57 protein-coding genes and 2 pseudogenes (2 of these 59 cut by a window edge) are annotated in these 54,745 nt (G+C 71.7%); 27 read left to right on the forward strand and 32 right to left on the reverse strand.

From position 1 onward, the window contains the following. Positions 1–244: the 3' portion of a DUF3224 domain-containing protein gene (locus ACWEQG_RS27225; protein WP_452288920.1), read on the forward strand. 152 nt of this gene lie to the left of the window's left edge; the window shows 244 of its 396 coding nt (coding positions 153–396); its start codon lies off the left edge, out of view; it ends in the stop codon at positions 242–244. Positions 245–273: 29 nt separating this feature from the next. After that, positions 274–1,221 (forward strand): diacylglycerol/lipid kinase family protein, encoded by a 948-nt coding sequence (locus tag ACWEQG_RS27230; protein ID WP_452288922.1) that lies wholly within the window; start codon positions 274–276, stop codon positions 1,219–1,221. Between the two features lie 25 nt (positions 1,222–1,246). Here the strand turns inward: ACWEQG_RS27230 and ACWEQG_RS27235 are convergent, their stop codons facing one another. Continuing rightward, a complete protein-coding gene (locus ACWEQG_RS27235; protein WP_452288924.1) occupies positions 1,247–1,372 on the reverse strand; it encodes an SDR family oxidoreductase in 126 nt (41 codons plus the stop codon). 66 nt (positions 1,373–1,438) lie between these two features. Here ACWEQG_RS27235 and ACWEQG_RS27240 point away from each other — a divergent pair, with 66 nt between their 5' ends. Then, a complete protein-coding gene (locus ACWEQG_RS27240) occupies positions 1,439–2,323 on the forward strand; it encodes a DUF2268 domain-containing protein (protein WP_452288926.1) in 885 nt (294 codons plus the stop codon). 23 nt (positions 2,324–2,346) lie between these two features. Continuing rightward, positions 2,347–3,105, forward strand: coding sequence for a MerR family transcriptional regulator (locus ACWEQG_RS27245; RefSeq protein WP_452288927.1), 759 nt, complete (start codon positions 2,347–2,349; stop codon positions 3,103–3,105). A gap of 307 nt (positions 3,106–3,412) precedes the next feature. Here ACWEQG_RS27245 and ACWEQG_RS27250 read toward each other — a convergent pair whose 3' ends face one another. Together ACWEQG_RS27250 and ACWEQG_RS27255 are read right to left on the reverse strand one after the other, a co-directional pair. Continuing rightward, positions 3,413–3,691 carry a hypothetical protein gene (locus ACWEQG_RS27250; protein ID WP_452288929.1) on the reverse strand — a complete coding sequence of 93 codons (279 nt, stop codon included), beginning with the start codon at positions 3,689–3,691 and terminating at the stop codon, positions 3,413–3,415. A 135-nt stretch (positions 3,692–3,826) separates the two neighbouring features. After that, positions 3,827–3,958, reverse strand: a complete 132-nt coding sequence (locus tag ACWEQG_RS27255) for a hypothetical protein (protein ID WP_452288930.1) — start codon at positions 3,956–3,958, stop codon at positions 3,827–3,829. Positions 3,959–4,075: 117 nt separating this feature from the next. Between ACWEQG_RS27255 and ACWEQG_RS27260 the strand changes: the two genes are divergently transcribed. Both ACWEQG_RS27260 and ACWEQG_RS27265 read left to right on the forward strand, forming a co-directional pair. Beyond that, positions 4,076–4,882: an ArsR/SmtB family transcription factor gene (locus ACWEQG_RS27260; RefSeq protein WP_452288932.1), complete on the forward strand. Its 807-nt coding sequence runs from the start codon at positions 4,076–4,078 to the stop codon at positions 4,880–4,882. Positions 4,883–4,930: 48 nt separating this feature from the next. Next, positions 4,931–5,488 carry a hypothetical protein gene (locus ACWEQG_RS27265; RefSeq protein WP_452288934.1) on the forward strand — a complete coding sequence of 186 codons (558 nt, stop codon included), beginning with the start codon at positions 4,931–4,933 and terminating at the stop codon, positions 5,486–5,488. 854 nt (positions 5,489–6,342) lie between these two features. On the opposite strand, the gene ACWEQG_RS27270 is transcribed toward ACWEQG_RS27265, so the two are convergent. Continuing rightward, positions 6,343–7,179: a sugar nucleotide-binding protein gene (locus ACWEQG_RS27270; protein ID WP_452288936.1), complete on the reverse strand. Its 837-nt coding sequence runs from the start codon at positions 7,177–7,179 to the stop codon at positions 6,343–6,345. A 135-nt stretch (positions 7,180–7,314) separates the two neighbouring features. Here ACWEQG_RS27270 and ACWEQG_RS27275 point away from each other — a divergent pair, with 135 nt between their 5' ends. Next, positions 7,315–8,082: a globin domain-containing protein gene (locus tag ACWEQG_RS27275; RefSeq protein WP_452288938.1), complete on the forward strand. Its 768-nt coding sequence runs from the start codon at positions 7,315–7,317 to the stop codon at positions 8,080–8,082. A gap of 27 nt (positions 8,083–8,109) precedes the next feature. On the opposite strand, the gene ACWEQG_RS27280 is transcribed toward ACWEQG_RS27275, so the two are convergent. Beyond that, entirely contained in the window at positions 8,110–8,610 is a 501-nt protein-coding gene (locus tag ACWEQG_RS27280; RefSeq protein WP_452288939.1) for an AAA family ATPase, read from the reverse strand. Between the two features lie 77 nt (positions 8,611–8,687). On the opposite strand from ACWEQG_RS27280, the gene ACWEQG_RS27285 reads away from it, so the two are divergent. The 4 genes from ACWEQG_RS27285 to ACWEQG_RS27300 all read left to right on the forward strand — a co-directional run bounded on the left by ACWEQG_RS27285 (position 8,688) and on the right by ACWEQG_RS27300 (position 12,459). Next, complete coding sequence (locus ACWEQG_RS27285; protein ID WP_452288941.1) at positions 8,688–9,617, forward strand: phosphotransferase enzyme family protein; 930 nt, start codon at positions 8,688–8,690, stop codon at positions 9,615–9,617. 180 nt (positions 9,618–9,797) lie between these two features. Then, positions 9,798–10,748: a DUF2218 domain-containing protein gene (locus ACWEQG_RS27290; RefSeq protein ID WP_452288943.1), complete on the forward strand. Its 951-nt coding sequence runs from the start codon at positions 9,798–9,800 to the stop codon at positions 10,746–10,748. Between the two features lie 46 nt (positions 10,749–10,794). Then, positions 10,795–11,262 carry a ribosomal protein L7/L12 gene (locus ACWEQG_RS27295; protein ID WP_452288945.1) on the forward strand — a complete coding sequence of 156 codons (468 nt, stop codon included), beginning with the start codon at positions 10,795–10,797 and terminating at the stop codon, positions 11,260–11,262. A 54-nt stretch (positions 11,263–11,316) separates the two neighbouring features. Beyond that, on the forward strand, positions 11,317–12,459 hold the full coding sequence (locus ACWEQG_RS27300; protein ID WP_452288947.1) for a tyrosine-type recombinase/integrase: 1,143 nt from the start codon (positions 11,317–11,319) through the stop codon (positions 12,457–12,459). Here the strand turns inward: ACWEQG_RS27300 and ACWEQG_RS27305 are convergent. The 4 genes from ACWEQG_RS27305 to ACWEQG_RS27320 all read right to left on the reverse strand — a co-directional run bounded on the left by ACWEQG_RS27305 (position 12,438) and on the right by ACWEQG_RS27320 (position 15,243). Continuing rightward, positions 12,438–12,560, reverse strand: coding sequence for a hypothetical protein (locus ACWEQG_RS27305; protein WP_452288949.1), 123 nt, complete (start codon positions 12,558–12,560; stop codon positions 12,438–12,440). The genes ACWEQG_RS27300 and ACWEQG_RS27305 overlap by 22 nt on opposite strands. Then, positions 12,557–13,402: a MerR family transcriptional regulator gene (locus ACWEQG_RS27310; protein WP_452288951.1), complete on the reverse strand. Its 846-nt coding sequence runs from the start codon at positions 13,400–13,402 to the stop codon at positions 12,557–12,559. The genes ACWEQG_RS27305 and ACWEQG_RS27310 overlap by 4 nt, the downstream gene beginning before the upstream one ends. A gap of 145 nt (positions 13,403–13,547) precedes the next feature. Continuing rightward, a complete protein-coding gene (locus tag ACWEQG_RS27315) occupies positions 13,548–13,736 on the reverse strand; it encodes a hypothetical protein (protein ID WP_452288953.1) in 189 nt (62 codons plus the stop codon). Between the two features lie 55 nt (positions 13,737–13,791). After that, positions 13,792–15,243: a pectinesterase family protein gene (locus ACWEQG_RS27320; protein ID WP_452288955.1), complete on the reverse strand. Its 1,452-nt coding sequence runs from the start codon at positions 15,241–15,243 to the stop codon at positions 13,792–13,794. Between the two features lie 242 nt (positions 15,244–15,485). Here ACWEQG_RS27320 and ACWEQG_RS27325 point away from each other — a divergent pair, with 242 nt between their 5' ends. Next, complete coding sequence (locus ACWEQG_RS27325; RefSeq protein WP_452288957.1) at positions 15,486–16,244, forward strand: MerR family transcriptional regulator; 759 nt, start codon at positions 15,486–15,488, stop codon at positions 16,242–16,244. Between the two features lie 31 nt (positions 16,245–16,275). On the opposite strand, the pseudogene ACWEQG_RS27330 reads toward ACWEQG_RS27325, so the two are convergent. Together ACWEQG_RS27330 and ACWEQG_RS27335 are read right to left on the reverse strand one after the other, a co-directional pair. Beyond that, positions 16,276–16,894, reverse strand: a pseudogene (locus ACWEQG_RS27330) (MBL fold metallo-hydrolase). 185 nt (positions 16,895–17,079) lie between these two features. Then, positions 17,080–17,469 carry a PPOX class F420-dependent oxidoreductase gene (locus ACWEQG_RS27335; protein WP_452288959.1) on the reverse strand — a complete coding sequence of 130 codons (390 nt, stop codon included), beginning with the start codon at positions 17,467–17,469 and terminating at the stop codon, positions 17,080–17,082. 214 nt (positions 17,470–17,683) lie between these two features. Here ACWEQG_RS27335 and abc-f point away from each other — a divergent pair. Further along, a pseudogene (gene abc-f / locus ACWEQG_RS27340) lies at positions 17,684–19,303 on the forward strand (ribosomal protection-like ABC-F family protein); the annotation flags it as partial. Positions 19,304–19,451: 148 nt separating this feature from the next. Here the strand turns inward: abc-f and ACWEQG_RS27345 are convergent. After that, entirely contained in the window at positions 19,452–19,898 is a 447-nt protein-coding gene (locus tag ACWEQG_RS27345; RefSeq protein WP_363466221.1) for an SRPBCC family protein, read from the reverse strand. Continuing rightward, positions 19,895–20,296, reverse strand: a complete 402-nt coding sequence (locus ACWEQG_RS27350; protein ID WP_452288961.1) for an ArsR/SmtB family transcription factor — start codon at positions 20,294–20,296, stop codon at positions 19,895–19,897. The genes ACWEQG_RS27345 and ACWEQG_RS27350 overlap by 4 nt, the downstream gene beginning before the upstream one ends. A 98-nt stretch (positions 20,297–20,394) precedes the next feature. Between ACWEQG_RS27350 and ACWEQG_RS27355 the strand changes: the two genes are divergently transcribed. Beyond that, positions 20,395–21,159, forward strand: a complete 765-nt coding sequence (locus ACWEQG_RS27355) for an HAD family hydrolase (protein WP_452288963.1) — start codon at positions 20,395–20,397, stop codon at positions 21,157–21,159. 328 nt (positions 21,160–21,487) lie between these two features. On the opposite strand, the gene ACWEQG_RS27360 is transcribed toward ACWEQG_RS27355, so the two are convergent. The 5 genes from ACWEQG_RS27360 to ACWEQG_RS27380 form a co-directional block, all read right to left on the reverse strand. Further along, a complete protein-coding gene (locus ACWEQG_RS27360; RefSeq protein ID WP_452288965.1) occupies positions 21,488–22,246 on the reverse strand; it encodes a GNAT family N-acetyltransferase in 759 nt (252 codons plus the stop codon). 9 nt (positions 22,247–22,255) lie between these two features. After that, positions 22,256–23,683, reverse strand: a complete 1,428-nt coding sequence (purB, locus tag ACWEQG_RS27365; RefSeq protein WP_452288967.1) for an adenylosuccinate lyase — start codon at positions 23,681–23,683, stop codon at positions 22,256–22,258. Between the two features lie 68 nt (positions 23,684–23,751). After that, positions 23,752–25,077: an MFS transporter gene (locus ACWEQG_RS27370; protein ID WP_452288969.1), complete on the reverse strand. Its 1,326-nt coding sequence runs from the start codon at positions 25,075–25,077 to the stop codon at positions 23,752–23,754. Further along, positions 25,074–25,703, reverse strand: a complete 630-nt coding sequence (locus ACWEQG_RS27375; protein WP_363473365.1) for an ArsR/SmtB family transcription factor — start codon at positions 25,701–25,703, stop codon at positions 25,074–25,076. Before ACWEQG_RS27375 ends, ACWEQG_RS27370 begins: the two co-directional genes overlap by 4 nt. Positions 25,704–26,787: 1,084 nt before the next feature. Continuing rightward, positions 26,788–30,081, reverse strand: a complete 3,294-nt coding sequence (locus tag ACWEQG_RS27380; RefSeq protein WP_452288971.1) for an efflux RND transporter permease subunit — start codon at positions 30,079–30,081, stop codon at positions 26,788–26,790. A gap of 112 nt (positions 30,082–30,193) precedes the next feature. Between ACWEQG_RS27380 and ACWEQG_RS27385 the strand changes: the two genes are divergently transcribed. Genes ACWEQG_RS27385 through ACWEQG_RS27395 form a run of 3 tightly spaced genes read left to right on the forward strand, consistent with a single transcriptional unit; the run spans position 30,194 to position 32,225 of the window. Beyond that, positions 30,194–30,805, forward strand: coding sequence for a MarR family winged helix-turn-helix transcriptional regulator (locus tag ACWEQG_RS27385; protein WP_452288973.1), 612 nt, complete (start codon positions 30,194–30,196; stop codon positions 30,803–30,805). Positions 30,806–30,851: 46 nt separating this feature from the next. After that, positions 30,852–31,625, forward strand: a complete 774-nt coding sequence (locus ACWEQG_RS27390; protein WP_452288975.1) for an SDR family NAD(P)-dependent oxidoreductase — start codon at positions 30,852–30,854, stop codon at positions 31,623–31,625. A gap of 48 nt (positions 31,626–31,673) precedes the next feature. Continuing rightward, on the forward strand, positions 31,674–32,225 hold the full coding sequence (locus tag ACWEQG_RS27395) for a hypothetical protein (RefSeq protein WP_452288977.1): 552 nt from the start codon (positions 31,674–31,676) through the stop codon (positions 32,223–32,225). Between the two features lie 43 nt (positions 32,226–32,268). Here the strand turns inward: ACWEQG_RS27395 and ACWEQG_RS27400 are convergent, their stop codons facing one another. Continuing rightward, complete coding sequence (locus ACWEQG_RS27400) at positions 32,269–32,748, reverse strand: pyridoxamine 5'-phosphate oxidase family protein (protein WP_452288979.1); 480 nt, start codon at positions 32,746–32,748, stop codon at positions 32,269–32,271. Between the two features lie 177 nt (positions 32,749–32,925). Between ACWEQG_RS27400 and ACWEQG_RS27405 the strand changes: the two genes are divergently transcribed. Together ACWEQG_RS27405 and ACWEQG_RS27410 are read left to right on the forward strand one after the other, a co-directional pair. Next, positions 32,926–34,998 carry a cellulose binding domain-containing protein gene (locus tag ACWEQG_RS27405; protein WP_452288981.1) on the forward strand — a complete coding sequence of 691 codons (2,073 nt, stop codon included), beginning with the start codon at positions 32,926–32,928 and terminating at the stop codon, positions 34,996–34,998. A 183-nt stretch (positions 34,999–35,181) separates the two neighbouring features. Next, positions 35,182–36,162, forward strand: a complete 981-nt coding sequence (locus ACWEQG_RS27410) for an aldo/keto reductase (protein WP_452288983.1) — start codon at positions 35,182–35,184, stop codon at positions 36,160–36,162. Between the two features lie 86 nt (positions 36,163–36,248). Here ACWEQG_RS27410 and ACWEQG_RS27415 read toward each other — a convergent pair whose 3' ends face one another. The 5 genes from ACWEQG_RS27415 to ACWEQG_RS27435 form a co-directional block, all read right to left on the reverse strand. After that, positions 36,249–36,992 (reverse strand): alpha/beta fold hydrolase, encoded by a 744-nt coding sequence (locus tag ACWEQG_RS27415; RefSeq protein ID WP_452288985.1) that lies wholly within the window; start codon positions 36,990–36,992, stop codon positions 36,249–36,251. After that, the gene (locus tag ACWEQG_RS27420) at positions 36,989–37,627 is read right to left on the reverse strand and encodes a LysE family translocator (protein ID WP_452288987.1); all 639 of its coding nucleotides are present in this window, start codon (positions 37,625–37,627) and stop codon (positions 36,989–36,991) included. Before ACWEQG_RS27420 ends, ACWEQG_RS27415 begins: the two co-directional genes overlap by 4 nt. A gap of 66 nt (positions 37,628–37,693) precedes the next feature. Beyond that, positions 37,694–39,841: an RNA polymerase recycling motor ATPase HelR gene (gene helR, locus ACWEQG_RS27425; RefSeq protein WP_452288989.1), complete on the reverse strand. Its 2,148-nt coding sequence runs from the start codon at positions 39,839–39,841 to the stop codon at positions 37,694–37,696. A 179-nt stretch (positions 39,842–40,020) separates the two neighbouring features. Then, positions 40,021–40,245, reverse strand: a complete 225-nt coding sequence (locus ACWEQG_RS27430; protein WP_452288991.1) for a hypothetical protein — start codon at positions 40,243–40,245, stop codon at positions 40,021–40,023. A 186-nt stretch (positions 40,246–40,431) separates the two neighbouring features. Beyond that, positions 40,432–40,989, reverse strand: a complete 558-nt coding sequence (locus tag ACWEQG_RS27435) for a TetR/AcrR family transcriptional regulator (RefSeq protein ID WP_452288993.1) — start codon at positions 40,987–40,989, stop codon at positions 40,432–40,434. 284 nt (positions 40,990–41,273) lie between these two features. Between ACWEQG_RS27435 and ACWEQG_RS27440 the strand changes: the two genes are divergently transcribed. From ACWEQG_RS27440 to ACWEQG_RS27450, 3 genes are all read left to right on the forward strand, one after another. After that, complete coding sequence (locus ACWEQG_RS27440) at positions 41,274–41,879, forward strand: CatB-related O-acetyltransferase (protein WP_452289170.1); 606 nt, start codon at positions 41,274–41,276, stop codon at positions 41,877–41,879. A 130-nt stretch (positions 41,880–42,009) separates the two neighbouring features. Next, positions 42,010–43,296 (forward strand): erythromycin esterase family protein, encoded by a 1,287-nt coding sequence (locus tag ACWEQG_RS27445; RefSeq protein WP_452288995.1) that lies wholly within the window; start codon positions 42,010–42,012, stop codon positions 43,294–43,296. Positions 43,297–43,321: 25 nt separating this feature from the next. Then, positions 43,322–43,618 carry a sulfurtransferase TusA family protein gene (locus ACWEQG_RS27450; protein WP_452288997.1) on the forward strand — a complete coding sequence of 99 codons (297 nt, stop codon included), beginning with the start codon at positions 43,322–43,324 and terminating at the stop codon, positions 43,616–43,618. Between the two features lie 81 nt (positions 43,619–43,699). Here ACWEQG_RS27450 and ACWEQG_RS27455 read toward each other — a convergent pair whose 3' ends face one another. The 3 genes from ACWEQG_RS27455 to ACWEQG_RS27465 all read right to left on the reverse strand — a co-directional run bounded on the left by ACWEQG_RS27455 (position 43,700) and on the right by ACWEQG_RS27465 (position 46,475). Then, positions 43,700–44,938: an RNA polymerase sigma factor gene (locus ACWEQG_RS27455; RefSeq protein ID WP_452288999.1), complete on the reverse strand. Its 1,239-nt coding sequence runs from the start codon at positions 44,936–44,938 to the stop codon at positions 43,700–43,702. Then, positions 44,935–45,273, reverse strand: a complete 339-nt coding sequence (locus ACWEQG_RS27460; RefSeq protein WP_452289001.1) for a YciI family protein — start codon at positions 45,271–45,273, stop codon at positions 44,935–44,937. The genes ACWEQG_RS27455 and ACWEQG_RS27460 overlap by 4 nt, the downstream gene beginning before the upstream one ends. 221 nt (positions 45,274–45,494) lie before the next feature. Further along, the gene (locus ACWEQG_RS27465; protein WP_452289003.1) at positions 45,495–46,475 is read right to left on the reverse strand and encodes a helix-turn-helix transcriptional regulator; all 981 of its coding nucleotides are present in this window, start codon (positions 46,473–46,475) and stop codon (positions 45,495–45,497) included. Positions 46,476–46,546: 71 nt separating this feature from the next. Here ACWEQG_RS27465 and ACWEQG_RS27470 point away from each other — a divergent pair, with 71 nt between their 5' ends. Next, positions 46,547–47,362: a DeoR/GlpR family DNA-binding transcription regulator gene (locus ACWEQG_RS27470; protein ID WP_452289005.1), complete on the forward strand. Its 816-nt coding sequence runs from the start codon at positions 46,547–46,549 to the stop codon at positions 47,360–47,362. A gap of 298 nt (positions 47,363–47,660) precedes the next feature. After that, entirely contained in the window at positions 47,661–48,887 is a 1,227-nt protein-coding gene (locus tag ACWEQG_RS27475) for an MFS transporter (protein WP_452289007.1), read from the forward strand. Positions 48,888–48,909: 22 nt separating this feature from the next. On the opposite strand, the gene ACWEQG_RS27480 is transcribed toward ACWEQG_RS27475, so the two are convergent. Then, complete coding sequence (locus tag ACWEQG_RS27480) at positions 48,910–49,929, reverse strand: zinc-dependent alcohol dehydrogenase family protein (RefSeq protein ID WP_452289009.1); 1,020 nt, start codon at positions 49,927–49,929, stop codon at positions 48,910–48,912. Between the two features lie 189 nt (positions 49,930–50,118). Here ACWEQG_RS27480 and ACWEQG_RS27485 point away from each other — a divergent pair, with 189 nt between their 5' ends. Then, positions 50,119–50,379, forward strand: coding sequence for a GntR family transcriptional regulator (locus ACWEQG_RS27485; RefSeq protein ID WP_452289011.1), 261 nt, complete (start codon positions 50,119–50,121; stop codon positions 50,377–50,379). A gap of 28 nt (positions 50,380–50,407) precedes the next feature. Here ACWEQG_RS27485 and ACWEQG_RS27490 read toward each other — a convergent pair whose 3' ends face one another. Genes ACWEQG_RS27490 through ACWEQG_RS27500 form a run of 3 tightly spaced genes read right to left on the reverse strand, consistent with a single transcriptional unit; the run spans position 50,408 to position 53,147 of the window. After that, positions 50,408–51,007 (reverse strand): GNAT family N-acetyltransferase, encoded by a 600-nt coding sequence (locus ACWEQG_RS27490; protein WP_452289013.1) that lies wholly within the window; start codon positions 51,005–51,007, stop codon positions 50,408–50,410. Further along, positions 51,004–52,476: an APC family permease gene (locus tag ACWEQG_RS27495; RefSeq protein ID WP_452289015.1), complete on the reverse strand. Its 1,473-nt coding sequence runs from the start codon at positions 52,474–52,476 to the stop codon at positions 51,004–51,006. The genes ACWEQG_RS27490 and ACWEQG_RS27495 overlap by 4 nt, the downstream gene beginning before the upstream one ends. A gap of 29 nt (positions 52,477–52,505) precedes the next feature. Next, a complete protein-coding gene (locus ACWEQG_RS27500; RefSeq protein ID WP_363471096.1) occupies positions 52,506–53,147 on the reverse strand; it encodes a GOLPH3/VPS74 family protein in 642 nt (213 codons plus the stop codon). 380 nt (positions 53,148–53,527) lie between these two features. Here ACWEQG_RS27500 and ACWEQG_RS27505 point away from each other — a divergent pair, with 380 nt between their 5' ends. Together ACWEQG_RS27505 and ACWEQG_RS27510 are read left to right on the forward strand one after the other, a co-directional pair. Next, positions 53,528–54,064, forward strand: coding sequence for a hypothetical protein (locus ACWEQG_RS27505; RefSeq protein ID WP_452289017.1), 537 nt, complete (start codon positions 53,528–53,530; stop codon positions 54,062–54,064). Positions 54,065–54,123: 59 nt separating this feature from the next. After that, the gene (locus ACWEQG_RS27510; RefSeq protein ID WP_452289019.1) at positions 54,124–54,324 is read left to right on the forward strand and encodes a DUF3072 domain-containing protein; all 201 of its coding nucleotides are present in this window, start codon (positions 54,124–54,126) and stop codon (positions 54,322–54,324) included. Positions 54,325–54,385: 61 nt separating this feature from the next. On the opposite strand, the gene ACWEQG_RS27515 is transcribed toward ACWEQG_RS27510, so the two are convergent. Next, a protein-coding gene (locus tag ACWEQG_RS27515) for an SDR family oxidoreductase (protein ID WP_452289021.1) crosses the window boundary here: on the reverse strand, positions 54,386–54,745 show its final stretch. It continues 504 nt past the right edge of the window; only the last 360 of its 864 coding nucleotides appear in the window; its start codon lies off the right edge, out of view; it ends in the stop codon at positions 54,386–54,388.

A 54,745-nucleotide genomic window follows, 5' to 3' on the forward strand; every position in this document is an offset into this window, starting at 1 on the left:
CGTCACCCCCGGCGGCCCCGCCGCCTACGTCGGCGTCGAACACTTCGAAGGCACCCTTCACGGGCGCAAGGGCACCTTCGTACTCCAGCACAGCGCGGCCAGCCACAACGGCGAACCCTGGATGAAATGGCAGATCGTCCCCACCAGCGGCACCGGCGAACTGGCCGGCCTCACCGGCGAGGGCACGATCCGCGTGGCCGACGGCCACCACTACCTCCTCGACTACACCCTGCCCGACGCCTAACCCGCCCACATCCGGGTAGCCGGCAGTCCATGGTGAAATCCGCTGACCGGCGGTCCACGGACGAGCCCGCCGCCGCCACCCCCCGCACCACGGCGCCCCGCGTCGCCGTCATCGCACACCGCAAGAAGACCATCGGCGGCGGACTCGACGAGCTCCGCAAACTCATCACTGGATACGACGTCGCCGACCTGCTCTGGTACGAGGTCCCCAAGAGCAAGAAGGCTCCCAAGAAGGTCCGCCAGGCCCTCAAGGACGGCGCGGATCTGTTCTTCCTCTGGGGCGGCGACGGCACCGTCCAACGCTGCGTCGACGCCCTCGCCGGAAGCGACGCGACCGTCGCCGTCATCCCCGCCGGGACCGCCAACCTGCTCGCCCGCAACCTCGGCATCCCCGAGGACCTGCCCGAGGCCGTACGGATCGGCTTCGAGGGCCGCCGCGCCAAGATGGACCTCGGGAAGATCAACGGCGAGCACTTCGCGGTCATGGCCGGCGTCGGATTCGACGCCGAGATGATCGCCGACGCCGACCGCGGCCTCAAGGACCGCCTCGGCCGCTTCGCCTACATCTGGACCGGCCTGCGCCACGTCGGCGGCGCCGTGACCCCCATGAAAATCAAGATCGACGGCAACGACTGGTTCGAAGGCGACGCGAGCTGCGTCCTGGTCGGCAACGTCGGCACCGTCACCGGCGGCATCGACGTCTTCGAAGACGCCCGATTCGACGACGGCTGGCTCGAAGTCGGCGTCTCCACCGCCGAAGGCCCCATCCAATGGGCCCGCGCCCTCGGCCGGATGAGCGCCGGAAACGCCGAGAAGTCCCCCTACGTACGCATCACCCGCGCCAGGAAGGTGTCGGTCAAACTCCGCACCCCCATGGCGTACGAACTCGACGGGGGAGCCCGCGACCGGGTCGAGCGCATCACGGTCAAAGTCGTGCCCCAGGCCATCACGGTCTGCCTGCCCGACCACCCCGCCTGACCCCCATCGGCCCCAGCGGTGGAACTCAGATCCGCTTCAGGCCGCCGTCGACGTACCGGCTCGAACCGGTGATGAAGCCGCTCGGCCCGGAGGCGAGGAAGGCCACGGCGGCGGCCATCTTCTCCGGGCGCCCGAGCCGGCCCGGCGGCACCTGCGCGGGCGCCGGCCGTGCCGCAGGTTTGACCTTGACGCTGCGTCAACTTCTAGCATCCGGGCCATGCCGATCACCGTTCTCGACACCTACTCCGCCATGAGGCGGATCCTGCTGGCCCCGGTCGCCGACCGCGTCGACCTGCTGCGCTCCATGCTGGAGCCCATCCGAGGCATGTACCGCTACCAACCCGGCGAGGTCGACCTCGCGTCCGTACACCGCGAAACGTCCGGGTTCCCCATCGACCGCGACGAGGAACGCTGCCTCGACGCGCTCGACACCCTGGCGGCGGCCCAAGCCTGGGAGCGGATGCAACGCGCCCTCGACGACGCCCTCACCGTACTGCTGGAGGCGACACCGGGGCTGAAGGCCCCGGACATCACCGTGCTGTTCGTGCTCGGCGATCCGGCCGACGAGCACTTCATGGGTCCCTGCCAGGGAGTGACCGGGTTCGGCGGCATCTCGGGCCACATCACCATCACGTTCTGGCCCTTCCCCGAGAACGTGGAACGGCTGGAGGCCACCGCCGTACACGAACTCCACCACAACCTGCGATTCGGCCCCGGCGGGATCGTGTGGGACCCGATGACCGTCACGGTCGGCGAGCACATCGTCTCCGAAGGCCTGGCCGACGCCTTCGCCCGCCAGCTCTACGGCGACCGACTCGGCGCCACCCGCATCGGCGTGCCCCACCTGCGCGACGACGAGATCTTCGGCAAGGTGCTCACCGGGCTCGACGTGACAGGCATGCAGAACTTCACCGCCTGGGTGCACGGCGACCCCAGCGCCGAACGCTTCGGCCTCACCCCCGTGGGACTGCCGATGGGCGCCGGGTACGCCGCGGGCAACCGGCTGGTCGACACCTACCTGGCGGCGACCGGGCAGACCGCCGCCCAGGCCCTGCACGCCGACAGCTCGCAGATCATCGCCGCCACACTCCACCGACGGTGACAGCCGAGGGTGACACTGGAACGATGGAGTGGACCATCCAGGAGCTCGCGGCGAGGGCCGGCATCACCAGCCGCACCCTCCGTCACTACGACCGCGTCGGGCTCCTGGCCCCGTCCCGGGTCGGCGCGAACGGGTACCGCTACTACGGCCCCGCCGCGGTCGCCCGGCTACAGCGCATCCTGCTCATGCGACGGCTCGGCATGGGCTTGCAGGCCATCGCCGAGGTCCTGGCCGAGGAAGTGGACACATACGACGGGCTCCGCGCCCACATCGCCGCACTGGAGAAGGAACGGGACCGCATCGAACGGCAGATCCGGTCCGTGCGTCACACCATGGAGGCGCTCCAGGCGGGGGCGGAGCCGCGGATGGACGTCATGCTGGCGGGTTTCAACGACGGCTACCAGGACGAGGTCGTCTCACGCTGGGGCGAGCGCGCGTTCCAGGTGAGCAACGACTGGTGGCACGGCAAGACCCTCGACCAGCAGCGGGCCTGGAAACAGGCCACCGAGGACCTCGTCGCCGCATGGGCCGACGCGGCGAAGGCCGGAGTCCGCCCGGCATCCGAACACGCTCAGGCACTGGCCGCCCGGCACGTCCGGTGGCTGAGCCGGATCCCGGGCACCCCCACGGCCGAGGGCGACCGGGATCGCTCGATCGAGATGGTGCGGTGCCTGGGGGACATGTACGTCGACGACCCCCGCTTCGCCGGCATGTACGGCGACGCCGCGGGGGCGACGTTGGTCCGCGACGCGCTGCACACCTACGCGCGAACCCGGATGTAGCGCACACCCCGGCGCGGCCCCCGGACAAGCAGCCGCCCCGGACGAAGAACTTCAGCCACGACGCCGGTCCCGGAACGGCCTCCATCCTCGTCGTGCAGGAGCGGTCCGTGTGACAGACCGGCGAAGTGCCGATGCCAACCGGCGACTCGGCACTTCGAACGGCTGCCTACGGCGTGACACGGCTGTGAACGAGGTCGCCGTCAGCCGCTGACGCGTGTGTCGGCGAGTGACGCCGGAGCCACCCGTCGTTCCGGGCTCGAAGCCTGGGCCCTGCGCAGCGTGAGGGCCACCGCCGCGCCGACGAGGATCAGCGCGGCCGCCAGCAGGCCGCCGGTGCGAAGTCCGCCGATGGTGGCGGCGCCAGCAGGGCCGGCGTTGATGACGGCCACCAGGACGGCCAGCCGTACTCCTGCCCGGCATCGTCATGATCAGCCTCGGACAGGGCATCGCGTGGACGGCCATCGGGTGGCGGCTGGGAGTCGGTGTTCTTCTGCGTGGAGAACCCGACCTGACGGCCGATCTCCGGCAGCGCCACATAGACGATGTTGTAGTCGATAGCGCTGATGAACTGGGCGAAGGCCAGCAACGCCAGTGTCAGACCGCCTCGCGATCTTCCGGACCCAGGCATGAAATCTCTCCCTCGCGACAGGGCAGTGAGTGGTTGACCACTCACTCGTTGGGCCAAAAAAATCGGGTCGCTCACACGCGACCCGATGACGACTCAGCCGAGCAAGGTGTGCGCCCACCGCGCGTCCAGGGCGGACGCGTCGACGCCGACGAGAACGTTCGCCAGCAAACCGTCACCGAAGAACCGGCGGATCTGCTCGTCGGACGCGCCCGAGGCCGCGTGCACATACTCGTTTGCATCGTCAAATTCACCCTCGGGCGCCCTTGCCCGCTTCGGCGGCGGGCGGACCCGGGCGACAGCGGCGTTGACAATAGGCAGGCGAATGCCTGCATAATCTCGGGTGTGAAGTCCGAGGCGACACAGATGGACGTGGTCTTCAAGGCCCTGGCCGACTCCACCCGGCGACTCCTGCTCGACCGCCTGCGCGAGCACAACGGTCAGACCTTGCGCGAGCTGTGCGAGCACCTGGACATGGCGCGCCAGTCGGCGACCCAGCACCTCGACATCCTCGAGCGGGCCAACCTCGTCACCGTCGTACGGCGCGGACGCGAACGACTTCACTACCTCAACCCCGTGCCGATCCACGAGATCGAGCAGCGCTGGATCGCGGGCTTCGACATGCCCCGCCTGAACGCGATCAGCGCCATCAAGAGACAAGCGGAGGAGTACGCCATGAGCGACGAACCCACGTCCGTGCCGACCTACGTCTACGTCACCTACATCCGGGCGAGCGCGGAGCAGGTCTGGCACGCCCTGACGGACGCGGACCTGACAGCGCGCTACTGGGGGCACGCCAACGTCTCGGACTGGCAGCCGGGCTCGACCTGGGAGCACCGGCGCGTCGACGGATCAGGCGTCGTCGACGTCGGCGGCCGAGTGATCGAGGCCGACCCCCCGACACGGCTGGTCATCACCTTCGAGGACGCTCTCGACGCCGAGCCGAGACAACCGTCGGTCGTCACCTTCCTCGTCGAACCGCACCAGGACATCGTCCGTCTCAGCGTGACCCACGAGAACCTCGCCAACGAGGACATGCGCAACGGGGTCTCGCACGGATGGCCGGCCGTGCTGGCGAACCTCAAGTCGCTGATCGAGACGGGCGACGTCCTCCCGCAGGCGCCATGGGAGATGTCGCCCGCGCACACCTGAGACCGCGCTCGCCACGCACGACCTCGAACAGCGAAGAAAGAAGGCGACATGCTGGACACCGCTCCGCTCCGCGAGGCCCACCGCGCACTGCTCGACGCCGCCGCCACGGTGGCCGACCGCGGGGGAGCGAGCCTCGTCCCGCCCGCCGGCGAGTGGAACGCCGACCAGATTCTGGCGCACGTCTCCATCGTCGACGCCGTCACCATCGCCGCCGCGTCGTCGGTCGCCGCGGGAGCGAGCACGACGTACGACAACCGCATGGCGCTCGACGCCTGGACCATCGACCGCGTCATCGGGCGCGCCGGCGGCAACACCGGGCTTCGAGGCCGCATCCGCAACCAGGGGGAGGCCCTGTGCGCGCTCGGGCCGATGCTGAGCGAAGCCGAGCTCGACACGCCCGTGCCCACCCTGCTGCTGTCCAAGGGCATGGCCCTGGTCGATCAGCCCGTGGCGTTGCGCGACCTCATCACCGGCCTCGCCGAAGTGGAACTACCCGGCCATACGCGGCAACTCCTGGCCCTGCTGCCGGACCATGACAGCGAGGTCACGCTCGTAGGCACGAACGGCGGACACCGCGGGGGAGAGGGGAGTGGTCACTCAGCGTGACCGGCACTCGCAGGGCACCGAGGGCCGAACGCGGACCGGGCGGAAACGGCTTCCCGGGCGATCCAGGCCGGGGGGCGGGTACGTCCGGCGCGTCGAATCCTGCGATGACGGACAGGACAACGACGGCCCTCACCGTGGTCCGCAGGCGGATCACGAGGAGGGCCTGGGCCGCGCAACGCCGGTCCGTCCACGGAGGAACAGCGGCCGCTCGGCGTGCCGAGATCCGATGACGTCGGCGTCGCGCCAGTCCGATCTCCGTCGCACTCGCTTCCGTGGCATGAGCGCTCCAGGCGGGGCGACGGAGGAGGGCCTTCAAAGCTAACTTGACATAATGTTCATTATCGAGCAACGGCGGAAGGGGGTGCCAGCACCGGAAACGCGCATTCCGGCCGGCTGAGACTTCCTGGAGAAGATTCCAGCGACCTCCCTGCGATCGCCGGCCGGGTTCTCGGACTTACCGACGGACTCTCACGCCGGCGCCGGCCGGCCGCGGATCGCACAGAGACAGCTTTTCGCTACGGCTGCGCCGTTATACGCGGCCACGACCGGATGATTTTCGCGGCACCGGCTCATGCGGGCTCCGAAGGTCTGGCCGGCCATTTCGGAGCCGCCGGAGCCGGTCCGTCCCTCGCCCGGGTCGAATCCGCCACACCGGCCGCGCCGACGAGGCTCTGGACCACGATTGCCGCCATGGCCGCGGTGCCGAGCGCCTGCCTGCCTGTGGAGAAACGATGCCGACCCGCTGCGATGGCCTCGCCTATCGGACAGAATGCCCCATCTAGCGCCATACCGGACAGAAGGTGAATTCTGTTTGGTATAGACAAAGGTGTCCGTCTTCACTTATTGCTGGACATTCATCCCTCATCTCCCCTTCGCGCCAGGAACCGGCGCGCGCCACGTAGCCTCGTCCGGAGCCGCCGCTGCGTCATGCCGCATTCCAGTCGCACGTCAAGCGGTCCGGGTATGCCGGTGTCCGCTCGCCGGCCTGACGGCAGACCGCTCTCGTCGAGGCCGTCACGCCGCGCGATGAGCACTCCCAGTTCGTATCGGCTCACCGCGTCGGCCCCCGCCACGTGGTGGATTCCGTGATGCTCGGACGCGGCGAGCTCGAGGAGCGCGGCGGCGAGGTCGGCGACGTGCACGGGACACCGCACGTCGTCGGTGAACAGCACTCCCCTCGCTCCGCCTCCGGCCAGTGAACGCACCAGCGCCTCGAGTGGAGAGTCACCGTCACCGATGATCAGGGACGTCCGGGCTATGACCGCGCCCGGCGCGATCGCTTCCACTGCCGTCTCCGCGGCGGCTTTGGCCGCGCCGTACGGGCTGATCGGGTCGGGGACACACGTCTCGTCATAGCGGATCGCGGCGCCGGAGAAGACCGCGTCGCTGGACACGTGCACCAGTCGCGCGCCTACCGCGGAGGCGGCGAGGGCCACGTTCGCCGCTCCGGCCGCCGTGGTCCTCCAGTCGGCCTGCTGGTACGCGGCGTTGACGACCACCTCCGGCCGGGTCGCGCGGACGAGCGCGTCGACGTCCCCTCTCCGGCGTACGTCGAGGGGCGCCCACTCGACGCCCGGGGTCTCCCCTGCGCGGGTGAGGTGGGTCGCGGCCACCTCGTGCCCGGCGGCCGAACTCTGGCGAGCCAGTTCCCCGCCGAGGAAACCACTGCCGCCGACGATGAGGACTCTCATGGCCGACCACCATAGGCAGCCCGTCACGACGGCGGGACCGGATTCCAAGCCTCCGGGCCTACCAAAGGGATACGTGATTACACTGTTACATGATCTTTCATCTCTGATACCCGCGGCCTTTGGGGCGATGCGCACATGATCGTGGAGTACATCCGTTACCGGATCGATCGACAGGACGCGGAGGAGTTCGAAGCCGCCTACGAACGCGCCGCGGTGCCTCTGGCCGCCGCGCCCCAGTGTGTGGACTACGAACTGTCCCGCTGCGTCGAAGAGCCCGAGTGGTACGTCCTGCGCATCACGTGGACCTCCGCTGAGGACCACCTGCGGGGTTTCCGGGGCGGCGAGCACTTCGGAGCGTTCTTCTCCGAGATCAAGCCGTACGTCCGGCAGATCGAGGAGATGCGGCACTACGAACGCACGGCCGTCCGCGGCGCCGGCTCCTCGGTCCCGAGCCTGTACGACTGGGCGGGCGACACCGAGGCGTTCGAGCGGCTCACCGAGACGTTCTACGAGCAGGTGCTCAGGGACGATCTGATCGGTCCTCTCTTCGCCCACATGGATCCGGGCCACCCCAAGTACGTCGCCATGTGGCTGGCGGAGGTCTTCGGCGGACCGTCCCGCTACACCGACGAACGGGGCGGCTACCACCACATGCTCGTCCAGCATCTCGGCAAGGCCATCACCGAGCCGCAGCGCCGCCGCTGGGTCGGTCTCCTGATGGACGCCGCCGACGTGGTCGGGCTGCCGGCCGATCCCGAGTTCCGCGCGGCCTTCGCGGGCTACATCGAGTGGGGCACCCGGCTCGCCTTCGCCAACTCCCAGCCCGGTGCCCGTCCCCCGCAGCAGGCTCCTGTCCCCCGCTGGGGCTGGGGCGTGGCCCCGCCCTACATCCCCGCGCCGTGACCTGGTCGCCCGCCGTCCAAGGGGCGTTCACGCGCCGGGGTCGTCCTCCTCGCGTACGGTGAAGCCGCCCCGGCCGTCGAAGGTCACCGTGTGGACCGCGTCGAAGCCGTCCGACAGGCGGGGGCGGCGGAGGCGTCTGGCCGTGGCGAGGACGCCGACGTCGGGCACCCGATCGCGGCCGGTCCGCCTGGCGTTGCGGTCCAGGGACGCGGTGAGATCGGGAGGGAACCAGTAGGCGACCACGCGGGCGCCGTGCTCCTTGGCCGTGACGACGAGCGGGCCCCACTCCTCGGGAGCGGGGTTGGTGTTGTCCACGGCTACGTCGCGCCCCTCCCCCAGCGTCTCGGCGATCACTCGGAGCTGGCGTCGCTGCCGATGGCGTGCGTTGGGCCAGTTGTCCTTGCTGACATGGGCGTGCGTCGCCGCCAGGCGCTGCCGGTAGAAGGTGGACTTGCCCGAGGCCTGCAGCCCGACGAGCACGGCGACCTCCCGGCCGGTGACGGCCGCGGATCGCACGCCGGAGGTCATATCTCATCCTCCCCCGACATCCTCCCCCTACATTCCCCCGCGGCCGGTCCCCCGCGCCGGTTACGTACGATCACGGCATGGCGGAGCGTGAGCGGCACGACGGTGAGGGGAACGGACCGGCCGGAGGGAGCCGTTCAGAGCCGGACGAGGAGGAACTGACCGGGGGTGGTGTCAACCGCGTCGTCCGGGTGGGGGGCACGGTGCGCCGGCCTGCGCGCCGGTGGACGCCGGCGGTGCACGCGCTGCTGGACCATCTCGCGGCGGCCGGGTTCGGCGGGGCGCCGAGAGCGCACGGGCGTGACGGCGAGGGCCGGGAGGTGCTGGATTTCGTCCCGGGTGAGGTGCCGGACTATCCCCTGCCGGCGTACGTGATGACGGACGAGGCGCTGGCGGGTGTGGGGGCGTTGCTCCGGGACTACCACGACGCGACGGCGGGGTTCGGGGCCGCGGAGGGCGCGGAGTGGTACTTCCCCGCGAGGGTTCCGGCCGAGGTGATCTGCCATGGTGACGTGGCGCCGTACAACTGCGTCTTCCGGGAGGGGCGGCCGGTGGCGTTCATCGACTTCGACACGGCGCATCCGGGGCCGCGGGTGTGGGATGTTGCGTATGCCGCCTATCGGTTCGTGCCGTTGCACGATCCCGGCCGTGACGAGAGCGCTCCCGGTGTGCGGGAGCAGGCGCGGCGGTTGCGGGTGTTCGCCGACGCCTACCGGCTCGGGAGGGCGGACCGGGAGGCGCTGGTGGAGACCGCGCGGGCTCGGCTGGAGCATCTGGTCGCCCACATGCGCGCGGAGGCGGCGGCGGGTCACGAGGCGTTCGCCGCCCATGTCGCGGAGGGGCACGATCTGCTGTATCTCACCGACAGCGCGCACATGGCGCGTCATGAGTCGTCGTTCCTGGCGGCACTGTTCCTGGGGGCGCTTTCGCCGGAGGCGCCGGCGGAGCAGGTTGACGATGCGGTGACGGACGGGGTGGCCGAGAGCCTTGAACTGGGCCGGGGTACGTAGCTCCAGTGTGCCGGGGTCGTGCGGAGGTGTGGAGGGGTGCTCCCCCGTCGTCTCGTCGTTCATGGAGGAAGTGCCGAGGATCGCCGACGCTTTGACGAGCGGGCCGGAGGCCAGCAGAATCGCCGGGCCGAAGCGGAGACGTTTCCCGGCGCTTGATCTGCCGAACCTGGAGGAGAGCCGATGCCTCATTCGACGGCGTACGTCATGACCGACCGGCCCGGCCGCTACATCGGGCAGCTGGTGTCGCACCTGGGTCACGATGCGGAGGCCGTGGTCGGCGGCGACGGCCGGGCGGTGATCGACCTGCGGTCCGGGCGGTGCGTGCTGCGGCCGTGCTCGGGCGGGTTCGAGATGATCGCGACGGCCGCCGGCGAGGAGGCGCTGTCCGAGGTCCGGGACGTCGTCACCGGTCACCTGCGGCGGTTCGCGACCGGTGAGGACCTCGTGGTCGACTGGTCGCCGCCGCTCGCCGGTGACGCGGTGTGGGCCCTGTCCCCTGTCGTGGACGACTACCTGCTGACGCATTGCTCCCCCGCGGACGAGGTGCTGCGGGATCTGGTCGTGAGGACGCGGGAGGAGACGGGCGGCGCGGCCGGCATGCAGATCTCGCACGACGAGGGCGCCCTGCTGACGATGCTGGCGCGGATGTCGGGCGCCCGCCTGGCGGTGGAGGTGGGGGTGTTCACCGGCTACTCCTCGATCTGCATCGCCAGGGGGCTGCCGCCGGGCGGGCGGCTGCTGGCGTGCGACGTGAGCACGGAGTGGACGTCGATCGCCAGGAACTACTGGGAGCGGGCGGGCGTGGCCGACCGCATCGACCTGCGGATCGCGCCGGCGCTGGAGACGCTGCGCGCGCTGCCGGCCGAGCCGGTCGTCGGTTTCGCCTTCATCGACGCCGACAAGGTGAACTATCCGGACTACTACGAGGAGGTGGTCACGCGGCTGAGCCCGGGCGGCCTCGTCGTGGTCGACAACGTGTTCCAGGGCGGGCGGGTGTTCGACCCGGCCTTCCAGGAGGACGCGCAGCTGGCCGTGCGCCGCCTGAACGAGACGATCGCGCATGACGAGCGGGTCGAGTCGGTGATGCTGCCGGTGCGTGACGGTGTCACCATCGCCCGGCGGGTGGGCTGATGCCGAAGGGCTGACTGTCCCGTGGGGCAGGGCTTACGATCACCGTATGTTCGGCTTGGGCACGGTCGAGGTGTTGATCCTCGTCGTCATCGTGATCGCGCTTCTCGGTGTGGCACTCGCGGCCATGCGGGCCGGTGCCCGTCCCGGCGGGCCGCTGGCCTGGCGCAGCCCCGGGCTGCTGCCGCCGGTCTCGGCCGACCTGCAGCATCGGGTGCGGGAGCTGTACGCCGAGGGCAAGAAGATCGAGGCGATCAAGCTGATCCGGGAGCAGACCGGGCTGGGGCTGAAGGAGGCCAAGGACCTGTCCGAGGCCCTGGCCTCCGGGCGGCCGCTGCCGGTGGCGCCGGGGCACGCGCGGCCGGATCTGGCGTCGCGGGTGCGGGAGCTGAAGGCGGCGGGACGCGGCGAGCAGGCGGTGTTCCTGGTGCGCGGCGAGACGGGGATGGGCCAGGCTGAGGCCGAGCGGTTCGTCGAGGCGGTCGACGTCGCCGACGCGGGGGGCGGCGGGGCGTAGCAGGCCGCCGCTCCCCCGCGTTGGCTGTCGGTGCGTGCCGATACGGTGTCGATCATGCTGCCCGCAGAGGTGAACAGGCTGACCGTGCAGGAGGCCGCCGACCGCTACGTGGAGCTGGTCCGGGCCAAGACGGTGACGGGTGGGCTGTCGCCCGCCACGGCGGAGGTGTACGCGCGGGACGTGGCCACGTTCGTGCGGCTTGCCGGGCCGGACCGGGTGCTGGACGACCTGACCGGCGAGGACGTGGACGCGGTGCTGCTGGCCTTCGCGCGCAAGCCGGACGAGCGCAGGAAGGGCGGCGTCCAGGGAAAGGACGCGGGAAAAGGCACCGGTCAGAGCACAGGGAAGAGCCCCGGGATAAGCCCTGCGAAAAGCACAGGGCAGAGCGCCGCGTCGCAGGCGAGGTTCCGGCGATCGGTGTCGGCGTTGTTCCGGCACGCGGCGTCGGCGGGGTGGGTGCATCTGGATCCGATGGCGGCCTCGTCGGTGCGGGCGCGGGAGCGGGGCGGGCTGCGGCCGGAGCGGCGGGCGCTGACGCGGGAGCAGGCCGAGGGCCTGATCGAGGCGGCCGGCTCCCCCGCCGCGCCGCCGGTGGAGGCGGCGGCGGGCCCGGCGGCAGGGCGCCGGCGGCGAGCCGACCAGCGGACGGAGGTGCGGGACGCGCTGGTGGTGCTGCTGCTGACCACGCTGGGGCCGCGGGTGTCGGAGCTGGTGCGGGCCAACGTGGAGGACTTCTACACCAACGACGGGGTGCGTTACTGGCGGATCTTCGGCAAGGGCGGGCGGACCCGCGACGTTCCGCTGCCCGATGCGGTGGCGGCGGCGCTCGACGCGTACCTGGCGGTGCGGGCGGGCGGCGACGGCGAGAAGGCGCTGCTGCTGTCGTGGCGTGGCAGGCGGCTGGCGCGGGGTGATGTGCAGGCGGTCATCGACCGGGTGCAGCGGCAGGTGGATCCCGGGCGGCGGCGGGCGGTGACGCCGCACGGGCTGCGGCACACGACGGCGACGCATCTGCTGGCGGACGGCACGGACATGGACGCGGTGCGGCGGGTGCTGGGGCACAGCGATCTGTCGACGCTCGGCCGTTACCGGGACGACCTGCCCGGGGAGCTCGAGGTGGCGATGGGGTCGCATCCGCTGCTGCGCCGCAGGCGCGGCCCGGCCGGTCAGGCAGGTCAGGCCGGGCCGGACGCGTAGCGGGTGCCCAGGTGGCGCGTACGGGCGGGCGCGGGGCCGGTGGTGGGGCGGATCTCGTGGTGCGGGCCGGCGTGGGCGAGTGCGGCGGTGTGCCGGTTCATGGTTCGTCCTCCAGCCGGATCATCAGGTGGGTGACCAGCCGCTCGGGCGGAGTGGTCGCGGGGTTGGAGACGTAGACCTCGCGAAGGGGGCCGGTGGGGGTGTGCCCGCGTTCGGCGCACCAGGTGAGCAGGGCGTGGGCGGTGAGCGGGACATGGTCGTAGGGGCCGACGTGGGTGGAGGTGGCGAACACGCCTCCGGGCAGGATGTCGGGCCGGGCGCCGGGCACGTCCGGCAGGTCCGGCCCGGTGAGGGCGACGGCGACAGGGACGGCCTCGCCGTAGTCGAGGGGGAACAGCCCGACGAGCGCGGGCACGGCGTTCATAGGGGCGGCGGTCATGGGGGCGGCCATGAGGCGGGCGACGCAGGCGGAGGTGGCGCGGCCGATGTCCTCGGGGGTGGCGGCCAGGTCGTGGACGACGATCGCGGGCCGCGGGGGTTCGGTGACGACGGTGGCCTCGGCGGCGGGCAGGCCGGTGGCGAGGACGCGTTCGAGGGTTTTGAGGGCGCGTTTGCGGCGGGCGAGTTCGGCCTCCAGGTCCTCTTTGACCTCGGCGAGCGCGGCTGCCACGGCGGCCTCTCCCCCAGCGCCCGTGCCGTTTTCCTGGCCGGCGTCCGTGCTTGCGGCCAGGACGGCCGCGACGACGGGCAGGGGGACGTCGAGGGAGCGCAGTAGTCCGATGGCGAGCGCGTCGCGGGCCTGGGCGGTGCGGTAGTAGCGGTAGCCGCTCGCGGGGTCGATCCAGGCGGGTTCGAGCAGGCCGAGTGTCGCGTAGTGGCGCAGTTGCTTGACGCTGAGCCGGGTGAGGCGGGCGAACTGCCCGATCGACAGGAGGTCGTTCACGTGCTCAAGGATGGCCCCTCCCTCTGTGGGAGAGTCCAGCGCTCCCCCGGCCCGGTGAGTGGCCGGGCCGGCCGCCGGAGGTGTCGCGGCCTCCGGCGTCCGGGTGTTCACAGGCCGATGTTCGACTGGGGGCCGGCGTAGGTCCTCACGAGGGAGGGGACGTTCGCGGCGGGATCGAGTGTGTAGGAGTAGAACGAGCTCGGGTGAAGGCCGAGCCGCCGCTCTCCTGCTGTCCGCTGGAGTTGACGACGATGCTGCCGCTCTGCTGCAGCTGCGCCGCGTCGTCCTTGTAGTAGGGGTCCTCGACGTGGTCGAAGTAGCTGTTCTCCAGCACCTTCGTGGTCGCGCCCGGGCGCAGTTGCCGTATGTCTGTTCCTCGGGGGTTGGGGTCATCCGGCCGGGTTCCAGCCGTCGGATCCGGCCAGGTACTTCTGGGGGGTGTAGTTGGCGGCCTGGGAGTCGCTCAGCTGCGGTCGGTTGGCGTTCACCCCGGCACCGGCGCCGGTGTTCCTGTATTCGAGGAAGCGGGCGTTCTTCCAGGAGTTGCCGGACATGTCGGTCCAGGGCTGCGAGGTCTTCATGGTGGAGCTGAGGGTGGACTCCCGGTAGAGCACCTGGGCGTTGGGGCCCCAAGGCCGGCCCAGCTGGGTGGTGTTGTTCGTCGCCCCGGTGATGCGCGATTTGTAGATGAGGAAGCCGTAGGTCTTGGCGGCGTCGGTCCGCGCGGCGGTGATGGGCCCGCCGGTGCTGCGCTTCTCGTAGATGTCGCAGTCGTTGATCACGATGGTGCCGTCGCCGAAGATGAAGTCGACGGTGCCCTCGACGTAGGAGCGGGTCATGTAGGCGCGGGCGGACGCGTTGACCAGGAAGGTGTCCTGGTCGCCGAGCAGCCGTACGTCGGACAGGACCGCCCGGTCGGCGTTGAGGTTGAGCGCGACGGCCTGTTGGCCGGTGCTGCTGGTGTTCTCGTCGAAGTCGTTGGAGACCGTCAGGTTGGTGAGGGCGGCGTCGTGGCCGTTGACGAACGCGGTGGCACTGTTGAAGGTGCCGTAGGTGCCGGCGGAGTGGTTGTTGACGATCACGACGTCCCTGGCCGATCCGCCGAGGCCCTGGAGGGTGACGTACGGCTTGTTGGCCGGGATCGTGATGATCTCCCGGTAGGTGCCGGGTTTGATGGTGATGACCACGCGGCTGCCGTTGTTCGCGGGCACCGCGTCGATCGCGGCCTGGACGGTGCGGTACTTGCCCGTGCCGTCGGCGGCCACGGTGGCCGTGCCCTGCGTGCCGGCCGGGGTGAACAGCCATTGTTTGTTGGTGTTGGCGGTGCAGGTTTCCTGGATGACGGCGGCCCCGGAGGAGGTGGAGGCGCCCTTGTCGCTCAGGCACAGCCCGCTGGCGACGCTGACGATCTGGTAGGTGCCGCTTCCCGAGGCCGTCAGCCGCCACTGCTGGTTGGTCTGGCCGTTGCCGCAGCCCCACTGCTGGATCTGCACGCCGGAGGTGGTCGAGCCGCCCGGGACGTCGAGGCACAGGCCGCTGTTAGCGTTCACAACCGTGAAAACGCCGGACCCGGCGGATTTGAGGGTGAACTGCTGCCAGGCGGCGCCGGAGCAGCCCCACTGCTGCAGCAGCGCGCCGTTGCTCGTGGAGCCGGCCGCCACGTCGAGGCACATGCCGCTCTTGGTGACGCTGATCTGGTACGTCCCGCCGGCTGCGGGGACCGCCGCCTGCGCGGGCGCGGCGTACAGCGTGACGGCGGCCAGCGGCGCGGCCGCCAGGGCGGCGGCCCGGAGTGCCGCACGGCGGATCGGGGGGCTTGCGACGGGGAGTGTGAGGTGCATCTGCGCTCCTTCGGGACGCGCGTGCGGGACGGGAAGGGCTCGCGCGCGCACGGCCACCGCCCGGCACGAGAGCCCCCGCACCGTAGAATCAAATTCGGAAATATGTCAATCGTCCCAACTAAGTCGCCTTGTTGCCGCTGCTCAACCAAGGTGCGGCGGGCCGAAAGTTTCATCCCGCGTGATCTACTTGACCCTCACGCCGCGTGAGGCCACAGGCTGGGGTCCGGAAGGAAGGAGGACCCGTGGGCTACTCGGTCGGCCAGGTCGCCCGCTTCGCCGGGGTGACCGTGCGAACGCTGCACCACTACGACGAGATCGGGCTGCTGACGCCCAGCGAGCGGTCGGTGGCCGGATACCGGCGCTACACCGAGCCGGATCTCGACCGGCTGCAGCAGGTGCTGTTCTACCGGGAGCTCGGGTTCTCCCTGGAGGAGATCGCCGTCGTCCTCGACGATCCGGGCGCGGATCCGCTGACCCACCTGCGTCGCCAGCACGAGCTGCTGCGGCGCAGAATCGGACGGCTGGAGGAGATGGCGGCGGCGGTCCAGCGCGCGATGGAGGCGAGGAAGATGGGCATTTCCCTGACGCCGGAGGAGCGGTTCGAGGTGTTCGGCGATTTCGACCCCGACCGGTACGCCGAGGAGGCGGAGGAACGATGGGGCGGCACCGACGCCTTCGAGCAGAGCCGCCGCCGCACGGCCCGGTACACCAAGGACGACTGGCAGGCCATCACGGCCGAGGCCGGGGAGGTGCTGGAGGCGTTCGCCGCGGCCTTCGCCGAGGGGGCCCCGGCGGACGGCGACCGGGCGATGGACGTGGCCGAGCGGCACCGGGCGCACATCACCCGCTGGTTCTACGACTGCACGTACGAGATCCACAAGGGTCTCGGGGAGATGTACGTGGCCGACCCGCGTTTCGCGGCCAACTACGAGCGGGTGGCCGAAGGGCTGAGCGGCTACGTGCGCGACGCCGTCCACGCGAACGCGGCGCGGCACGCCTGACCCGCGGAAGTCCGCCGGCGCACGCCGGTCGCTAGCGGGGCGTCCCGTCGCGCTCGCTTCTTCGGGCGAGGCGCTGGAGTTGCCCTTCGTGCACGTCGCTCACCCACTCCCAGCCGGGCCTGGCCGCTGGGCCGACCCGTGGGTCGGCGGGGACCTGGCCGTCCCGCAACGCGAGCACGTACGCCCGGTCCTGGTCGATGCGTGCCTGCGCCTGGCCGGGTCCGCCGACGGCCCCGTGGCCCGGCACGACGACGTCGACGCCGCCCGCCACGCCCTCCAACAGCCGCAGCGCGGCGAGGTAGTCCTCGATCGGGTCGGCGGTGCCGTCCCAGCCGAGCATCGGAACCAGGACATCGGAAAGCATGTCGCCGGCGACGAGGACTCCGCGTTCCTCGATCAACAGCGCCGCATGGCCCGGTGCATGCGCGTGATGCTCGATGATCCGGACCGTGGGGCCGTCCCAGGGAATTCGCGCGGTTTCGGCGGGCCTCTCCGAGCCGGGCGTGCCAGAGCAGGTGATCCCAGTGCGGATGCGTCGAGAAGCCCGCCACAACGGGCCGGCCCAACTCGCGAAGGTCGTCCGCGAGGCAGCCGATCTCGGAGCCGGTCACCCCTGGGTCGATGAGCAGCACACCGGACCGGCCCTGCACCACAACGGCGTTGCTCTGCACGAAGCCGCTCTCGTGGACCAGCACGCCCTCCGCGACCTCCCTCAGCACGAGCCGGCCTCCTTCGCGTCCCGCGACGATCGCTGCTTCGGCAGGTCGAGGGACACCCGCATCGAGTAGATGAGTCGGCCCATCGATCCACCCTCCCTTCCTCCCCGCGCCCCGCTTCACACCGTACGGCTGGCTCGCGGCCCGCCCAGCCCCCACGTGACGATCTTGGTCGGGGTGATCCTGATGATCTCGCGGGACAGGAAGGGCAGAGGCGGCTCGTGGTCGGTCAGCGCCACGGCCGTGCCCCGGATCTCGATGCCCCTGGGTGTCCACGGGTCGATCGTCGCCACATCGTCCACGACGAACGCGACCGTGCTGCCCTGCTGCACGTTCCGGAACTTCTTCGTCGTGCCCAGCGCTCCCCCGCCGATGACGATCGTGCCGGTGTCGGCGTCGAGGAAGAAATTGGTCGGGTTGTTCTGCACCTGCCCGTCGGGCGAGACGGTCGCCAGCCGCCCGATGCGCTGCGTGGCCAGGTAGTCGAGTTCGGCTTGGGTGAAAATCATAGGTGTCAGTCCTTCTAGCACTGATGTGCTGGTGAGTACGGCAAGATCACCTTTTTACCGCAATCCCTCGAACAGGCCCGTCTTGGACCGGCCGGGAGCGTGACATTTACGAGACGAGACGGCTCGTCTTGACAGCGGGATGCCGAGGGGGACATGCTCACTCAATGTCGAGACGGACCGTCTCGTCTCCTGTGATGTGAGGAGGTGGAGCGCTCTGCGCACCCCTGCCCAGCTGACCCTCAACGAGGTCACCAAGCGCTACGGCACCCGCGTCGTCCTGGACCGGGTGTCGCTCACCGTCAAACCCGGTGAGCGGCTCGGAATCATCGGCGACAACGGGTCGGGCAAGTCCACCCTGCTCAAGCTCATGGCGGACGTCGTGCGTCCGGACAACGGCGAGCTCGTGGTCGTCGCGCCCGGCGGCGTCGGACACCTGCCACAGTCGCTCGCGCTGCCGTCGCATGCCACCGTCGCCGACGCCATCGACCTGGCGCTGGCCGACCTGCGCGAGCTCGAAGGCCGGATGCGAGCGGCTGAATGCTCGCTCGGGGCGGCGGGCGCGCAGGAGCGCGCGGGCCTGGAGTCCTACGCGGAGCTGGTGGCGGAGTTCGAGGCGCGCGGCGGTTACGAAGCCGACGTCCGCGTGGAGGTGGCACTGCACGGGCTCGGGCTGCCCGGGCTCGACCGGAGCCGCTCCCTGGGCACACTCTCCGGAGGCGAACGCTCCAGGCTGGCCCTGGCCGCCACGCTGGCGTCCGCTCCGGAGCTGCTCCTGCTCGACGAGCCGACCAACGACCTGGACGACCATGCCGTGGCCTGGCTCGAACGGCGCCTGAGCGCCCACCGGGGCACGGTCGTGGTGATCACGCACGACCGGGTGTTCCTGGAGCGGGTGACCACCGCCATCCTCGAGGTGGCCGACGGTCGGGCGCGCCGCTACGGCGACGGGTACGCCGGATGCCTCGCGGCCAAGGCCGCCGAACGCGCCGCCCAGGCGCGGGCCCACGAGGAGTGGAAGACGGAGCTGGACCGGCATGCCACGCTGGTCGCGGCCAACGCGGGCCGCCTGGCCGTGATCCCGCGGAAGACGGCCAAGGCGGGCATGGGCACCGGCGCCTGGCGGGCGCGCTCGCGCACCCACGGCGCCGCCGGTCGCATCCGGCAGTCCCAGCAGCGACTACGGTGGCTCACCGACCACCCGGCGGCGCCGCCGCCCGAGCCGCTGCGCTTCACCGCCGTCCCCGCCGCGGCGGGCGCCGCCGCCGGGGACGAGGTGGCCGCACTCGACGGCGTGGCGGTGGCGGGAAGGCTCCGCCTGGAATCCCTCACCCTCCACGCCGGTGAGCGGCTGCTCGTCACCGGCCCGAACGGGGCGGGCAAGACCACCTTGATGCGGGTGCTCGCGGGAGAACTGCGGCCGGACACGGGCGAGGTACGACGAGCCGGCCGGGTGGGGTTCTTGCGGCAGGACGGGCCGACCGGCGCGGCGTACCGGACCGTGCTGCAGGCCTACGCGCACGGGCGTCCGGGAAGCCTGGACGAGCACGCGGACGCCTTACTCGCCCTGAACCTGTTCCGGCCGTCCGACCTGGGGCTGCGCCTCGGCGAGCTGTCCCACGGGCAGCGGCGCCGGGTCGAGCTGGCCCGGCTGGTGAGCGAGCCGATGGACCTGCTCCTGCTCGACGAGCCGACCAACCACCTGTCACCGATGCTCACCGAGCAACTGGAGGAGGCGCTGGCCCTCTACCGGGGCGCGCTGGTCGTGGTCACGCACGACCGGCGCCTGCGGGCCATGTTCACCGGCGCCCGCCTCGAACTGGCGAAAGGCGCTGTCCGGTCACCCGGCCCAAGGATGTCGGCGCCCACCGGCCCCGGGCGCCCGGCGGCTCACCCGCCGGTGCGACGGCCGGCGGCGACGACTCCGCCCGCGCAGTCGCCTTGACGCCACTGGTTCCAAGTCGCCGGCCAAGCCCCGGCGGGCGTCACAGCACGGCGGCGAGCGAGCCGGTCATCAGGCGGCGCCATCCGCCGTCCATGATGCCGCGGGCCCTGCGCTGCAACTCGTTGCCGGGGTCGAAGCCCTCGTGGGTGAGGAACAGGCGGGTGCCCCGGCCTTCGGGTTCGAGCGTCCAGGTGATGGTCCAGTCGGCGCCGGCCGGGCTGTCGGGGTCGGCGTCGCGCCAGCCCAGCCGGAGCATGCGCCCGGGCTCGAAGGCCAGCACCTCGGCCCGCACGGTGCCGCTGAACCCGGTGCCGGGCATGGCGGTCCCGCGCATCGTGTAGCGGTGGCCCACGCTCAGGCGGAAGTCCCCCGGCATGAACCACCGGGCGAGCAGGTCGGGGTCGGTCAGGGCCTGCCATACGCGGGTGGGCGGGTGCGGCAGGTACTCGTCGAGACGCAGCACGGTGGGATCGTCGGCGTCGGTCATGGTCTCTCCTCAGGATGGGCGCGGTTGGTGGTGTCACCGGTGTCGCCGGTGGTGGTGTCGTCGAGAAGGTGGCGCAGGGCGGACAGCCTGCCGCGCCAGAACCGCTCGTAGGGGTCCAGCCAGTCGCGGACCTGGACGAGCGGGACGGGCTCCAGGCGGTAGAGCCGGCGCCGGCCGTCCCTGCGTTCGCTGACCAGGCCCGCCTCGCGCAGCACCCGCAGGTGCTCGGAGAAGCTGGGCCGGGCCATGGCGAAGCGGGAGGCGAGGTCCTGCACGGACTGGGGGCCGTGCTCGCGCAGCAGGCGCAGGACCTCGCGCCGCACGGGGCTGGCGAGCGCGGCGAAGATGGCGTCTTCCGTCGGTGCGGGCCGCTGTACGGCGGGGGGGCTGACATCCACGAACCCATAATAGGTAGGAAATCTCCTACCTGTCATCGCCCGGCGCCTTCACAGCCAGGAAACGCGACGGAAACACGGCCCAGTCAAGATAGGGACTCGTGATCAGGGCCATTCTGTTCGACCTCGACGAGACCCTCTTCGACCATCGCCGGGCGGTCGCGCACGCCGCGACCCGCTGGACCGAGTCGGTCTGCCCCGGGCACGAGCTGCTGCCGGAGACACCGGCGCTCTGGCTCGACCTGGAGGACAAGCACCTGCCGGCGTGGCACGCCGGGGAGTGCTCGTTCGCCGAGCAGCGGCGCAGGAGGCTACGGGAGTTCTGCCGCCGGCTCGGGCTGCCCCAGCCGGCCGACCCGGACGCGGCGTTCGCCGGTTTCCTGACCCACTACGAGTCGGCCTGGGCCGCCTTCCCCGACGTACCCGAGACGCTGGAGGCGCTGGAGGCCCTCGGCGACGCCCCGGCGCTGGGCGTGCTCACCAACGGCCTGCCGGGGCAGCAGGAGGCGAAGCTGCGCCGCATCGGCCTGATGGACCGCATGGACGTGGTCCTGACGCCCGACGCGCTCGGCGCGTTCAAGCCCACCGTGCAGTGCTACCACCGGGCGGCGGCGAAGCTGGGCCTGACCCCCGAAGAGGTGCTCATGGTGGGCGACAACCTCCTTCTCGACGCGGTCGCCCCCGCCCGGGCCGGGATGCACGGCGTGTGGCTCGACCGGTACCGCGCCGAGTCCGCTCCCTCCTCCCCCGCCGTCACCAGGATCACCACGCTGCGTGCTCTGCCCGGCGTGCTGACCGCACTGAATCGGTCGTACGGGAGTATCGGGGCGGAGATCAGCGGTCGCGAGGCGATTCTGGTTCGCTGACGGCCGGATCCCGCCGACCGGCCGGTGAGAGGGACCGATGGCTGGTGGGATGAGGTGCCGGGATCCGAGCACCGACGTCACCCGGCACCGCGTCGGTGACCGCGTCGGAGTCGGCTGCATGGTCAACTCCTGCGGCCAGTGCGCCAACTGCGGCTCGCCGGCCACTTCGATCTGATCGTCAACACGGTCAGCGCCCCCGTCGACGTCGACGCCTACCTCGGCCTGCTCGCCGTCGACGGCCACCCTGGTCAACGTCGGCGCTCCCCCCGAGCCGCTGAGCCTGAACGTGTTCTCCCTCATCAGCCCCCCGGCATCGCCGCCGAGGCGGTCAGACGCGGAGCCCGGCGGCGGCGACGCGGCGGCGGGCGAAACCGAGCCGTTCGTAGACGGCGAAGGCCGCCTGGTTCCAGTCGTCCACCATCAGCGCCACACGGCCGTGCTCGGCGATCAGCGCGGACGCCACGAACCGGCACACCCGCTCCCCCAGCCCGCGTCCCCGCGCCGGCACGGCGGTCGCGACGCCGGCGAGCAGGCCCACCGCCGGGGCGGACCACGCGTCGGCCGCGACCGCCAGCAGGGCCCCCGAATCGTCCCGTACGCCGGCCCACCGGCGTACCCGCGGCAGCCCCGGCACGGCGTAGGAGCCGGGGCTCGCGGTGGCGAGCAGGCCGGCCACCTCCGGCGCCGCGGAGTCCGCCAGCCAGGCGGCCGGCTGCTCCCGGCCCCCGCTCTCCGCGCTCTCCTCCCGGGGCGGGGCGAGCTTCTCGGTGCCCATCCAGGAGAAGTGCGCCTCGAGCCGCAGCTCCGGCACGGCCTCGACGACCCCTTCGACGAGCGTGGCGTCGCCCAGGGGCCGGTACGACGGCCCGGCCTCGGCCAGGGCGTGCCGCACGAGCGGGACGACGCGGCCGGGTGTGCCCCGCACCACCAGGCGGTCGCGTCGGGAGGCCTGCGGGCTCGCCACCGCAACCGCGTCGCCGTACGCCCAGGCGCGCACGCCGGGCCCCATGCCCTGCGCCGCCCAGACGACGAGGTCGTCGTCCCCCGAGGCGGCGGCGACCTCGGCCTCGCTCACCAGCTCACGCACGGGTGTCCCCTACAGGATCGCACCCGGGACGTAGGCGGCGTCGCCGGGATGGCGCGCGGTGATCTCGCCGATCCGCGCGGCCACGGCGGCCACCTGACCGGCGGCCGCGCCGGCGAAGGAGGCACGGTCGGCCAGCAGCGCGTCGAGCTCGGCCCGGCCCAGCGGGAAGCGCTCGTCGGCGGCCAGCCGGTCGAGCAGCTCGTTGCCGGCGCCGCGCGAGCGCATGGCCAGCGCCGAGGCGACCGCGTGCTCCTTGATGATCTCGTGGGCGGTCTCGCGGCCGACCCCGGCCCGCACCGCCGCCATCAGCATCTTGGTCGTGGCGAGGAACGGCAGGTAGCGGCCCAGCTCGGCCTCGATGACCGCGGGGAACGCGCCGAACTCGTCGAGCACGGTCAGCATGGTCTCCACCAGGCCGTCGAAGGCGAAGAACGCGTCGGGCAGGGCGACCCGGCGCACGACCGAGCAGGACACGTCGCCCTCGTTCCACTGGTCGCCGGCGAGCTCCCCGGCCATGGAGGCGTACCCGCGCAGGATCACGGTGAGGCCGTTGACCCGCTCGCAGGAGCGGGTGTTCATCTTGTGCGGCATCGCCGACGAGCCGACCTGGCCCTCCTTGAAGCCCTCGGTGACCAGCTCGTGACCGGCCATCAGGCGGATGGTCTTGGCCAGGGAGGAGGGAGCGGCGGCCAGCTGCACCAGCGCGGTCAGCACGTCGTAGTCGAGCGAGCGGGGGTAGACCTGGCCGACGCTGGTGAACCGGCGGGCGAACCCGAGGTGCGCGGCGACGCGGTCCTCCAGCGCGGCCAGCCGGTCCTCGCCGCCGAGCAGGTCGAGCATGTCCTGGGCGGTCCCGACCGGGCCCTTGACGCCGCGCAGCGGGTAGCGCTCCAGCAGGTCCTCCAGCCGCTCGTAGGCCACCAGCAGTTCGTCGGCGGCGGTGGCGAAGCGCTTGCCGAGCGTGGTGGCCTGCGCGGCGACGTTGTGCGAGCGCCCGGCCATGACGGTCGCGGAGTGCTCGGCGGCTAGGCGGCCCAGGCGGGCCAGCAGCGCCACGACCCGGCCGCGCACCAGCAGCAGGCTGTCGCGGATCTGCAGCTGCTCGACGTTCTCGGTCAGGTCGCGGGAGGTCATGCCCTTGTGGACGTGCTCGTGCCCCGCCAGGGCGTTGAACTCCTCGATGCGGGCCTTCACGTCGTGCCGGGTGACCTTCTCCCGCTCGGCGATGGAGGCCAGGTCGACCTGCTCGACGACCTTCTCGTAGTCGGCGATCGCCTGCTCGGGCACCTCGATCCCGAGGTCGGCCTGGGCCTTCACGACGGCGAGCCAGAGCCTGCGCTCCAGCACCACCTTGTACTCGGGGGACCACAGGCGGGCCAGCTCCGGAGAGGCGTAACGGGCGGCCAGGACATTCGGGATACGCGGCTTGGCATTCACGTTGGCCCAGTCTATTGAGCCCGTACCGCCCGGCCGTGCGCAGGTGCCGTGCCGCGCACCCCGGCGCTTCACCGGACGTCGCTGCCGACGGGCCGGGTGTCGGGCTCGGTCACCGGCTGCCGCGCGCCCCGGCCGCGCAGGCGGTCCATCTCACGCCACTGCGGCAGCAACGCGGCCAGGTTGGTGGTCAGGAAGTACGCCGCGCCCGCGATCAGCAGCGCCGGTACGAGCCCTGCCGTGACCACGACCGCCCCCGCGATCAGCCCGCCGAGGGGGATGCCCGCCCACGCCATCGAGTCGCCCAGGGCGTTGACGCGGCCGCGCAGGCCGTGCGGCACCCGTTCGAACGCTATCGCCCCCAGGATCGGGTTGAGGAAGCCGCCGCCGGCCCCGCTCGCGGCGAACACCGCCAGCACCACCCACATCGGCGCGTCGGCCGCGAGGACCAGGAACCGCGGCGCCCCGGCCAGCAGGAACCCGGCGAAGAACACCACCCGGCGCGGCATCCGGTGCGCGACGGCCGCGGCGACCAGGCTGCCGGCGACCGCGGCGGCGCTCCACACGCCGTTGCTCAATCCGATCGCGGTCGGGCCGTTGCCGGACTGCTGGGCCCACACGGGCAGCAGGACGGTGTTGAACGCCGCGTCCAGCAGGTTGGTGATCCCGACCATGACGATGACGGTGAGCAGCAGCGGCTCCCCCCGCAGGAAGGTGAAGCCCTCGCCGAAACGCCGCCAGTAGCCGGACGCGGGCGGGGCATGGTCCGCCTCCGCGGGGCGTCCCATGCCGCGCGGCAGGGCGAGCGCGATGATCAGCGACCCGAGGGCGAAGCACACGGCGTTGAGGACCAGGCCGGTCAACGGCCCCAGCAACGCCACCATGAAGCCGCCGGCCGCCGGGCCGAGGGTCGAGGCCAGCCGCTCGGTCACGCCGGACAGGCCGGTCGCCCGCTCCAGCGGCACGCGGGCACGCTCGGCCGCCTCCGGGACCATGATCTCCTTGGCCAGGTCGCCGGGGCCGCGCACGGCGCCGATGACCGCGACCAGGGCGAGCAGCACCGGGAAGGACAGCAGGCCCGTGGCGTGCAGCAGGGGCACGGCGCCGGCGGCGGCCGCGCTGGCCGCGTCGGTGCTCCAGGAGATCACCCGCGGTCCGGCCCGGTCCACGAGCGGCCCGGTCAGCGCCTTGACCACCACGTAGGGGGTCATCTCGCAGAAGGCCACCAGCCCGGTCTGGGTGGCGCTGCCGGTCGTGACCAGGACGAACCACGGCAGTGCGATGGCCGACACGCGGGTGCCGGTCAGCGCGACCGCCATGGCCGCCAGCAGCCCGCCCAGCGGGCGCAGCGTGCGGACGTGCGACGGAGCGGCGGTGATCGCGTCCTCCCCCGTCATCGCGCGTCGTCTTCCGGCGCGGCGGACGTGTCCAGTTCGGGCAATATGTGCACGATCACCGACACGCGTTCGGCGCCCGCCGGGGCGCCGTCCGCCTCCGGGATGTCCCTGCGGTGCCGGCTGACGACCGCCCACAGCTCCTCCCTCAGGGCGGTGGCCTCCTGCGGGGTCAGCCGCAGCGCCCAGTCGCTCATGTCGGTCGCGTCCCGCCACGCGGGCGGCATCGTCTGCAGCTCGTTGATCGCGCGCTGGACGCGCAGGGTGTGGGTGGCGGCGACCGACTGCAGATACGCCAGCATCGCCTCGGGCTCCCGCTCGATCAGGTCCGGGTCGTTGAGCCAGGTCGACCAGTGGGCCGCACGCCACCAGCGCTCGCGGGCGTTCCCACGCCCGGTGTCCTCCTCGACGAAGCCCGCGGCGGCGAGCCTGCGCAGGTGATAGCTGGCCGCGCCGGAGTTGATGTTCAGCAGCTCGGCGAGCCGGGTGGCCGTCGACGGGCCGTGCTTGCGCAGCAGGCCCACCACCTGCACCCGCACGGGATGTGCGAGGGCCCGCAGCCCCTTGGCGTCCAGGACGACCGCGTCCTGCGCGGCCGGAGAGTAAGGCGTCTCACCGTGATCGGTCATGCCCCCACCATAAACCGCAAACACTTCTTCGCAAACATCTGTTTGCGGTTTTCGTGTCCGCCCTCACGTGAGGGACGGCGCCGGGGGGCAGCTGGGACACCTGGTCCAGAACCGGCCCGAGTTCGCGCCGAACCAGCCGTCGGATGGTCCAGACATGCCTTATCCGCGGCACGGCCGTCGGGAATCGCCTGAACCGCGGACGCCACCGGTCGTCGAAGGACAGGATCCCCTCGAGGGGGAAGTCCCACGGGAGCCCTTTGGTACGCGGCGCGGGCGGGATGTCCGGCAGACGCGGTAGCGGCGGCCACACGGCGCCGGCCGCCTCGGCGGACGACCTCGTCGCGTACTCCTGTGCGACGCCGTCCCGGAAGGCGCGATAGTCCTCGTCGCCGTAGACGAGCAACAGCAGCCGGGCAGGTTCGACGGTGCGTACCGCTTCGCTGAACTCCCACATCGTCCCCGCCCCCGGGGACGCCGTGATGATCACCGCGTGCGCGCCCCGGAGCAGCCTGCTCACCGCGTCCTGCCAGTCGTCGCCGACGGGCAGCTACCCGCGCTCGGCCCCGATCTACGGCCATGATCAGGAGGCGTACCCACAACGGGAGACGCGCCACGGCGCCAGCCGCCTCGGACCCAAGGACCTGGTACAACGCGTAGCCGCTGAAGGACAGCGACAGTCCCAGCGCGCCCAAAGCCCACGCCAGCACGCTGAACACGCGCCCTCGGGCAGGGTTTTGCCGTGCCGGCCCGCCGATGGGCCCGCCGGACGGCGCTCGCGCGCCGGGATCAGACGTGGTGTCGCGCCCACGCGAACCGGACTCCCTCACCGTCCGCCCTCCAGGGACGCGCACAACCGCCGTGATCACCTGGACCGACGCGGCGACGACACCGACCCACGTGACGACAGCGGCAACAGGCGACCTCGGCCGATTATCTTCCACGCGGAGCCGGAAGCCGGGCCGGATGCCGCGAAGCCGCACGCCGGCCATGCGCTCCTCCACTGCCGGTGCCGGTCGCCGGCACCGGCAGCAGGAGGCGGACCCGATCCGACCGCCGGAAGCGGCGGCCGGATCACTGGGTTGGATCACTGGGCCGGTTCGAGGGCCTCCTTGCCGTACACGGTCAGGTCGCCCTCGCCCGGCGCGGGCGGCTTCGGCGTACGGCGCATGCGCTCCTTCAGCCGCTCCACCATGGTGTAGAGCGTCGGCACCAGCACCAGCGTGAGCAGCGTCGAGGAGATCAGGCCGCCGATCACGACGATGGCCAGCGGCTGGGAGATGAACCCACCCGAACCGGTCACACCCAGCGCCATCGGGGTGAGCGCGCAGATCGTCGCGATCGCGGTCATCAGGATGGGGCGAAGCCGCCGCCGGCCGCCCTCCACGACCGCCTCCACCACGCCCAGCCCCTGCTCGCGGTACTGGTTGATCAGGTCGATCAGCACGATCGCGTTGGTGACGACGATGCCGATCAGCATCAGCATGCCGATCAGCGCGGGCACGCCGAGCGCCGTGTCGGTGGCCAGCAGCAGCCCGATCGCACCGGTCGCCGCGAACGGGATCGACACCAACAGGATCAGCGGCTGCACCAGGCTGCGGAACGTCGCCACCATGATCATGAAGACGATCGCCACCGCGAGCAGCATGGCCAGCCCCAGATCGGCGAACGCCTCCTGCTGGTCGGAGCTCGCGCCACCGATCTCGTACGTCACCCCCGCCGGCAGCGTCAGCGTCTTCAGCGTGTCGGTGACCTTCGCGGTGATCGCCCCCAGATCGGACGCGTCGGCGGTGCCCGACACCGTCGCGGTGCGGTCGCCGTCCTGACGGGTGATCTGGGTCGGCCCGTCGGCCTTCACCACGTCGGCGACGTCACCGAGCTTCACCAGGCCCGTCGCGGTGGGAATCGAGAGCTTCCTGATCGCCGCGACGTCCTCAGGCGTGTCACCGCCGGCGCGCAGGATCACGTCGCTGGAGCGGCCGCCGACGTCGACCGAGCCGACCGGCGCGCCGCGGAACGCCTGCGCGACCAGCTGCCCGATCCCGGCCTCGGTCAGGCCCCGGGCGGCGGCCTTCTCCCGGTCCACGTGCACCTCGACCCGGGGAACGCTGTCCTCCAGGTTGGAGGCGACGTCCCGCAGTCCGTCCACCCCGGCCATCGCGTCGCGTACCGCGCCGGCCGCCGACTTCAGCGCGGCCTGGTCCGAGCCCTGCACGATGACCTGCACCTGGTCGGAGTTGAACCCGCCGCCGCTGCCGCCGACCGTGACGTCGCCGATTCCCGTCAGGCCCTTCAGTCGCTCGCGGAGCCGTTCCTCCAGGGCGGAGGTGTCCACGCCCTCCTTCAGCGTCACCGAGAACGACGCCCGGTCGGCGGCGCCGCCGAGCCCGCCGAGGAAGCGGTTCCCGCCGCCGACCGTCACCTGGTGGGACTTTACGCCTCCGTCGGCCGCCAGCACCTCCTCGATCTTCTTGGCCGCCGCGTCGGTGGTCGCCAGGTCGGTCCCGGCCGGCATCCGCTGACTGATCTGCGTCGTGTCGTTGCCCGAGTTGTCGAGGAAGTTCGTCTTCAGATTGGGCGCCAGCACCATCGTGGCGGCGAACACCACCACCCCGATCAGCACCGTGACCAGGCGCCGCCGGGTCGCGAAACGCAGCACCGGCAGATAGATCCGCTGCAGCGGGCTGCGCAGCTCCCTGCGCTCGGCGTCCTCGCGTACGGCCTGCGCCTCCTGCGGCGTGAGCGCGGGCGCCTTCAGGAACCAGTACGCCAGCACCGGGATGACGGTCAGCGAGACCAGCAGCGACGCCAGCAGCGCCACGGTCACCGTGATCGCGAACGGGCTGAACAACTGCCCCACCATTCCGCCGACGAAGGCGATCGGCAGGAACACCGCCACCGTGGTGAGTGTGGAGGCGGTCACCGCGCCGGACACCTCGCGCACGGCCGTGAGGATCGCCCGCCGCTTCTCCTCGCCGTAGGCGAGATGGCGCTTGATGTTCTCCAGCACCACGATCGAGTCGTCGACCACCCGGCCCACGGCGATCGTCAGCGCCCCCAGCGTCAGCAGGTTCAGCGAGTAGTCGCCGATCCACAGCGCGATCAGCGCGATCACCACCGACATCGGGATCGACACCGCCGTGACCAGGGTCGAGCGGACCGACAGCAGGAACACCAGGATGACGAGCACGGCGAACGCCAGGCCCAGCAGACCCTCGGTGGTGAGGTCCTCGATGGACCGCTCGACGTACGGCGCCTGGTCGAACACCACGGTCAGCTCGGCGGTGTCGCCGAGGGCGCGCGTCAGGTCCGGCAGGGCGTCGTTGACGTCGTGGGAGATCTGCACGGCGTTGCCGTCGGGCACCATCGTGACCGACACGCCCAGGGTCGGGGTGCCGTTGGTGCGGGTGAGCGTGGTCGCGGCGGCGTCCTCGACCTCAATGTCGGCCACGGAGCCGAGCTTGACCGGCTTCGGCCGGGCCGCCGCGGCCCGCGCCTGCGCCCCCTGTGCCGCCTGCGCTGTCGGGCGCTGCGCCGCGCCCTGCCCGGCGGCCGCACCCGCGCCCTGTCCCGTGCTCTGGCCCGCGCTCGCGCCGCCGCGCTGCCCGGCCGCGCCGCCCTGACCCGCCGCCGGCGCGGCGGCGGGAGTCAGGTAGAGGTTCTCGAGGTCCTTCACCGTACGCACCGGGTCGCCGATCTGCACGGTCAGCGACTTGCCGTCCTCGGTCAGCGTGCCGGCCGGGATGGACACCCCGTTGGCCCGCAGGAGGTCGGGGATGGCCGCGGCCGACAGGCCCAGCAGGGCGAGCCTGCCCTGGTCGGGGGTGATGACGACCCGCTGCTCACGGGCGCCGCTGACGGTCACGTCGCGCACGCCCTCGATCGACTGCAGCTCCGGCACCATGATCTTCTCTATCTTGTCGACCATGGCGTGCTCGTCGCCGCCGTCGCCCACCGCGATCGCCATGACCGGGATGTCGTCGGTGCTGCCCGCCACCACCTGCGGATCGACGTCGGCCGGCAGCTGCGCCTTGATCCGGCTCACGGCCTGCTGCATCTTCCCGACCATCTGGTCGATTTCGGTGCCGAACTCGTAGGCCACCTGCACCTGCGACATCCCCTCACGGGAGGTGGAGGTGATGTCGGTGACACCGGCGATACCCTGGAACGCGCTCTCGATCGGCTTGGTGACCTGCTCCTCCACGATCTCGGGAGCGGCACCGGGATACGTCGCGACCGTGAACGCCGCCGGGAACTCCAGCGACGGGAAGAGCTGTTGCTTCAGCGAGGGGATCGCGAACAAGCCGAAACCCGCGAGCACCACCGCGATCATGATCACGAGAGTGCGGTTGGCAAGGCTCAGCCTGGCCAAGGAGGTCATCCGAGCTCCTGACATCGGGGGAAGAGTGTTCGGCCAACACTAACACTTCGCACTATCCGAACATTCAGCTGTCGCATTAACGGCTGGTAACCTTTCCCCTCGAGAGGTGACAGTGAACGACAGCCCAGCCGAGCGGCGCACCGGAACCGGCGCGGCGGCCGACCCCCGCCCGCAGCACGACCCCGCCACCCCTCCGGCGGCCCCGACCCCCGCACCCGCCCCTTCACAGGCTCCATCCCAGGACCCCGAGGAGGACGCCGAGCGCGGCTGCCTCATCGGCCGCCTGGCGGAGCTGCAGCGCAGCATGGGACGGTTCTTCGCCCGCGATCGCTCGATGCCGCTGCTGGCCTCCACCCTCACGATGCAGCAGCTCAAGGTCGTCATGTTCCTGTCGTTCGCCGGGTCCACCTCCGGGCAGGAGCTGGCCCGCCACCTCGGCGTCGGCCTGGCCACCGTCACCGGCATCGTCGACCGGGTCGTCGCCCAGGGCCTGGCCGCCCGTCACGAGGACCCCCACGACCGCCGCGTACGCCGCGTCGAGCTCACCGAGGCCGGGCGGCGGCTCACCACCGAGATCATCGAGGCCGGGACCGGCGGCTACATCCGCCTCCTGCGGCACCTCGACACCGAGACCCTGCGCACCATGGAGACGGTGATGCGCAAGATCGAGGACGCGATGCGCGAGATGCACGCCGACGACGCCGACGACGCCGGCACCGCCTGACCCCGTCCCCCGGCCCCGGCCGGTCCCGCTGCTACCTTGCGGCGGTATGCCGACCTACATCGAGGAACTCTTCTCGCTCACCGGCCGGGTCGCCCTGGTCACCGGAGGCAGCTCCGGCATCGGATACGCCATCGCCGAGGCGCTCGGGCGGGCCGGCGCCGCCGTCGTCCTGGTCGCCCGGCGACCCGGGGAACTCGCCGAGGCCGTCCGCAGGCTCGAAGGCCACGGCGTGCGCGCGGCGGCGATCAGCGCCGACCTCGGCGACCGCGCCGGCATCGCCCGCGTGTGCGAGGAGGCGGACGGGTTCTTCGGGGCGATCGACATCCTCGTCAACGACGCCGCCAACAACATCCGCAGGCCCATGGCCGAGCTGAGCGCCGGCGACTACGACCAGACCATCGCCGTCAACCTCACCGCGCCGTTCCTGCTGGGGCAGCACTTCGGCCCCCGCATGGCCGCCCGGGGCCGGGGGCGGATCATCAACATCGGCTCCCAGCAGTCCATCAGCGCCTTCGGCGACAGCGGCGTGTACGGCGTCGCCAAGGCCGCCGTGTGCGGGCTGACCCGATCCCAGGCCGAGGCGTGGTCGGCCGACGGCGTCACCAGCAACACGATCATCCCCGGCTTCGTCCTGACCCCGCTGACCGAACCCGCCCAGGCCGTCCCCGGACGGGTCGAGCAGATGGCCGCCCGCTCCATGACCGGACGCAACGGCCTCCCCGACGACTTCCGCGGCCTGGCCGTCTTCCTCGCCTCCGACTCCTCGGCGTACGTCACCGGCCAGGCCATCTGCGTCGACGGAGGCTTCAGCGTCCACTAGGCGTGCTCCCGCCGGGGAGCGGCCGGTGAACAGGCCAAAGGACCGGCAATGACCTGTGCCGATCTCGGCCAGCTCAGCCGCGGCCGCCACCCGGACGGGTATGTGCCCCACGTCCCGGCGGCACCGCAGGTGCGACAGCGACGCCGGGCCAGGAACAGGAAGGCACACACCGAGATGTCCCGCTCCCGCGCGCGCGACCCGCGCCACACCGAGGTCGTCGCGACGGCCACCGCGACCCGGCGGCTGACCATGGCCGCGCTCGTGATCACGACGGTGGGGATCGCGGCCGCGCAGCCCGCGATCGCCCGCGTCGCCCCGCACCGTCCGCCCCACGGGCCCACGGCCCTCCACGGCCCCCGCCCGGGCGGGGGCGGCGGCCAGGTGGTCACAGGAGGGCACGCGGGCGGCAGGCAGGGCCGGTCCGGCCAGGGCCACTACAACCAGAGCCTGAACGGCGTCAACGCCCCCGCCTTCGTCAAGGGACAGGCTCAGCAGGCCATCACCGACGAGGGCGGCTTCGAGGTGCAGTCGGCCTTCTGCGACTCACAGCCGGACAGCTGCCTGCTCGGCCAGAACATGCCGGTCCGCATGCGGAAGTGACACCCCGCCGCCCGGCCGCCCCGTCAGCGGTGGCCGGCGGCGGTCAGCGGCGCCGGACCAATCGGTGGCCGGAGCCCTCGTGCCACATCTCGATCACCAGGTGCTCCCCCGCCTCGTCGACGCGCGTGAAGACCACCTCGGTCACGTCGACGCGGAACAGGTGAGACTCCTCCCCGGGCGGCACGCCGAACGCCTCACGCGCGACCGGATCGGTGATCTCGACGGCGCGGCCGGCCAGCTTGGCGTCGCCGCTCCAGGCACCCGGGTTCGCCTCGTCCGGATCGTCGGACGGGCTGTGGATCGCCACCCGGGGGTCGCGCCGCAGGTCGAGGGCCTTCATCGCGCCCGGCATGGACCCCAGCCACACCTCGCCGTCCCGGAAATCCACCTCGGTCCCGCTGATGCGCGGCGAGCCGTCCGCCCGCAGCGTCGCCATCGTCTTGTGCCTGCCCTTCCCCATGCTCGCCAGCACACGGGCGGCCAGCTCGGGGATCTCCTTCTCTATCTCTCGCCAGGAAGCCATACCGCGATCCTGCCGACCCCCACCGACATTCCGCAGACCCCCACGATCCGCCCTGTGAAAGTTGCACGCCCCGCCTAACTCCCGCGCAGCTCACGGCCGTACCCGAGGGTGCCCGCTTGACCGTTTAAGGCGTCCTGATCACGATCACACGGCAAGATCCTCCAGAAAAGGGACGTAATGAGCACCCTGCGCATCGCCAGGCCGGCCATCGCACTCCTCACGGGCGCAGCGGTGGCCGCCCAGCTCCTCACCGGCGTACCCGCCGCCTCCGCCGACACCCCCGCCGACGCCTCCCCCGTCAACGTCACCGTGAACACCCGTGCGGGCCTGGCCGCCGCGTCCGACACGGCCGTGGGCGCCAACCACGCGATCTGGGACAGCAACCTCGGCACGAACGAGACGGCCGACCTCCTCAAGGCCGCCGGGGTGAAGATGCTCCGCTACCCGGGCGGGTCGTACGCCGACATCTACCACTGGAAGACCCACACCGCCCCCGGCGGCTACGTCGCCCCCGGCACCGACTTCGACACCTTCATGAACGGAGCCAAGCGCACCGGCGCGCAGCCGATCATCATCGCCAACTACGGCACCGGCAGCGCCCAGGAGGCCGCCGACTGGGTCGAGTACGCCAACGTCACCAAGAAGTACGGCGTCAAATACTGGGAGATCGGCAACGAGAACTACGGCAACGGCCACTACGGCGCCGACTGGGAGGCCGACGACCACGCCGACAAGAGCCCATCGGAGTACGCCAGGAACGTCGTGGCGTACTCCGACGCGATGAAGGCCGTCGATCCGACCATCAAGATCGGCGCTGTGCTCACCACCCCCGCCAACTGGCCCGACGGCATCGTCGCCGCGGGCGACCAGGGCACCTGGAACGACACCGTCCTGTCGATCGCCGCCTCGAAGATCGACTTCGTCATCCTGCACTGGTATCCCCCGCACAACGACGTGGCCGACGTCCTCACCAAGACCGCCCACATCCCCGACATGATCCACCTGGTCAAGCGGCAGATCGCCAAGCACGCGGGCGCCCGCGCCGGTGACATCGGCATCGCCGTGACCGAGATCAACAGCGGGATCGCGTACAACACCCAGCCCGGCGCGCTGTTCGCCGCCGACGCCTACGCCGGCCTCATGGAGCAGGGCGTCTTCACCATCGACTGGTGGAACGTCCACAACGGGATCGGCACCATCAGCACCGTCGCAGGCCACACCGACTACGGCGACTTCGGCATGCTCTCCAGTGCCGGCTGCACGGGTGACGTCTGCGAACCCCCCTTCAACACGCCCTTCGCGCCCTACCACGCGATCTCCATGGTCAGCGCGTTCGCGCGGCCCGGCGACCAGTTCGTCCGCGCGGCCACCGACGAGCCGCTGGTCGCCGCCCACGCCGTCCGCCGTCCCAACGGCGACCTCGCCGTCCTGCTGATCAACCGCGACCCCGACAACGAGCGCCAGGCGAAGATCGACTACGCCGGTTTCGCCCCCGCCGACGAGGCGCCCGCGGTCTCCAGCCTCACCAACGGCGCGACGTCCGTCAGCACCGGCCACGGCGGCACCGCGACCACCCAGACCCTCCCGCCGTACTCGCTGACCACGCTGGTGCTCCACCCCGCCACCGCCACCACCGGCGCCCCCGCCGCCCCCGGACAGCCCACCGCGAGCGACGTCACCGACAAGACCGCCACCATCTCCTGGCCCGTAGCCGCGCCCGGCGCGAGCCCCGTCGCCAAGTACGAGATCCACCGCCAGAAGGGCGCCGTCACCGAACAGCTCGGCGAGACCCCCGGCACCTCCTTCACGGTCCGCAACCTCGTGCCCGGCACCCGCTACACCGTCAACGTGATCGCCCGCGACACCGCAGGCCGCGTCTCCTGGGCCTCCCCGCCGCTCACCTTCACCACCGGCACACCCGCCAAGAGCTCCTGCTCGGTACGCCTGAGGGACACCAACGACTGGGGCAACGGGTACATCGGCAGCGTCGACATCACCAACACCGGCACCGCCGCCGTCGACGGCTGGACGCTCCACTTCACCTGGCCCACCGCATGGCAGACCGTCAGCAGCGGATGGAGCGGCAACTGGACGCAGAACGGGACCTCCGTGACCGTCACCAGCACCCCGGACAACGGCAAGCTCGCCCCCGGCGCGAGCACCTCCATCGGCTTCGTCGGCGCCTACACCGGCCCCAACGTGCTGCCGGCCGCCTTCACCCTCAACGGCGCCCTCTGCACCGCCCAGTGATCCTCGGCCCGACAACGATCTTCGGCTTGACCTGGAGCGCGCTCCAACTCCCAGACTGGTCCCCATGGACGAGGGGATGACCATCGCGCGGGTGGCGCGGCGTACGGGCCTCACCGCCCATACGCCGCGCCACTGCGAACGCGCCGGGCTCCTGCTCCACCGCCGAACAGTCACGGGAGAACAATGAAGCAGCACACGCTCGGCCAGGGCCTTCGCACCTCGGCGCTCGGTCTGGGCTGCATGGGTATGAGCGACTTCTACGGCCCGGGCGACGAATCGGAGTCGATCCGGACCCTCCACCGCGCGCTCGACCTGGGCATCACCCTCCTCGACACCTCCGACGCGTACGGGCCGTTCACCAACGAGAGACTCGTCGGCAAGGCCGTCGCCGACCGGCGCGACCAGGTCGTGCTGGCCACCAAGTTCGGCATCGAGCGGCTGCCCGACGGCACCCGCGTGGGCGTCAACGGCCGGCCCGACTACGTGCGCCGCTCCTGCGACGCCTCGCTCGAACGCCTGGGCGTCGACCACATCGACCTGTACTACCAGCACCGCGTCGACCCCGGCGTTCCCGTCGAGGAGACCTGGGGAGCGATGAAGGAGCTGGTCGAGGCGGGCAAGGTGCGCCATCTCGGCATCTCCGAGGCCGCGCCCGCCACCGTGCGCCGGGCGCACGCCGTCCACCCGATCACCGCCGGGCAGTACGAGTACTCCCTGTTCACCCGCGACATCGAAAACGAGCTGCTGCCCACACTCCGGGAGCTCGGCATCGGCCTGGTCGCCTACAGCCCTCTCGGCCGCGGCCTGCTGACCGGGGCGTTCACGAGCACCGGGGAACTGTCCGCCGACGACTTCCGGCACCACAACCCCCGCTGGCAGGGCGGCAACTTCGCCGCCAACCAGCTCCTGGTGGCCAAGGCCGGCGAGATCGCGGCCGCGCTCGGCACGACCCCGGCGCAGGTGGCGCTCGCCTGGGTGCTGACCCGGGGCGGAGACGACGTCGTTCCGATCCCCGGCACCAAGCGGGTCGCGCGGCTCGAGGAGAACGCCGCGGCCCTGGAGATCGAGTTCGAGGCCGGCCACCTGGACGCGCTCGACTCCCTCGCCGCTCAGGTCGCCGGCGACCGGTACAACCCGGCCGGGATGAGCACCGTCGACCACTGACCGAACGCCCCCCGGTCCCTTCGGGGTGGGTGTTTTTGGGAGTTGATCTTGGTTTTCGGCCGAACCGGACGCCTTTACAATGTAGATCAGGAAAGGAAGTCACACAGCAGGCTCGTGATCTCCGCCGGGCGTTCCAGACTCGGCAGGTGACCGGCCCACTCGAGGTCGAGCAGCGTCGCGTCCGGCATCGCCTCCGCGATGTGCCGTCCGCTCACCTGGAAGTAGGGCAGGTCGTGACCGCCGATCACCACCAGCGCCGGCGCGGTGATCGCCGGCAGGTCGATCGGATCCCTCCCCCGCTCGGGCTCGGGATCGGCGGCCAGCTGCACCTCGAACGCGTGACGCTGCATGGCCGCCAGCCGCGTCCTGACCGGCTCGTCCGCCTCCGGACCGAGCCACGTGCGGACGTTGAGGTCCACCGCTCCCCCGACGTCGCCCGCCTCGATCAGCCGGTCCTCCTCCGACCCGAACGCCTCGAGGTCGGGGGTCTGCGGCAGGCCGCAGCCCGCGTTCAGGAGCACCAGCCGCGCGACCAGATCGGGATGCCCCGTCGCGAGCTCCAGCGCCACCCGGCCGCCGTACGACGATCCGACGAGCGCGACCCGGCGCAGCCCGAGCGCCGCGAGCAGGTCCGCGACGTCACCCGCGTCCGAGTACGGCCCCTCCGCGGCGTACGGCGTGCGCCCGTGGCCCCGGAAGTCCGGCCGGATCACGTGGAACCTGTCCCCCAGCGGCTGCCACTGGGGATCCCACATGCCCGAGTCGGCGACGCTGGAGTGCAGCAGGACGACGGGGTCGCCGGAGCCCCGTTCCTCATGCCAGATCGTCATCGGGCCTCCACCGCCACCCGGAGGCCGAGCGCCACCAGCACCACCCCGGACACCTGTTCGAGCCGGCGGCGCACCGCGGGCCTGCCCAGCACGGCGCCGGCCCGGCCGACCAGCCAGATCACCCCGACGTACCAGATCACGTCCACGACCACCCAGACCACCGCGAGCAGCGTCAGCGTCAGCGGCACATGTGCGCCCTGCGGCACGAACTGCGGCAGGAACGACATCGCGAACACGGCGGCCTTGGGGTTGGCGCCGCAGGTGGCGAGCCCCAGCCCGTACGAGCGGCGCCACCCGGCGGCCGCCCGCGTCTCGTTTCCGTCGTACGCCGCGGGCGCGTCGAGTGCCACCGGCGCGCGCCTGGCCTTCCACAGCGACTGCACGCCCATCAGGACCAGCAGCGCCGCGCCCACCGCCTTCATCGCGCCGTACGCGACCTCGGAGGCCACGACGAGCGCGGACAGCCCGAACACGGCGGCCATGGACCACAGGAAGATGCCGGTCTCGTTGCCGAGCAGCGCGGCCACCCCGGAGGACCGCCCGGCTCTGATCGTCTGCCGCAGGATCACCGCGGTGCTCACACCGGGGATCATCGCGAGCAGGAAGCAGGAGCCGGCGAATGCGAGCCAGATCATCCGGCCATCGTCCCGGCGCCGGCTGCGGCGCCGCAACTCGTTTGCCGCCCGGCGCCGACTCCGGCGTCAGGCGCTGGTGAGGACGACGAGCCGCTGGGTCGCGCGCGTCATCGCGACGTAGCGGTCGACCGCGCCTTCGACGCCCTCGCCGAACCTCTCCGGGTCGACGAGGACGACCAGGTCGAACTCGAGCCCCTTCGCCAGTTCCGGGGTGAGCGAACGGACGCGGGGCCTCTCCCGGAAGGCCGGGTCGCCGATGACGCAGGCGACTCCGTCGGCGTGCTCGGCGAGCCAGGCGTCGATGATCGAACCCAGGTCCGAGGCCGATCCGTGGACGACGGGGACGCCGCTGGCGCGGATGGAGGCCGGCACGTTGGCGTCCGGGAGCACGGCCCGGATGACCGGCTCGGCCTCCGCCATGACCTCCTTCGGCGTCCGGTAGTTGATGCTCAGGGTGGCCAGGGTGATCCGGTCGAGCCCGATCCGTTCGAGCCGTTCGCGCCACGACTCGGTGAACCCGTGCCTGGCCTGGGCGCGGTCCCCGACGATCGTGAAGCTCCGGGACGGGCAGCGCAGCAGCAGCATCTGCCACTCCGCGTCGGTGAGTTCCTGGGCCTCGTCCACGACGACGTGCGCGAACGGGCCGGCCAGCCGGTCCGGATCGGGTGCGGACAGCGCGGTCTCGTCGACCAGGGCGTCCTGCAGGTCCTGTCCGCGCAGCATCGACATCACGAGCATCTCGGAGTCGTCGGCCTCGATCAGATCCTCGGCGACCCGCGCCATCTGCTCACGCTGGGCGGCGACGGCGGCGTCATGGCGGCGCTTGCGCCGGAACGCCTCCGGATCGCCGAGCCGCTGCCGTGCCGCGTCCAGGAGCGGCAGGTCGGACACGGTCCACGCCTGGGCGTCCGTACGCTGCAGCTTCCGGACCTCCTCGGGCCCGAGCCAGGGCGCGCACAGCCGCAGGTAGGCCGGCACCGACCACAGGTCTGCGACCAGGTCGGCCGCTTCGATCAGCGGCCACGCGCGGTTGACGGTCGTGAGCAGCTCCCTGTTGCGCAGCAGCGACCTGCGGACCAGCTCGGCCGGCGCTTCCTCGTCGTGCCTGTCCACCAGGATCGTGACGAGCTCCTCCCAGATCCGGTCACGCGCCTCGTTGTGCGGGGTGCCGGGTTCCGGCGCGTCGAACGCCTCGGCCCAGTCCTCCGGGCTCAGCCAGACGTCGGACCAGGGGGTCGTGACCGTCATCCCCTCGGTGGGCGGGTTCTCGTAGAACCTGACGGCCGGCTCGATCGCCTTGACCAGATCCGCGGACGACTTCAGGCGGGCCACGTCCGGGTCGGTCTCGATTTTCGCCGTGGCGCCCTCGGCGACGAGGTCCCGCAGGGTGCAGGTCTGCACGCCTTCCTCGCCGAGGCTGGGCAGGACGTCGGCGACGTAGGCCAGGTAGGGCTGGTGCGGACCCACGAACAGCACCCCGCCCCTGCGGTGACCGAGACGAGGATCGGAGTAGAGGAGGTAGGCGGAGCGGTGCAGGGCGACCACGGTCTTCCCCGTGCCCGGACCGCCGTCGACGACGAGAGCGCCCCGGGACCCCGCGCGGATGACGGCGTCCTGGTCGGCCTGGATGGTGCCGAGCACGTCCCGCATCCGTCCCGACCTGCTGCCGCCCAGGCTGGCGATGAAGGCGGACTGGTCGTCCAGCGCCGCGTGCCCCTCCAGCCCGTCCGGGGTGAACACCTCGTCCCAGTAGTCACTGACCCGGCCGCGGGCCCAGCGATACCTGCGGCGGCTGGCCAGACCCATCGGGTTGGCGTGGGTGGCTCCGAAGAACGGCTCGGCCGCCGGGGAGCGCCAGTCGAGCAGCAGGCGGCGACCCTCGCGGTCCGTGAGGCCGAGCCGTCCGACGTACACGGGCTCGGAGCCGTCCGCGCCGACCATGCGTCCCAGGCACAGGTCCAGGCCGAAGCGGCGCAGCAGGCGCAGGCGGGCGGTCAGCCGGTGGATCTCCAGGTCCCGGTCCAGCGCCTGCCGGCCCAGGCCGCCGGGCGCCCTGCGTTCGGCGTCGAGGCGGGCGGACAGCTCGGCGATCGACTGCTCGAGGGTCTCCGCGACGGCGGCGAGGTGCCGCTCGTCGGCGGCGATCAGCGCCGGGTCCGCCTTGTGGGACAGGCGTTCGGGAAGGTCGAAGGCACTGGTGGTCAAAGGGTTCACGTCATCAGCTCCGATCTGAGGTCGCTTCGCGACCATCACGCGCGGCAGTGTGGCGGGACCGGCGTGACGAGCGGCTCCGTCCGGCTGCCTCTCGTCGGCCGCCGGTCGGTCGCCGGGGCCGGGGGTCTCGTGGTCCGGGTCCTGGACGGCGGCATCGCGTGCTTCACGCGGTCGCCGGTTCACGCGCGTACCAGGGGCCTTTCCCGGCCGTCCAGGACGAGCGGCGGCGTCGCGGCCATCGCCGCCCCGTCGGCGCGGATCGCGGCGACCGGCCGCCGCGCGATGTCCTCGCCCGGCGGCGCGCACACCCGCGCCTCCGCACCGCGTTCTCGCAACCGCGCGGCGAACGCCGCCGGCGGTTCGACGTCCCCTCGTGACCCGTGGGTCGACGACAACACGCGCATCTCGCGCTCCCCCGTTTTCGCAGGCTCCGGCCTCAGGCCGACGATTCTGCGGTACGACCCGGGTCTTGCCGCAAGACCCCCTGTGCGCTATACGTTGAGAGTGGAGGGGACCGGTCGGGTCCCTTTTTTTTGTGCGGTGACCGCCTCGCGCGCGCTCTTCAGGACCCCGGACCGGCGCGGACCCGCTCAGGTGCCGCTCGCCGGCGGGGACTCGGCGAAGGCGCCGGCCGACGCGGCGAGCGCGGCGGTTCTCGCCGCGTCGTCGGGCAGGTGCGGATCGGGTGGTGTACGGAGAAGCACCAGCTGGTGGTACAGCGGCGCGGTGGAGGCGATGAGCAGCCGCCGCGCGTCGGTGTGCGGCGGGAGTTCTCCGCGCCGGACGGCCCGGCTGACGACGATCTCGCAGCGGGCGTAGCGGTCCTCCCAGAGCCGTCGCTGGGCGTGTGCGGCCTTCTCGGAGCGGAACGAGGCGGCGATCAGGGCTGCCATGATCGGCGGCTGTGCGGTCAATGCGTCCTGGATCTCATGGTTCAGCGCCGCGAGGTCCCCTGTCAGGGAGCCGGTGTCCGGGGGCTGCCAGGCGTCGTCGCCCGCCGCGTCCAGGACGTCGGCGAGCAGGCCGCCGACGTCTTCCCAGCGCCGGTACACCGTCGCGCGGTGCACGCCGGCCCGGGCGGCGACGGCCTCCATGGTGAGCCCGTCGTAACCGTGTTCGCCGAGCTCCGCGAGGACCGCGTCGAGCACTTGCGCACGGGTACGAGCGGTGCGGCCCCCGGGCCGGCGGCGGGGCGGTGGCGCCGAGTTGGTCTCCTCGGGTGGTGATGGTGCGGGAGTCATCGTGATCAGTCCCGGTTTGCTCGGTCGATCGCTGGTGTGGCAGCATCTTAATGCATCATCTGTCGCGTTAGCTATCGCCCTGCCGCACCCGCTCGCCCGAGCGGAACGACGCGATCAGGGCGAGGAACCCGTACCGAAGGAAGTGATCCGTGACGCCGCCCACTCCCCCCGACCCGACCGCGCTGCATCCGATGCCCGAGCAGCCGCGGGTGGTGCTGCTGAAGCCGCTGATCACCTCCCCGCTGATCGAGGTGGGCGAGTTCTCCTACTACGACGACCTTGACGATCCGACGGCGTTCGAGACCCGCAACGTGCTGTACCACTACGGGCCGGAGAAGCTGATCATCGGGAAGTTCTGCGCGCTGGGCGAGGGGGTGCGGTTCATCATGAACGGCGCCAACCATCGCATGGACGGCCCGTCGACCTTCCCCTTCCCGATCATGGGCGGTTCCTGGGCCGAGCACTTCGACCTCGTCACCGGCCTGCCCGGGCGGGGTGACACCGTGGTGGGCAACGACGTGTGGCTCGGTTACCGGGCCATGGTGATGCCCGGCGTCCGCATCGGCCACGGAGCGATCGTCGCCTCCGGTTCCGTGGTCGTCGACGACGTCCCCGACTACGGCGTCGTCGGCGGCAACCCCGCCAGGCTCATCCGCCGCCGCTACAGCGACGCGGACGTCGACCGCCTCCTCGCCCTGGCCTGGTGGGACTGGCCGCTCCGGCACATCACCGAGCACCTCCGTACGATCATGTCCGGCGGAGTCGACGACCTCGAGAAGGCCGCTCCTACGCGATGACGCCATGCGCGGCGAGGCCGGACGGCGTCACCCTCCTGTCCCCGATCCTCCGGCGGCCGCTCGACGTGCGGTGACCGCTCCCTCGTCGGCGACCCGACCACATCTCAGCACCGAGAATCGAGCTACCGGCATGCCCGCTTCACCTCACCACGACACGTTCGCCGACTGGCTGCGCTCCCAGGCCGCCCCGCTAACCCACCTCGACGCCGAGGCGCCACTCGACGACCTGGAGCCGCTGCGCGGCGTCATCGGCGACGCGCGCGTCGTCGCGATCGGCGAGAACTCCCACTTCATCACCGAGTTCGCCCTCATGCGGCAGCGCATCCTGCGGTTCCTCGTCGAACGCTGCGGTTTCACCGTCCTGGCCTTCGAGTACGGCTTCAGCGAAGGCTTCCCCCTCGACGCCTGGACCCAGGGCGAAGGGACGGACGACGACCTGGCGGCCCACCTGGACGCGGCGATCCCCGTGGGACTCGACGATCCCCTGCGCTGGATTCGCCGGCACAACCGCACGGCCTCGTCACCGGTGCGTTTCGCCGGGATCGACATCCCCGCGGCGGGTGGGTCCCTGCTGCCCGCCCTGGCCCCGGTCGCCGACTACCTGCGTGAAATCGACCCCGAGACGCTACCGGTGGTCGAAGCGGCGACGCGGATCGCCGGGTCGTTCGCCGGCCCCTCCGCCGCCTCCGCCGCGCCCGCGTGGACCCGCCTGCCCACCGCCGAACAGGACGCCCTCACCGCGGCTCTGATGCGCCTGCTCATCCGGTTCCGCGCCGTCGAAGCGCTGTACGTCTCCCGCGGGGACCGGCACCGTTATGACATCGCCCTGCGCTGCCTGGAGGCCGCCTGCCACGCCGACTACGGCTTCCGCGCCATGGCCGGCCTGTACGCCGGCACCGGCCTGACCGCCGACACCTCGGCCCGGGACGTCTACATGGCCGGTTCCGTCCGGTGGCACCTGGAGCGCTCCGCCCCCGCGACCCGCATCGTGCTGGCGGCCCACAACGCCCACATCCAGAAGACGCCGGTCTCTTTCCACGGTCACCTCACCGGGCTGCCCATGGGACAGCATCTGCACCACTCCCTGGGCGATGACTACGTCGCCCTCGCCCTGACCAGCATCGGCGGGCACACCGCCGACATGCGCCCGGACGAGAACGCCCGCTTCGGTTTCGCCGTCGAGAACACCAAGCTGGAGCCGCCCGAGCAGGGCAGCGCCGAGGCCGCGTTCGCCGACGCCGGCCTCGGTCTCAGCCTCGCCGACCTGCGCCGGGCACGCCGGGACATCCCCGGTGACGCCCCGGGTCCCGACCGCATCCGGATACAGAGCGCATACCTGCACACTCCCGTCCTCGAAGCGTTCGACGCGATTCTCAACGTCCCGGCCTCCACCGTGGCCGACGGCCTCAGCAGCTGAGGAGGCCGTCGAGGAGGATGAGTAGGTGAACCACCACCAGGCGCCCGCCGAAGCCGACCTGATCGTCGACGGCACCGGGCTGCTGTGCGTCACCCTCCTGCTGCGCCTGTGCGCCGCCATCGACGCTCTGCGACCCGGTGCCGTCGTGCACATCATCGCCACCGACCCGGCCGCGCCCCTGGACCTGCCCGCCTGGTGCCACACCACCGGGCACACCTACCTCGGGCCCGTCCCCGGCGCGCGGCCGGTGTACGCGGTCGAGATCGCCGCTCACGTACGCCCCACCCACCCGAGCAAACCCTGGCACGCACGGCAGGAATGACTCCCGCTCCCGGCGCGTGCGCCCAAGCTCACCGTCATGGCCTGGCGCGGGCCCCGCACCTCAGCGTGGCCCTCGTGGGCGTCAGTCCCAGCCCAGGCGTCGCTCCAGCAGCGCTTGCTGGGCCGGGTTGATGGTCAACTCCAGCGCCCGCTCATCGGCCCGGCGGGCCTCCTCCCGGAGGCCCAGATCGCGCAACAGTTCGGCCTGGGTGGCGTGGAAGAGCGGATAGCGCTCCAGCGTGTCGCCGAGTCCTTCCAACTCGGTCAGGGCCACCCGAGCGCCCAGCGCGTAGCGCACCGCGACCGCCCGGTGCAGCCGCGTGACGGGCGAGGGCGCCAGGTGTAGCAGCATGTCGTAGAGCACCAGGATCTGCGCCCAGTCGGTGTCGGCGAAGGTCTCGGCCTCGGCATGGCACGCCACGATCGCCGCCTGCAGCTGGTACGGCCCCGGCCGGCGATGGGCACGGGCGGTCCGCGTGAGAAGCGCCGTGGCTTCGGCGATCGCCTGCCGATCCCACCGGCCGCGCTCCTGGTCGGCCAGCAGAACCAGGTGGCCGCGCTCGTCGAAACGGGCCGCGCCGCGGGCCCGGTGCAGCCGGATCAGCGCCAGCAGTCCGGCCGCCTCGGGCTCCTTCGGCAGCAGGTTCGCCAGCAGCGCGGCCAGCCACTCGGCCTCGTCGACCAGGTCGCGCGCCTGGGCCCGCTCGGCCGTACTGGACAGGTAGCCCTCGTTGAACAGCAGGTAGACGACCGCCAAGACCTCGCTCAACCGCTGCGGCAGCTCCTCCTGCGGCGGGACGCGGTACGGGATCCCGGCCTCGCCGATCTTGCGTTTGGCCCGGGTTATCCGCTGCGCCACCGTGGCTTCGGGCACGACGAACGCAGCCGCGATCTGCGCCGCCGACAACCCGCACACCACCCGGAGGGTGAGCGCTATCCGCGCGGCGCGTGACAGGGCGGGGTGGCAGCAGGTGAAGATCAGCCGCAGCCGGTCGTCGCGCGGGGCGGGGTCCGGCCAGGTCAGCCGGGCGAGCTTGGCCCGGTAGTTCGACTCGCGGCGCAGCACGTCCAGGCCACGCCGCCGGGCCACGGTGAACAGCCACGCGTCGGGACGTTCCGGCACGCCTTCGACCGGCCAGTGGCGCAGCGCGATCTCGACCGCGTCCTGCACCAGGTCCTCGGCGGCGGAGAAATCGCCCAGCAGCGGCACCAGGGACGCGGCCAGCCGGCCCGCGTGCTCGCGCACCACGCGGGCCAGCACCTCCTGACCGTCCTGCGCAGCCGAGGCTCGGTGGGCGGGCTCACCTGTCGCGGCGGTCATGACACGGGACGGATCTCCACGACGGGGCAGGCCGGCCACGAGCGGGCCAGCTGCAATGCCTCGTCCAGGTCCGCCACCTCGACCTCCGCGAACCCGCTCACGACCTCTTTGCCCTCCATGAACGGCCCATCGGTGACCACCGGCTCGGCTTGGCCCAGCCGGACCGTGGTCGCGGTGTGCACCGGCGCCAGATGCGTATGATGAGTGATCTTGTCGGCGTTCTCGGCGAACCACCGGCCGACCGCCTCGTAGGAGGCCCGCTGCTCCGGCTCGCCCATCGCCTCCAACCGCTGGGCGAACTCCTCGGTCTCGACGAACATCAGCACGTACTTCACGTGGCCCTCCTCGCTCCTTCCTGTCACCCGCACCGGCCATCGGCCACGCAAAAGGGGCCCCAGCCGAAGCTCTCACCTCACCGACGATCGGCCGCACCCGCGATACGACACCCCCGCCGAAATCGCATCCCGGGTGACAGGGCCGTGGTCCGCGCCATCGCGTCGCCCCGCCCCCCGTGGCCCGCCCGGCTCCCCCGAAACGAACCTTCCCCCCTGAGGACTCAGCCGCCGGGTGCCGCGCCGTACACGCGGGACAGGTCGCTGACGGCCTCGGCCATCAGCGCGCGCAGCTCGGCCGGTTCCAGCACCTCGACGAGGACGCCCATCCGCAGCAACTGCCACCGGGCGTGCGTGAGGGACTCGATCGGCAGTGTCAGCCGGGTCCAGCCGCCGGGCTCCGGCTGCCCGTCCGCCAGCGCCTTGTCGACGACGTCGCGGCCGAGGGTGTACTGCAGCAGGTCCTCGGCTCCCGGCGCGAGCCGTACCACCGCCTCAGCCGTGTACATGCGCACGGCGAACTCCGCGGCGAAGCCGCGCCAGAACTCGGCGAGGTCGAAGTCCGGCGGCCGTTCGAAACGCTCGGGCAGCACCTCGGCCTCGATGATCCGGCCCACGCGGTAGGTGCGCACCGTGCCGTCGCAGGCGGCGGCGAGGTACCAGGAACCGCCCTTGAGCACCAGGCCGTAGGGATGCACCAGCCGTTCCACCTCGGTCGGCCCCCACCGGCGATAGCGCAGCCGCAACGCCCGCTCCTCCCACACGGCCTCCGCGACCTCCGTGAGGAACGGCGCCTCGTCGGCCCCCCGGTACCAGCCCGGCACGTCGAGGTGGAACCTCTCCCGCATCCTGGCCGCGTGGGATCGCGGCTCGGGCGGCAGCGCGGCCAGCAGCTTCAGCTCCGCCGCCGCGGCGAAGTCGGCGAGCCCCAGCTCGGCGGCCGGGCCCGGCAGGCCCGCCAGGAACAGGGACGACGCCTCCTCCACGGTGAGCCCGTTGAGGCGCGTGCGGTAACCGTCGAGCAGCCGGTATCCGCCGAGCGGCCCGCGATCGGCGTAGACGGGCACGCCGGCGGCCGACAGGGCCTCGACGTCGCGGTAGACGGTGCGCACCGACACCTCGAGCTCTTCGGCGATCTCCGTGGCGGTCATCCTGCCGCGGGTTTGCAGCAGGAGCAGCAGGGATAGCAACCGGCTCGCGCGCATGTGACCAGTCTGCCACCTTTACAAAGTAGATTTTATTTGCTTTCGCACATTCGCTGTGTTCAAATGCACACATGGAAAGTGCCGATCGGATCCGGGCCATCATGAACGCGCTGCGCACGTCCGACAGCGTCTCCGTGGCGGAACTGGCGCTGGCGTACGGCGTGTCGGAGATGACCATCCGGCGCGACCTGGACGAGCTCGCCCAGCAGGGGGTGGTCCGGCGTGTCCGCGGTGGTGCGCTGAGCCTGCTGCTGCGCGGTGAGGAACCGCCCTTCGGCGTGCGTGAACGGGAGGCGATCGACGCCAAGCGGCGCATCGGCGCGGAGGTCGCCGCTCTGCTGGCCGACGGCGAGGCCGTGCTGCTGGACGGCGGCACCACCGCGCTCGAAGTCGCCCGGGCCGTGCGGGAGCGCCGCCTGACCGTCCTGCCGCTGGCGCTGCAGGCGGCCCAGGAACTGACGGGCGCCCCCCGCGTCCGCCTCGTCCTGCCCGGTGGGGAGGTGCGGCACGGGGAGTTGAACTTCGTCGGTCCGCTCACCGAGACCTCGATCAGGGCCCTCCGGTTCGACACCGCGGTGATCGGCTGCTGCGGCCTGTCGGCCGAGCACGGCCTGACCGCGCACGACCTGCCCGAGGTGGCGATCAAACAGGCCGCGATCGCCTCGGCGCGCCGCGTCGTCGTCGCCTGCGACTCGGGCAAGTTCACCCGTACGGCCTTCGGGGCGGTCTGCGGGCTCGACCGGCTCGACATGGTGGTCACCGACGAGGGCATCCCCCGGGACCAGCACGACGCGCTCACCGCCGCCGGCGTCACCGTGAGGATCGTCCCCGCCTCGGCTCCCATCTCACCCCCCGTGTCGACCACCGATTCCAGCGCGGTCACCTGAGCGTCGTCTCCTCCCCCCGCGCGCTCGCGGGCCAGGCTCGCGTCCGCGCCGTACCGGCAGGGGGCGGACGCGACACCAGAGCCCACTCCACTCCCCCGTCGGCGCGAACGCCAGGCCCTGCCGGCCCGTGGCACCGCGCCGCGAACACCCCGCGTGAGCGTTCGCACAGCACACCCCCGCCGTCCGCACACGCCGTCCGCACGGCGGCGGCCTCGGCCCTTCCTGCCGGGCTCAGCCCGCGCCGACTGCACAGAAGAACCTTCCACTCCGAACCTCCGGTGCCCCCGAGGAGCACGACATGGTCGCTGCCCTGTCCGCCCCCACCCACTCGGCGCTCCTACGCGCCCGCGTGGCCGTCTACGGACTGTTCCTGCTGTCCGGCATGGCCATCGGCACGTGGACCAGCAGGATCCCCGCCATCAAGGCGGACCTGCGGCTCAGCGACGGCGCGCTCAGCCTGGGACTGCTCGGCATCGCGGCCGGCGCCATCACCGGCATGCAGGTCGTCGGCCGGCTGGTGGACCGTCACGGCAGCTACCGGACCATGCTGCCGATGGCCCTCGTCCAGGGCCTCGTCCTGGTGATCCCCGCCTACATGCCGAACCTGCCGGCACTCGCGCTGTCCCTGTTCGCGTTCGGCGCGGTGCACGGCACCCTCGACGTGGCCATGAACGCCAACGCCGTCGTGGTCGAGCGGGCCTACGGCAGACCGATCATGTCGTCCTTCCACGCGGTGTTCAGCGTCGGCGGGTTCGCGGGGGCGTCGGCAGGCGGTCTGTTCGCCCACGCCGGGGTGAGCCCGGGAGTGACCTTCGCGGCGATGGGCGCGGTGATCCTGCTCATCGCCCTGCTGAGCGCGCGCTGGGCCGCCCGCGACGACCCGGCGCGAGAAGCGGCGCAGGTCGCGTCCCCCGCGACAGGCGGGGCACGGCGGCGCCGGGTCGACAGCGCCGTGCTGTTCCTCGGCGTCCTCGCCTTCTGCTGCCTTGTCGGAGAAGGCGCCTCGGCCGACTGGGGTTCGGTCTACCTGCGCGACAACCTGGGCTCCTCCCCCGGCTTCGCCGCGGCCGCCTATGCCGCGTTCTCGATCATGATGACGGCAGGCCGCTTCGCCGGGGACCGTCTCGCCGCCCGGCTCGGGCCGGTCACGCTGGTCCGCTGCTGCGGAGGGCTGGCCGGGGTGGGCCTCGCGGCCGGGATCCTCGTCGGTCACCCCGTCGCCGGCGTGGTGGGGTTCGGGCTGTTCGGCGCGGGCCTGTCGTGCATCGTCCCCCAGGTGTTCTCGGCCGCCGGGCACCGCGATCCCGCCCAGTCGGGCCGTGCGCTCGCCGCCGTGGCGAGCCTCGGCTACACCGGCTTCCTCACCGGGCCCGTTCTCATCGGCGGCCTGGCCGAGGCGGTCACCCTCCCCTACGCGTTGCTGGTGCCCGCCGTGCTCGCGTTGTTCGTGGCCCTCGCCGCACCCGCGCTGCGCTCGCCCCGGCCGGAGGCCGCGGCCGATCGGGACGCCGAGCCCGCCCGATGACGGCCGCGGGGGCGGTGACCGGTCAGGGCCGGAGCAGCGTCTTGACGGCGCGGCGTTCGTCCATGGCCCGGTAGCCCTCGGCGGCCCGGTCGAGGGGCAGCTCGAGGTCGAAGACCTTGCCGGGGTCGATCGTGCGGTCCCAGATGAGCCGGATGAGCTCGGGCAGGAAGCGGCGGACGGGGGCGGGACCGCCGTGCAGGTGGACGCCGGAGAAGAACAGCTCCTCGCCCGGGATCCGGACGTCGTGGGCGACGCCGACGTAGCCGACGTGGCCGCCGGGGCGGGTGGCGCGGATGGCCTGCATCATCGACTCCTGGCTGCCGACCGCCTCGATGGTCGAGTGCGCCCCGAGGCCGCCGGTGAGGTCCTTGAGCGCGGCGACGCCGTCGTCGCCGCGTTCGGCGATGACGTCGGTGGCGCCGAACTCGGTGGCGAGTCTCCGCCGGTCGGCGTGCCTGCTGAAGGCGACGATCCGTTCGGCGCCCAGCCGGCGGGCCGCCAGGACGCCCAGGAGGCCGACGGCGCCGTCGCCGACGACCGCCACCGTCTTGCCGGGCCCTGCCTCGGCGGCGACGGCGGCGAACCAGCCGGTGCCCAGCACGTCGGAGGCGGCCAGCAGGGAGGGGATCAGGTCGGGGTGGGGCGTGCCGGGGGTGGCGACCAGGGTGCCGTCGGCCAGCGGGATCCGGGCCAGCTCGGCCTGGGTGCCGATCGCGCCTATCGGCTCGGCGCGGACGCAGCGGGACTGGTAACCGGCCCGGCAGATCTCGCAGGTGTTGTCGGAGGCGAAGAACGACCCGACGACGAAGTCGCCGGCCTTGACGTTCCGCACCTCCGGGCCGGTCTGCTCGACCACTCCGACGTACTCATGACCCATCGGCTGGTCGTGGACCTTGTCGACACCGCGGTAGGGCCACAGGTCCGATCCGCACACACACGCGGCCGCCACACGGATGATCGCATCGGTCGGCGCCACGATCCGCGGGTCCTCGCGCTCCTCGACCCGGACGTCCCCGGGGGCGTGCATCACCACACCACGCATAGATCCTCACTCCTTCGCCGTCTGTGTCGTCAGGCCGACCGGCACGGCCGATCGGCGAACTGGCCTACTACCCATCGAAAGCGCTGGTCAGCCAGGCAGGAAGGCACTGGCGGAAGGTGTACTGACAAGGCACCCCTCAGGACGCGGCCGAGGGGGTTGGACCCGCCGCGCCCGGGCAGGGGTGGGGGCGTGTCCGACACCAACGATCCCGAGGAGCCGGTCCCGGCGTACCGGCGGCTCGCGGCGATGCTCCGCGAGGAGATAGTGCGGGGCCGCATCGAACCCGACCGTCCCCTGCCGCCGGAGGAGCACCTCGTGCGCGAGCGGGGATTCGCCCCCGAGGACGTGCGCCGCGCCGTGGAGGTGCTCAGCGGCGAGGGCCTCGTGTACACGATCGAGGGGCGGGGGGCGTACGTGTCCACCCGCGCCGAGGAGACGGGCGGCGGCTGAGCGGCCGGCCCGTCCCCACCGGCAGGTGCTATCCGGCGGCGCCGGACGAGCGGGGCTCGCGCCACATGGGATACATGACCGGGCCGCCGGGAATCCGGAGCGGTTCCGGCATGTCGGTGTAGCCGTGGCGGAGGTAGAGCCGCCGGCTCGCCTCGCTGCTGGCCTCCAGGTAGGCCGGGATCCCTTCGGCGTCGAGCCTGCGGTGGTGCTCCTCCAGCAGCAGGCTGCCGAGGCCGCGGCCGGTCCTGCCGCGCTCCAGGGCGATGAACGCCAGGTAGTGGTGCGGCTCATGGGGGTGGAGCTTGTCCATCAACTGTCCGAAGACGCGGTAGCGTTCGGCGTTGTCGCCCGCGAAGGACGCGATGGCCTCCTGCTCGCCGGGGATCTCGGGGAACGGGGCGGTGAACCAGACCGCCACACCGGCCAGGTCACCCGATTCGTGGATGCCGTACACGTCGCCATGCTCCAGCGCGTGCCCGGCCCACATCGTGAAGAACCGCCGCTGCATGGGCAGGCGGTCCTCCGCCCGCGGGATGAGCCACCTGGTGATCTCGTCGATGTGGAACGTGTCGGCGATGAGCCCGCCGGCGGCGTCCGCGTCCGTCATCCGGGTGATCTCGACCGTCATTTCACGCTCCCGCCGACGGCCTGCGCGCCCAGGCCGATGTTGGCGTACACCTCGGGCCGGATCGACCGCAGCACCCGGCCCCAGACGAGGCCGAGGATGATCGCGACGACGAAGATGCCGGGCAGGATCCAGCGGAGGATCGAGTCGGGCTCGACTCCGAGGACCGTGTCGAAGTTGACCAGGGTGAGGCCGATGATCACGCAGAGCGCCACGATCGCCAGAGCCGGGGCGATGCGGGTGCGCCAGGTCGTCTCCCCCCGCGAGTCACGCGAGAAGAACACGATCACCGAGATCGAGGTGACGGTGAGCAGGGTCAGCAGCCCGAGACCGCCGAAGGTGCCGAAAATGAAGAACATCTTGGTGACCGGGTCGAGGCCGGAGATCGCGTACACGGTGATCACGATCAGTCCGAGCACCGTCTGCAGCAGCGAGCCGGCGATCGGAGCGGCGGTGCGGGCCGAAGTGCGGCCGAAGATCGAGGGAAGGACGTTCTCCCGGCCCAGGGCGAAGATGTAGCGGGCCGTGGTGTTGTGGAAGGCGATCATGCAGGCGATGCTGCTGGTCACGAACAGCACCGAGCCGATCGTCGAGACGGCGGTGCCCATGTGGAGGGCGGCCTGGTTGAAGATGAGGCCGGTCCCCTGCTTGGAGGCGGCCTGCACGATCCCGTCCGGCCCGGTCGGCACCGTCTGCGCCCAGGCGGAGAACGAGTACAGCAGCGCGATGATCGCGATGCCCAGGTAGGTGGCGATCGGCACGGTCCGGTGGCGGTCCTTGGACTCCTCGGCGAAGACCACCGACGACTCGATGCCGGCGAACCCCGCGACGACGGTGGCGAGCGCCGCGCCCACGCCGGGCACGAACAGGGCGCCGGGGCTGAAACCCTCGAAGCTGATACCGCCCGGGCCCGCGTGCGTCACGTCGCCGAGGTCGAACAGCAGCACGATGGCGATCTCACTGATCAGCAGGACGGACAGGATCTTGCCGTTGACGTCCACCCGCAGCAGCCCGAGCAGGCCGGTCAGCGCCCAGGCCACGAGCGCGATCACCCACCACGGGGGCGAGCCGCCGAACCAGTCGACGAGCAGCGGCTCGGCGGCCGACCCGATGATTCCGTAGAGGCCGAGTTGCAGCGCGTTGTAGGCCAGCAGCGCCACCCACGCGGTCGCGACCCCCTGGGTCCGGCCGAGCCCCTGGGCGGCGTATGCGTAGAAGGCGCCCGCGTTCACCACGTGCCTGGCCATGGTCACGTATCCGACGGCGAAGAGCGCGAAGACGGCGCCCAGCAGCAGGAACGCGAACGGGACGCCGATGACGCCCGTCACCGTGTACGCCGTCGGGACCGAACCCGCGACGACCATCAGCGGCGCCGCCGCGGAGATGACGAAGAACACGATGGACGGCACGCCGAGCCGGTCCTCGGCCAGTGCGGCGTTGACGACGCTGGGCCGATGCTCTGTGAGGGACACCTGGAACTCCGTGTGAGGGGGGTCGGAGGTCACCGGCGGCTGATGACAGCCTCGCCGACGGCGACCTTGGTCTGGGCGATGAGTCGCTGCAGGGCTACGGGGAGCGTGGCGGTCGCGGCGGACACGAACCGGGGATCGTGCTCGGACAGGACCCGCTGTGCGCAGCCGGCCGCGGCCAGGAGCCCCAGCAGGACGCAGTCCCGGACCGCCGGCGGGTTGCGCCGCCGCACGGCGAGATTCAGCCGGGCGAGCGGCCACGCGGCCGTGTTGATGTCCGCCGGGGCCGCGGGCTGCTGCTTCAGCAGGTGCCTGACCGGAGGCTTCAGCAGATTCGCGGCGATCATCCGGGCGGTGACGTCGGCGTGAATGGTCCGGGCGAAGAAGCGCAGCCACGTGCCGACCGGATGGTGCGGTTCGGCGATGACGTGACCGAGCACCGTGCGGGTGAGGGGGTCCCCGGTGGCCTCCCGGACCGTCGCGTGGAGGCGTTCGGGATCCGAGGCGAAGTCGAACGCCACGCGCTCGGCGAGCATCAGCTCGGCGAGGACCGCGCCGGCCAGCGTCAGGCCCGTGAGCCGGGGATGAAGCAACGGATGACCCGTCACATCGTCGTGCAGGACAAAGTACAGATCATCGACAAGGGACGGGCTCGAAAGATCGCTTTCAGCCACGGTCGGCGATCATATAGGCGAATTGTTTCATCTGTCATCGCACGAAATCGCATTGTGTGGGCGACTTCGCGTTTCTCCGCCCGATACTTAAATTGTGCCAACCGGAATGCGCTTTTCGGGTAATGCGATTACGGCCCGTCGCACCGTCGGGTGCGGAACGTGTCAGCGGATCAGGACATTCAGCAGGATCGTGAGCAGGATCGACGCGACGATCGAGATGACGACCATCATGAGGCAGCCCGACGCTCCCCCGAGTGGCCGAATCTTGAAATTTCCTGGCATGGCATCCCCCTCCGCTGCTGCTCGATGTCCGCCTACCCGCGGCCCGCAGGCCGAACCGAGCGCGGTTTGTCCGTTTTGCGGCCGGGCATCGTCGGCCTATGACGACCCAGGACGACAGGGGCGCGGCGGCTCTGGCCCGCGCCCACGGGCTTTTCAACATCGCGGGCGGGCTGTGGCCGCTCCTGCACCTGCCGAGCTTCGAGAAGGTGTTCGGCGCGAAGACCGACCGGTGGCTGGAACGCACCGTCGCCGGGCTGCTCGTCGGGATCGGCTGGACGCAGGTCCGCGCCGCGTCCGCACCCGGCGGCGCCGACCACGCGCGCCGTCTCGGCATGGCCACGGCGGCGGCGCTGCTCGCCGTCGACCTCGTCTACGTGCCCATAGGCCGCATCCGGCCCGCCTATCTCCTCGACGCGGCGGCCGAGGCGATGTGGCTGCGCGCCTGGCGGGCCCGGGCCGTACGGCCGGAGCCTCCGTCCACCCGGACCGGCTCGGCGTTCGCCGCGGCGGCGGCGCTGGCCGCGGGCTGCGCCACGGGCGCCGTGCTGGCCACGCGGCTGCTGCGGCGGCGGTCGGAGCCCGGCGATTCCGAGCTCACCCGGGCCCGCTACCTGCGCCATCCCGCGGCGCGGTGAGCCGGGTTACGGGCCACGACGACGGGTAGAGCGAACGGCAGTTCGACAATGGAGGAGTCATGGACCGAGGACCTGTGGAGAAGGACCCCGAGGAGTGGGCGACGGGGGACGAGCCGATGACCGCGCCGCAGGAGTCCTACCTGCGCACGCTGGCCAGGGAGGCCGGGCGGGACGTGCCGGAGGGACTCAGCAAGGCCGAGGCCTCCAAGCTGATCGACGAGCTGCAGGACCAGAGCCGCCGCCTGAACGACAACGGGTGAGCGGAGCCGAAGGGCCGCCCGGGGAAGACCCCGGGCGGCCCTTCGGCATGCGCGGGCGCCGTCACCCGGGCAGCGTCTCCCCGCCGATCGGGGCGAGGACCTCTCCCGTGTAGTACGACGACAGCCGGTTGGCGGCGAAGAACACGTACGAGGGGGCGATCTCGTCCGGGTCGGCCGGCCGGCCCATCGGCACCTGCTGACCGAACTTGCCCACCTTCTCCTCCGGGAACGTGGCCGGGATGAGCGGCGTCCAGACCGGCCCGGGGGCCACGGCGTTGATCCTGATCCCCCGTTCGACCAGCACCTGGGCCATCGAGTAGGTGAACGCGTTGATCGCGCCCTTGGTCGCGGAGTAGTCGATCAGCTGCTTGTTGCCGCGCAGCCCGTTGATCGACGAGGTGTTCACGATCGAGCCGCCCTC

This window comes from Microbispora sp. NPDC004025 (genome assembly GCF_053604425.1).

Coding starts and splice junctions, on each gene's coding strand:
- ACWEQG_RS27230 (WP_452288922.1), top strand. CDS start 274: ATGGTGAAATCCGCTGACCGGCGGTCCACGGACGAGCCCGCCGCCGCC.
- ACWEQG_RS27240 (WP_452288926.1), top strand. CDS start 1,439: ATGCCGATCACCGTTCTCGACACCTACTCCGCCATGAGGCGGATCCTG.
- ACWEQG_RS27245 (WP_452288927.1), top strand. CDS start 2,347: ATGGAGTGGACCATCCAGGAGCTCGCGGCGAGGGCCGGCATCACCAGC.
- ACWEQG_RS27265 (WP_452288934.1), top strand. CDS start 4,931: ATGCTGGACACCGCTCCGCTCCGCGAGGCCCACCGCGCACTGCTCGAC.
- ACWEQG_RS27270 (WP_452288936.1), bottom strand. CDS start 7,179: ATGAGAGTCCTCATCGTCGGCGGCAGTGGTTTCCTCGGCGGGGAACTG.
- ACWEQG_RS27275 (WP_452288938.1), top strand. CDS start 7,315: ATGATCGTGGAGTACATCCGTTACCGGATCGATCGACAGGACGCGGAG.
- ACWEQG_RS27280 (WP_452288939.1), bottom strand. CDS start 8,610: ATGACCTCCGGCGTGCGATCCGCGGCCGTCACCGGCCGGGAGGTCGCC.
- ACWEQG_RS27285 (WP_452288941.1), top strand. CDS start 8,688: ATGGCGGAGCGTGAGCGGCACGACGGTGAGGGGAACGGACCGGCCGGA.
- ACWEQG_RS27290 (WP_452288943.1), top strand. CDS start 9,798: ATGCCTCATTCGACGGCGTACGTCATGACCGACCGGCCCGGCCGCTAC.
- ACWEQG_RS27295 (WP_452288945.1), top strand. CDS start 10,795: ATGTTCGGCTTGGGCACGGTCGAGGTGTTGATCCTCGTCGTCATCGTG.
- ACWEQG_RS27300 (WP_452288947.1), top strand. CDS start 11,317: ATGCTGCCCGCAGAGGTGAACAGGCTGACCGTGCAGGAGGCCGCCGAC.
- ACWEQG_RS27305 (WP_452288949.1), bottom strand. CDS start 12,560: ATGAACCGGCACACCGCCGCACTCGCCCACGCCGGCCCGCACCACGAG.
- ACWEQG_RS27320 (WP_452288955.1), bottom strand. CDS start 15,243: ATGCACCTCACACTCCCCGTCGCAAGCCCCCCGATCCGCCGTGCGGCA.
- ACWEQG_RS27335 (WP_452288959.1), bottom strand. CDS start 17,469: ATGATTTTCACCCAAGCCGAACTCGACTACCTGGCCACGCAGCGCATC.
- ACWEQG_RS27345 (WP_363466221.1), bottom strand. CDS start 19,898: ATGACCGACGCCGACGATCCCACCGTGCTGCGTCTCGACGAGTACCTG.
- ACWEQG_RS27370 (WP_452288969.1), bottom strand. CDS start 25,077: ATGACGGGGGAGGACGCGATCACCGCCGCTCCGTCGCACGTCCGCACG.
- ACWEQG_RS27375 (WP_363473365.1), bottom strand. CDS start 25,703: ATGACCGATCACGGTGAGACGCCTTACTCTCCGGCCGCGCAGGACGCG.
- ACWEQG_RS27380 (WP_452288971.1), bottom strand. CDS start 30,081: ATGACCTCCTTGGCCAGGCTGAGCCTTGCCAACCGCACTCTCGTGATC.
- ACWEQG_RS27390 (WP_452288975.1), top strand. CDS start 30,852: ATGCCGACCTACATCGAGGAACTCTTCTCGCTCACCGGCCGGGTCGCC.
- ACWEQG_RS27395 (WP_452288977.1), top strand. CDS start 31,674: ATGACCTGTGCCGATCTCGGCCAGCTCAGCCGCGGCCGCCACCCGGAC.
- ACWEQG_RS27400 (WP_452288979.1), bottom strand. CDS start 32,748: ATGGCTTCCTGGCGAGAGATAGAGAAGGAGATCCCCGAGCTGGCCGCC.
- ACWEQG_RS27405 (WP_452288981.1), top strand. CDS start 32,926: ATGAGCACCCTGCGCATCGCCAGGCCGGCCATCGCACTCCTCACGGGC.
- ACWEQG_RS27410 (WP_452288983.1), top strand. CDS start 35,182: ATGAAGCAGCACACGCTCGGCCAGGGCCTTCGCACCTCGGCGCTCGGT.
- ACWEQG_RS27415 (WP_452288985.1), bottom strand. CDS start 36,992: ATGACGATCTGGCATGAGGAACGGGGCTCCGGCGACCCCGTCGTCCTG.
- ACWEQG_RS27420 (WP_452288987.1), bottom strand. CDS start 37,627: ATGATCTGGCTCGCATTCGCCGGCTCCTGCTTCCTGCTCGCGATGATC.
- ACWEQG_RS27430 (WP_452288991.1), bottom strand. CDS start 40,245: ATGCGCGTGTTGTCGTCGACCCACGGGTCACGAGGGGACGTCGAACCG.
- ACWEQG_RS27440 (WP_452289170.1), top strand. CDS start 41,274: ATGCCCGAGCAGCCGCGGGTGGTGCTGCTGAAGCCGCTGATCACCTCC.
- ACWEQG_RS27445 (WP_452288995.1), top strand. CDS start 42,010: ATGCCCGCTTCACCTCACCACGACACGTTCGCCGACTGGCTGCGCTCC.
- ACWEQG_RS27455 (WP_452288999.1), bottom strand. CDS start 44,938: ATGACCGCCGCGACAGGTGAGCCCGCCCACCGAGCCTCGGCTGCGCAG.
- ACWEQG_RS27465 (WP_452289003.1), bottom strand. CDS start 46,475: ATGCGCGCGAGCCGGTTGCTATCCCTGCTGCTCCTGCTGCAAACCCGC.
- ACWEQG_RS27470 (WP_452289005.1), top strand. CDS start 46,547: ATGGAAAGTGCCGATCGGATCCGGGCCATCATGAACGCGCTGCGCACG.
- ACWEQG_RS27475 (WP_452289007.1), top strand. CDS start 47,661: ATGGTCGCTGCCCTGTCCGCCCCCACCCACTCGGCGCTCCTACGCGCC.
- ACWEQG_RS27480 (WP_452289009.1), bottom strand. CDS start 49,929: ATGCGTGGTGTGGTGATGCACGCCCCCGGGGACGTCCGGGTCGAGGAG.
- ACWEQG_RS27490 (WP_452289013.1), bottom strand. CDS start 51,007: ATGACGGTCGAGATCACCCGGATGACGGACGCGGACGCCGCCGGCGGG.
- ACWEQG_RS27505 (WP_452289017.1), top strand. CDS start 53,528: ATGACGACCCAGGACGACAGGGGCGCGGCGGCTCTGGCCCGCGCCCAC.
- ACWEQG_RS27510 (WP_452289019.1), top strand. CDS start 54,124: ATGGACCGAGGACCTGTGGAGAAGGACCCCGAGGAGTGGGCGACGGGG.